Consider the following 47111-nt stretch of genomic DNA (forward strand, 5'->3'; position numbering starts at 1 on the left):
ATCATTGTGGGAAAGCCCCGCACCTTATGGTGCGGGGCTTTTCTGCGTTCAGGGCCAGTTGAGTGCCAGCTGTGGGCTCCCCAAGGGGAGCCCACACAGTCGTATTCAGAGGCGGCCGGCCGCCTTCAGTGCGAGGTACGCGTCTGCCAGTGCTGGTGCGAGGTTGTCAGGAGTGGCGTCCACGACCGTGACGCCGTGGCGACGGAGTTGGTCCGCCGTACGGTGGCGCTGAGCCTGGGCCTGGGTGGCGGCTGCGGCCTCGTAGACGCCGTCGATCGTGCCGCGGCTCGCCGCCATGGCGGCCGTGTGCGGATCGGCGACAGAGGCGATCAGGACCGTGTGGCGCTGAGTGAGCTGAGGGAGGACCGGGAGAAGGCCCTCCTCGATCGGGGCCGCGTCGAGGCTGGTGAGCAGGACGAGGAGTGAGCGGCGCGGGGCTCGGGCCAGCGCGGTGGCGGCCAGGGAGCGGGCGTCCGTCTCCACGAGCTCGGGCTCGAGCGGGGCCAGGGCGTTGACCACGGCCGGCAGTACATCGGCGGCCGAGCGGCCCTGAACCTGGGCGCGCAGTCGGCGGTCGTAGGCCAGGAGGTCGACGCGGTCGCCGGCGCGGGAGGCGAGGGCGGTGAGGAGCAGAGCGGCGTCCATCGCGGCGTCGAGGCGCGGGACGTCTCCGACGCGGCCCGCGGAGGTGCGGCCGGTGTCGAGCACGATCAGGATGTGGCGGTCGCGCTCGGGGCGCCAGGTGCGTATGGCGACGGTGGTCTGGCGGGCCGTGGCTCGCCAGTCGATGGAACGGGTGTCGTCACCGGGGACGTACTCGCGAAGACTGTCGAATTCAGTGCCTTCGCCGCGGGTGAGGACGCTGGTGCGGCCGTCGAGTTCGCGGAGGCGGGCCAGACGCGAAGGCAGGTGCTTGCGGCTGGTGAACGGAGGAAGCACGCGGACCGTCCAGGGAACGGTGTGGTTGCCCTGGCGGGCGGCCAGGCCGAGGGGGCCGTAGGAGCGGACGGTGACCCGCTCCGCGTGACGGTCACCGCGGCGGGTGGGGCGCAGGGCCGTGGTGATCCGGCGGCGTTCGCCGGCAGGCACAGCGAGCTTCTGGCGGGACGCGGCCTGGTCGGTGCCCGGGAGCCAGCTGCTCGGCGGCCAGGCGTCGCGGAGTTGGGCGCGAAGGCGGCGTCGTGAGGTGTTGGTGACGGTGAGCTGCACCTCTGCCCCGTCACCCAGTCGAACTGTTGTGTCACCGCTTCGGGTGAACTGCAGCGTTCGCACTGGCGCGGCCATCGCGTAGTCGCACAGAATTGCGAGTGAGAGGGGCGCGTTCACCGCGAGCATCCCCGTCCAACTGGGGGCGAGGATGCCCACGGGGAGCGATCCGAGGGCGGCGAGCAGTGCGGTTCGTCCGGTGAGGGCCATGGGGCGCCGTTCTCAGCGGGGTACGGGGACGTGGGCGAGGATCGAGTTGATGACGGAGTCGGCGGTGACGCCCTCCATCTCGGCCTCGGGCCGCAGCTGGATGCGGTGACGCAGGGTGGGCAGGGCCAAGGCCTTCACGTCGTCCGGGGTGACATAGTCCCGGCCGGTGAGCCAGGCCCAGGCGCGGGCGGTGGAGAGCAGGGCGGTGGCACCTCGGGGGGAGACACCGAGGGTGAGCGAGGGGGATTCACGCGTGGCACGACAGATATCGACGACATAGCCGGCGATCTCGGGGGAGACCGAGGTCTTGGCGACGGCGGCGCGGGCGGCCTCGAGTTCGGCGGGGCCGGCGACCGGACGGACACCGGCGGCCTGGAGGTCGCGGGGGTTGAAGCCGTTCGCGTGCCGGGTCAGGACGTTGATCTCGTCCTCGCGGGAGGGCAGCGGGACGGTCAGCTTCAGGAGGAAGCGGTCGAGCTGCGCCTCGGGCAGGGGGTAAGTGCCCTCGTACTCGACGGGGTTCTGGGTCGCGGCGACCAGGAACGGGTCGGGCAGCGGGCGGGGCGTGCCGTCGACGGTGACCTGGCGTTCCTCCATAGCTTCCAGGAGGGAGGACTGCGTCTTCGGAGGTGTCCGGTTGATCTCGTCGGCGAGCAGCAGGTTGGTGAAGACAGGACCGGGCTGGAAGGAGAACTCCGCGGTACGGGCGTCGTAGACCAGGGAACCGGTGACGTCGCTCGGCATCAGGTCGGGGGTGAACTGCACCCGCTTGGTGTCCAGTTCGAGAGTGGCCGCGAGCGCACGGACGAGCAGCGTCTTGGCGACGCCGGGGACTCCTTCGAGGAGGACATGGCCCCGGCAGAGCAGGGCGACGACGAGTCCGGTGACGGCGGGGTCCTGGCCGACCACCGCCTTCGCGATCTCGGTGCGCAGGGCCTCCAGGGAGGCGCGGGCGTCCGAGTTCGTAGCGGTCTCGGGGGTCGGGGCGCTCATGAGGTGCGTACCTCTCTTTCGAGGGCGTCGAGTTGGTCTGCCAGGCGGATGAGAGCGGCGTCGTCGGCGGGAGCCGGGCCGAAGAGGAGGTCCCGCGGGTCTGCGGCGTTCTCTGGGAGTCGGGCGGAGATCGCGGGGAGCAGGGTCTCGGGGGAGTGGGCGTCCTGGGTGGCGACGCCGAGGAGTGGGGCGATCCGGGCGCGGGTCGCGGTGCGCAGTACGGCGGCCGCCCGGTCGCGTGCGTTGCCCTTGCGGTAGAGGCGGGCGCGGCCCTCGGTCGCCTCGGAGGCCCGGATGGCGACCGGGAGACGTTCGGTCACGAGTGGGCCGAGGCGCCGGGCTCGCCAGACGGCGGCAAGGGCGGCGGCGACGGCGAGTTGGAGGGTGCCCCACAGCCAGCCCGAGGGGATGAGCGAAAGGAAGCTCTCGGCGGCGCTGTCGGGGGACTCGCCTTCGGGGTCGCCCTCGGTGACGGAAGTGTCGGAGAGGGAGGGGAGGTACCAGACGAGATGAGTGCGGGAGCCGAGGAGTTGCAGGGCGAGGGAGGCATTGCCCTGCTTGTCGAGTCGCTCGTTGGAGAGGAAGTCGGCGGAGCCGAGGAGCACGGTGTCGCCGCCGCCGGAGGTCGGGACCCGGAGCAGGGTGGGCATCCCGTTGCTGAGGTAGCAGGTGTCGGCCGTGTCGATCCCGGTGGTGTACCGCTCGCCGCCGATGTCGACGCTGCCGGCGCGGACGGCGGCAGGCAGGGAGCACTGGGGTTCACGGGCCGTCACGGATGTGCTGGTGGCGACGGTGACGCCGGGGGCCAGGGTGCCGACGGAGGGGTGACTTGCCCCGATGAGGACCGTGCGGCCGTGAGACTCCGTCATGGCGCTGTGCAGTATGGACTGCTGATGCTCGGTCAGAAGGTCCGGAGTGGTGACCAGGAGGGTGCTGTCGGTTCCGGTGGCGGTGGTGGCCTCGTCGAGGGTGGTGACCACCTGGACGGTGACGCCCTGGGCCTTGAGGATCTCGGCGAGGGCTCGGCTGCCGTTGGGGTCGGCGGAGCGGGGGTCGAGGTGGCCGTGGTGGTCGGAGGACTGCACGGTCGCCAGGACGATGCCGCCGATCAGGATCAGGGCGAGCACGAGGAGTGCCCCACGGGTCCGGGCCCAGATCTGGCGGGGGGAGAGGGAGGCCGAGGTGGCGCTGGTGCGCGGCCGGCTCATTCGGATGCCCCCGTGGATGCGGTGTCGAGGGAGGGCTTGGTCCGCTCCAGGGACACGTCCAGTTCCTCGATGCGGCGGTACGCGGGCTCGTCGGCTGTGCGGCCGCCGTATGTGACGTCGTCGAAGGAGCGGGCGGCAGCGCGGAGTTCGTCCGTGTGCGAGGGGAGAGCGCGGCCGGCCTCGGCGGCGGCCTCGTCCGCGGTGCGGCCGGGGCGCGGGTCGAGGAGGGTGCGCTCCTCCAAGGAGCGGACGATCGCCCGCATCCGCTCCTGGACGGCCTGGTTCCAGCGGCCGGCCGAGGCGTGTCGGGCTGCGGCGACCCGGTGCTGGTCGGCGGTGCGGGGGCCGTCGTCGAACAGTGAGTCCCCGGTCGTGGGGGTGCGCTGGGGGGTGCCGAGCCGCCACCAGAGGGCGGCGACGAGGGCGAGCACGACCACGACGATCACGAGAAGTCCCAGCACGCCTCCGGGGGTTGCCCCGGAAGCCGAGCTGAAGAGGTCGTCGACCCACTCCCAGAAGCGGTCGAGGCCGCGTTCGAGCAGGCTGGGGTCGTTCTCGTGGTACATCGGCTTGGACAGCTCCCGCTCCGCCGCCTCCCGGGCGGGGACGCGGGGTATGTCCAGCGGTACGTCGTCGGCGTCCCGTATCGGCAGCCGCGCCGTGATCATGCCCCCCGTGATGTGCACCCCGTCAGCTCCCGGTGGCGTGTTCGCCGGGTGCGGGGCCGTAGCCGGGGAGGCCGGCGGCCCGGGCGAGTTCGAGGTCCAGGGCCTCACGGCGGATGCGCTGGTCCACGTAGAGGAGAACGGTGACGCCGGCGGAGATCGGGTAGGTGATCGCGCTGGTGATGACACCGCCGATGCCGGTGATGATCAGGAACGACCAGCCGAACTCGGGGGAGTCGCCCGAGACCAGGCCGCTGAAGCCTTCGCCGTCGACAGCGATCGCGAGGATGGCGAAGGGGACGGTGATGATCATCCCCACGATGAAGAGCAGCAGCTGGGTCAGCAGGGTGATGCCGAAGATGCGCCACCAGGCGCCCTGGACGAGCCTGGCGGAGCGCTTCATCGACTGGATGACGCCCTGGCGCTCCAGCATCAGGGCCGGCGAGGCCAGGCTGAAGCGGATCATCAGCCAGATGACGACGACCACTCCGGCGATGGCGCCGAGGACGATGAGCGCGCCGTCGGTCACCTCGCCGAGGAGGATCCCGGGCAGCATGGCGACGAAGACGATGGCCGCGCTCATGACAGGCAGCAGGAGGGTCAGCCCGAGCAGCCGGAGCAGGCGCGGGCGGGCCTCCTGCCAGGCAGCGCTGATCGTGACAGGGCGGCCGAGGACAGCGCGACTGATGACCACGGTGAGAAGCGCGGCGCTCACCAGGGTGGCCATCAGGAGGATGAGGATCGCGGGGATCGAACTGATCAGCGACGTCTGCAGGGAGTCGCCGAGCTGTGCCATGGCCTCGTCGGGGGAGGCGTTCGGATCGATCTCGGGCGGCGTCGGGACCAGGAACCGCTGGACGAGGATGTCGGCGACCTGCGAGATCACGGCGACGGTGACCGTGATGGTCAGGACCGTGCGCCAGTAGGTGCGCATCGTCGACACGGCGCCGTCGAGGATCTCGCCCATGCCCAGGGGGCGCAGGGGGATCACTCCGGGCTTGGCGGCCGGCGGCTTGCCCCAGTTCCCGGGCTGCGGCGGACCGCCCCAGCCCTGGCCGGGCTGAGGTGCGGGGGCCTGGCCGGGGACGGGTGCCGTCGGCGGGGACCACTGTCCGGCGGGCGGCTGATCCTTGGACCACTGGGGGGCGGAGCCGTTCGCGTCACCGGGCGTCGCGGGCCGGGGAACCCCGGTACCGTCCTGGCCGTCGGAGGGAGCAGATCCGGGCGAGGTCCAGCCCGGAGTGTCGTTCACGGTCGTCCACCTCGAGGAATGGTCGCGGGGCCGGCTCGGCGAGCCGGCACGGTCTCAATGGCCGATCGCCTGTCCGGGCGGCGGGCCGTGAGCCATCGTGCCACGAGGGGCCCGCCGGTGGGCGAGGGCCGGTCTCTCCATTCTCTCCTCCATCGTGGGCGTTCCAGGGGGCAGACCGGGCGGATGCCTGATCAGTGCGCACAAACCGCAGCGGCGGCGGGCAGAGCAGGGACGAGTGCTCCGGATCGGACCGGGGTTGTGGAGGGGCTGCCGAATGGCGCGGCTCTCTGAGGCGCCCGCCATCATTGAGCGATGCTGACGCAGCAAGATGCCCGCCGATTGGTGCTCGCTGAGATCGCGCAGATGCGGAACGGCCCCGGCGACGGGTACGAGCTGGGGATTCTGCGTCTGCAGGAGCTCCCGTTCGGATGGGTCTTCTACTGGGGCGCGGTCGGCGATGGGGGGAGCGGGCGGCGACCTCGGTTCGGAGGCAATGGACCCTTCCTGGTGGACCGTGAGAACGAACGGCTGATCCGCATGAAGACCGGCCTGCCCGTCGCCCGCCAGATCGCGGACTATGAGCGTCGTCTCCGGCGCGAGGCTCATGCCCGAAACGCGGCAGCGAAGCAAGTAGGGCAGCAGCGCCGTACCGCACCCTCGGAAAGCGACCCCGCCTGATGCCGCCCTCATTCCCCGCGCGTAATTCCGCTGACAGGATCGGCGCATGAAAGATGATGTCTGGCCCAACGATCCAACCCCTGAGCAGATCCGCCGAGCGTGGTCGGCAACCGTGTCCGCACTGCCCGTAGGTACCCGCATCACTGGTCAGGTCGTCGATTGCAGGCCCTTCGGGGTCTTCCTGCGCATCGACGATGCGCCCCATGCGGTCGGCCTGGCGGACATCGGCTCCATGCCACACGGCGCGAGCCTTCCGGCGCTGGGAAGCGAGATCAGTGGCGTGGTCGTCTGGCACACCGATCACAACCACCAGGTGAGGATCAGATTCAGCGAGTGGATCGATCGCGACTGAGTCGGTCGGTCGGCGGGCAGTCCTTGTGCGGCTAGCCGGCAGCAGGTGGCCGAGGCGGGGGGTTGGCCGGGGTCTGCCCATCGGTGGCCGTACGGGGGAGGCGTGTCGCCGTGATGAGACCGGCGAGGGCGCCGAACGCGAGGGTGGCCATGGCGGCGGCGTAGGCGTTCTGGGTGAGGTTGGCGACCAGGATGGTGCCGGCGATGGCGGTGCCGAAGGTGGAGCCGAGGTTGGAGACGCTCCGCGACAGGCCGGAGATCTCGCCCTGCTGATCTTCGGGGAAGGCGGATTGGACCACGTTCACGGACGGGGTGAGCATGACGCCCAGCCCCAGGCCGATCAGCAGCAGGCCGGGGGCGAATGCCCACGGGTTCGGTGTGCCGGCGACCAGGGCGAGCAGGACGGCGATGCCGACGATGGCGAGGGCGAACCCGGTGATGATCAGGGTGCGCTGCGGGAGGCGTTTGGCGAGGCGTTCCGCGGCGAGTGAGGAGGCCAGCACTCCGAGGGTGGCCGCGGTGAAGATGACGCCCGTCTCGATGGCGTCGTAGCCGCGTACGACCTGGAGGTAGGTGGCGACGGTGAACGAGGTGCCCATGAGCAGCAGCCACTGGGCGTTCTGGGTGACCAGTCCGAGGTTGGATGTGCGGTCTCGGAAGAGGCTGGTGGACAGCAGCGGCTCTCTTCCGGCGCGTTCTTCGCTGCGGATCCAGTGCACGAACCACGCCAGTACGAGAAGGCCGGCGGCAAGCAGGCCGAGCATCAGGCCCAGGTTGTTGTCAGCGGCGAGGATGCCCATGACGACCAGAACCAGCCCGCCGGCGGACAGGACGGCGCCTCGGACGTCGAAGTGACGGTCGGGATCGGGCGACAGGGGGTCGGTGATGGTGCGGCTCAGCGCGATGATCAGCGCGATCACCAGCGCCTGGAAGGCGAATGCGGCCCGCCAGCTGATCGCCGAGGTGATGAGCCCGCCGATCAACGGCCCTGCGGCCGCTCCCACGCCGCCGGCGGCCATGATGACTCCGAACGCGCGGGCTCGGGACGTGAGGTCGGTGAACAGCAGCGTGGTGAGGATGTACACCGGCGGGATGAGCAGGGCTGTACCGACGCCTTCGAGGATGGAGTTGCCCAGGATCAGCACGCCGAGTCCTGGTGCCGCGGCGCTGAGGAGAGCGCCGATGCCGTAGACGACGAGGCCGACGAGGAAGCAGCGTTTGCGGCCGAAGAGGTCGGTCGCCTTGCCGCCAGGGATCATCAGGGCGGCCATGACCAGGAGGAACACGGTGATCGCGACCTGTACGCCCTGAACGGTGGTGTCCAGGTCGTGGCTGATGTCGTTGATCATCACGTTCATGTTGGAACCGGCGAAGCTGCAGATGAACTGCGCCAGCGCGAGCGGTGCCAGCATCCGTGTACCGGCACGGGCGGGGCGGGCACGCCCGTTGGCGGCGGCATCCTCGGTCACGGGACCTGGCCTCTCTTCGGGGCGGGCGGCTCAGGCGTCCGACCGGTCGGCGCGGTCGAGTTCCTCATCGAGGGCGAGGGCTGCGGCGACGAGCGCGAGATGAGTGAAGGCCTGCGGGAAGTTGCCGAGTTGCTCTCCGGAGGGACCGATCTCCTCGGCGAACAGGCCGACATGGTTGGCGTAGGTGAGCATCTTGTCGAAGGCGTAGCGGGCTTGGTGGACGCGGCCGGAACGGGCGAGAGCCTCGACGTAGAGGAAGCTGCACAGACTGAAGGTGCCCTCGGAGCCCTGCAGTCCGTCGGGCGAAGCCGCCGGGTCGTAGCGGTAGACGAGGCTGTCGCTGACGAGTTCTTCCCCCATGGCGTCGAGCGTGCTGATCCAGTCGGGGTCGGTGGGGGACACGAACCCGACGCGGGGCATAAGGAGCAGCGAGGCGTCGAGGACGTCGGTGTCGTAGTGCTGGACGAAGGCCGCGCGTTCCTCGCTCCAGCCCCGTTCGGTGATCTGCTGGAGCACGGTGTCGCGGACGTCGTGCCAGCGGAGGAGGTCGGCAGGGCGGGAGTGGGTGGTGGCGAGCCGGATGGCGCGGTCGAGGGCGACCCAGGTCATCAGGCGGCTGAAGGTGAAGTTCTGGCGCCCGCCGCGGGTTTCCCAGATGCCCTCGTCCGGGCGGTCCCAGTTGTCGCACAGCCAGTCGACGAGCCCGGCGAACACACGCCAGCCACGGAGTCCTCCGATGTCGTCCGCCTGGGCGAGTGCGTAGGCCGCCTCGCCGTAGATGTCGAGCTGGATCTGGTCGGCGGCCGCGTTGCCGGCCCGGACCGGGGCGGAGCGCCGGTAGCCCTCCAGGTGGTCGAGGACCTCCTCGGTCAGGTGAGGCTCGCCGTCCACGCGGTACATGATCTGCAAGGGCTCGCCCGACGCGGTGCCCCCGGACTCCAGTCGCTCGCGCATCCACCGGCGGAACGCCTCTGCCTCGGTGGTGAAACCGAGGTCGATCAGAGCGCGCACAGACAAGGACGCGTCCCGTACCCAGGTGTAGCGGTAGTCCCAGTTGCGCTCGCCACCGATCTCCTCGGGCAGGCCCATGGTGGCTGCCGCGATCGGAGCACCGGTCGGTGCGTAGGTGAGCAGCTTGAGGGTGATCGCGGAACGGACGACCATCTCGTGCCAGCGTCCCCTGTAGCGACAGGACCGCAGCCATCTGAGCCAGAAGTCACGGCAGGCATCGAGTCTCGCCGTCACCTCTTCCTCGGTCGGCAGCGGCCCGCCGGGGTATTCACTGCGCGAGCCCGGCTCGCCCGTCTCGCTGGTGAGGATCACTGCGGCGCTCTGCCCGGCGTTCAAGGTGAAACGGGCGGTGACGTCGACGCCGTCGGCGTGGAGCGTCACCGGCCCGGCCGCCTGGACGTGCAGGTCGGTGTCCGGGCCGTGGAAGACGACGCTGTCGTCGTCGAGACGGCTGAGCGTGTGTGTCGCGCGGCCGTAGTCGAAGCGGGGCCGGCACACCAGTTCGAAGGGAAGGCTGCCGCGGACCACCCGGGCGACACGGATGAGCCGGTGCCTGTCGGCGGGGACGGTCGCGGCGATGGGCTCCATGAAGTCGATGACTTCTCCGACACCTTGCGGGGCCATGAAGCGGGTGATGAGAACGGGCGTGTCGGGCAGGTACAGCTGGCGCACCGTGGTCCGTTCCCCGAGATCAGCGGCGAGACGGCAGTAGCCACCCCGATCGCTGTCGAGCAGTGACGCGAACAGGCTGGGCGAGTCGAACCGCGGCGTGCACCACCAGTCCACCGTTCCGTCGGAGGCCACCAGCGCCGCAGTCTGCAGGTCGCCCACCAGCCCATGATCCGCGATCGGAGGGTAGTCGTTCATGGCCTCTCCCGCCGGGAGACCAGGGTGGGCCCCCCTCCATGCTCACCGCCGTCCCCGGTTCACCGCATCTTGGAGCGGGGGGCGCGGAGGGTGAGCTGCTCACTTCTTGTGGTCCTGGGGCATGGGCTGGAGTCCACTGCGCAAGGTACGGTTTTGGGCGACCACATCGGGGGCCACGGGCGTGACATCCATGTCTGACATCGACACCCACAGACACCGGCGGCTAACGGCGCGCAATCACGGACGTCACCGCTGGTCAGTGAGGTATCTCACCAGCCGCCTAGAGACTGATACGGAAATGGGATGATGTCGATATGAAGGGACGCGTTCTTGTCGTCGACGACGACACCGCACTGGCCGAGATGCTCGGCATCGTGCTGCGGGGTGAAGGGTTCGAGCCGTCGTTCGTAGCGGACGGCGACAAGGCGCTTGCCGCATTTCGTGAGGCCAAGCCGGACCTGGTGTTGCTGGACCTCATGCTGCCCGGCAGGGACGGCATCGAGGTGTGCCGGCTCATCAGGGCCGAGTCCGGTGTGCCCATCGTCATGCTCACGGCCAAGAGCGACACCGTCGACGTGGTGGTGGGTCTCGAGTCCGGGGCCGACGACTACATCGTCAAGCCGTTCAAGCCGAAGGAGCTCGTCGCCCGTATCCGGGCGCGGCTGCGGAGGTCGGAGGAGCCCGCGCCCGAGCAGCTCGCCATCGGCGATCTGGTCATCGACGTGGCCGGTCACTCGGTGAAGCGGGACGGGCAGTCCATCGCCCTGACGCCGCTCGAGTTCGATCTGCTCGTCGCGCTGGCCCGTAAGCCGTGGCAGGTGTTCACCCGTGAGGTCCTGCTCGAGCAGGTCTGGGGCTACCGGCACGCGGCCGACACCCGGCTGGTGAACGTGCATGTCCAGCGGTTGCGCTCGAAGGTCGAGAAGGACCCGGAGCGCCCGGAGATCGTGGTCACCGTTCGGGGTGTCGGTTACAAGGCGGGGCCGAGCTGACATGAGCATAGGCAGTACTGCTCCGAAGCCCGGGGAACCGGGAGTCCGGTCGGGGCGGACTGCCGGACCGAGGCGGGGGGGCTCGCGATTCGGCCGTCTGTTCCATGGCGGACGCCTGCTCCAGGACGGGGCACCGGGTGGACCGGTGCTCCGGCTCTTCGCACGCTGGGTGCGCCGTCCGTTGCTGCCCGCCGTGCGGCTGTGGCGGCGCAATATCCAGCTTCGGGTCGTCGCGGGCACCCTGCTGATGTCACTCGGTGTGGTGCTGCTGCTCGGCCTGGTCGTCATAGGCCAGGTCCGCAACGGACTGCGCGACGCCAAGGAGCAGGCCGCCCAGAGTCAGGCCGCCGGCGGTTTCTCGGCCGCCCAGGACAAGGCCGCGACGACGCCGTACGTGCCCGGTGGGCAGGACGGCGGCCGGGCCGGTGCCTCGCTGACCTGGCGCTCCACGCTGGTCGAGCAGCTCGCCAGTGGTGGCCAGAGCGCGTTCAACGTGGTCGCGCTGTCGCTCGAGGACTCGGACGGGCCCGCGAGCCGGGGCGCCCGTGCCTCCGGCGAGGTCGACCCGGCCACGAGCATCCCCGACGACCTGCGGCAATCCGTGGGCAAGGGCGCGGGCACCTTCCAGACGTACACCCGGATCCACTACACCAACGGCAAGGACTCCGAGGCCGGGCTCGTCATCGGCAAGCGGCTCAACGACGCCGAGGGCACCCAGTACGAGCTGTACTACCTCTTCCCGCTGACGCACGAGGAGGACTCCCTCGGCCTGGTGAAGGGCACGCTGGCGACCGCCGGGCTGTTCGTGGTCGTGCTGCTCGGCGCCATCGCCTGGCTGGTGGTGCGCCAGGTCGTCACGCCGGTGCGAATGGCGGCGGGGATCGCCGAGCGGCTCTCCGCCGGCCGTCTCCAGGAGCGGATGAAGGTCACCGGCGAGGACGACATCGCCCGGCTCGGTGAGGCCTTCAACAAGATGGCGCAGAGCCTTCAGCTGAAGATCCAGCAGCTGGAGGAGCTCTCGCGGATGCAGCGGCGGTTCGTCTCGGACGTGTCGCACGAGCTGCGTACACCGCTGACGACGGTACGGATGGCGGCGGACGTCATCCACGAGGCGCGGGTCGACTTCGACCCCGTCACCGCGCGCTCCGCCGAGCTCCTCGGTGACCAGCTCGACCGTTTCGAGTCGCTGCTCGCCGATCTGCTGGAGATCAGCCGTTTCGACGCGGGAGCGGCGGCGCTGGAGGCCGAGCCGATAGACCTGCGCCAGGTCGTCCGGCGGGTCATCGGCGGCGCGGAGCCGCTCGCCGAGCGCAAGGGCGGCCGGATCGTGGTCGTCGGCGACGAGCAGCCGGTCGTGGCCGAGGCGGACGCCCGCCGGGTCGAGCGGGTGCTGCGCAATCTGGTCGTCAACGCCGTCGAGCACGGCGAGGGCCGGGACGTGATCGTCCGGCTGGCCGCCGCGGGCGGCGCCGTCGCCGTGGCCGTACGGGACTACGGCGTGGGTCTGAAGCCTGGCGAGGCGACCCGCGTCTTCAACCGGTTCTGGCGGGCGGACCCGGCACGCGCGCGTACCACCGGTGGTACGGGCCTGGGCCTGTCGATCGCGGTGGAGGACGCGCGGCTGCACGGCGGCTGGCTCCAGGCGTGGGGCGAGCCCGGTGGCGGCTCGCAGTTCCGGCTCACCCTGCCGAGGACGGCGGACGAGCCCCTGCGCGGATCCCCGATCCCGCTGGAGCCGGAGGACTCGCGGCGCAATCGTGAGCAGGCGGCGGCCGAGGCGGCCGCCGGGCGGGGGCAGGAGAGCGGGGCACGCCGGGTGAACCTGCCGGTACAGCCCGCGGGGGACCGTCCGGCGCTGCCGGTGCCACCGCGGCTGCCGACGGTGCCGCGGGCCACGGTGGATCCGACGGCTCTGCCGGGCAATGGTGCGAGGGTGGTCGCACGGACGGCGTCCGAGGCCGACAGCGGTGAGGCGATGGCGTCGGCGAACGCCGAGGGGGAGGACGGAACAGGTGAGCGCTGACTCTCGAGGGCAGCGGTCGTCCGGTGCCGTGCGGGCAGGCGTGCTGTTCGCCTGCGGCGGCATGCTGGCGACCGGCTGCGCGACGATGCCCGACAGCGGGGACGTAAGCAGTGTGAAGGCGTCCAATCCGGGCGACTCGCAGGTCCGGGTGTACGCCGTGCAGCCGCGGGAGAACGCGGAGCCCGACGAGATCGTCGACGGCTTCCTCGAGGCCATGACCAGCGACGATCCCGGTTTCGCCACGGCCCGGAAGTATCTGACGAAGGAGGCCGCGCGGACCTGGAAGCCCGGGCAGAGCATCACCGTGCTCACCACGGCGCCGGACCGTGAGCAGGCCGACCGGATCGCGGACCCGGAGAGCCAGGGGCGGTCGTATCCGATCCGCGGCCGGCAGATCGCCACGGTGGACGCGCGGCACGCGTACCAGCCGATGAGCCCTGCCGAGTACAAGGACTTCATCCACGTGGTGCAGCAGCCCTCCGCGGACGGCAAGGGCAAGGAGTGGCGCATCGACCACCTGCCGCCGGGCCTTGTGCTCAGCGAGGCCGACTTCCAGCGCAACTACCGCTCCGTCAACAAGTACTACTTCGCCTCGGGGCAGGAGTGGGTCGTCGCCGACCCGGTGTACATCCGGCAGCGGCAGGACCCGGTGACCCGGATGGATCCGGTGACCCAGACCGTCAAGGCGCTGCTCGAGGGCCCGACGAACTGGCTGAAGCCGGCGGTGGATTCGCGCTTTCCCTCCGGTACGGAGCTGAAGGAGGGCGTCACCTCGCTGACGACGGACGACCAGTCCACGCTGAAGGTGCCTCTCAACGCCAAGGCCGACCGCGTGGGCGGGGAAGTGTGCCGGCGGATGGCGGCTCAGTTGCTGTTCACACTCGGCGATCTGACGTCCGTACGGGTCGAGCAGGTGGAGCTGCAGCGGGGCTCCGACGGCGGGCGGTTGTGTGTGCTGTCGAAGGCGCAGGCGGAGGAGTTCGCCCCGGTGCACGACTCGGGCAGGGCGGAGAACCCGTTCTTCGTCGACGAGCACGGCATGGTGAAGACGCTGCCGGTCGGCGGCCAGGAGGACGCGGAGGCGGACGCGACGCTCGGTCCCTTCGGCAAGGGCGCGATGCCGCTGCGGTCGGTCGCGGTGGACCGTGAGGAGAGCCGGGCGGCCGGGGTCGGCAAGGACGGGCGGGAGCTGCGCGTGGCGTCGATCCTCTCCGACGACGAGCTGCCTCCCGCGCTGGTGTCGAGTGGTGCGGTCCGGCCCGAGGACCGGTTGTCCGCGCCGAGCTGGGACGGTCGGGGCGGTCTGTGGGTGGCGGACCGCGACCCGGTGAAGCCGCGCCTGTGGATGGTTCCGGGTGGTGACGGGGAGCCCGTCGAGGTCCGGGCTCCCTGGCTCGCGGACGGGGCCCGGGTCGAGTCGCTGCGGGTCTCCGCGGACGGCGTGCGGATCGCGCTGCTGCTCAAGGAGAAGGAAGGCCGCACCACCCTGAAGATCGGCCGGGTGGAGCGGGAGGGCGGCGGGACGCAGCAGACCGTGTCGGTCGTGGATCTGCAGCCCGTCGCGCCGCGGATGGAGAACGTCACCGCCGTGTCCTGGGCCGGTCCCAGCAGGCTTGTCGTGGTCGGCAAGGAGGCGGGCGGAGTCCAGCAGATCCGCTACATCCAGACGGACGGCGCGACCTCGACGGCCTCGGTTCTGCCGGGCCTGAACGGGGTGACGGCCGTCGCCGCGCCGAACGACGAGCGCGCTCCGGTGGTCGCCGACTCGGGCAACGACGGCATCGTGCGTCTCATGCCGGGCGCGAACTGGCAGCGGATGGTCAAGGTCGCGGGCTCCGCGCCGGTCTATCCGGGGTAGTTGCCGAGGGGTCCCTCCCTGATCACCCGCTCGGCCACGGGAGGCACGGCTCCCCGGCTCCCGCCTGCCCTCTTCGCCCCGTTGTCCACAGGGGTGGCCGCCCGGGTCGGGCAGGAGGACAGTGGAGCCATGCGGGGGTGGTGGCGCGAGATCGCCGGACTGGTGCTGCCGGTCGCCTGCGGAGGCTGCGGCAGGCCCCGTACGGAGTTGTGCCCGCGGTGCCGGGAGGAGTTGGCAGGCCCCGGCCCGCGCCGAGTGCGGCCCGTTCCCGAGCCGGCCGGGCTGCCGGTCGTGCATGCCTCGGCGCCGTACGCCGACGCCGTACGCTCGGTGCTTCTCGCCCACAAGGAGCGCGGCGCACTCTCCCTCGCCGGACCCCTCGGGTCGGCGCTCGCGGGCGCCGTGGAGGCTGCTGCCGGGCGCTGTGACGCCTCGGGGACCCGCCCCCTTCTCCTTGTACCGGTGCCCTCGTCACGGAGCTCGGTGCGGGCGCGTGGACACGATCCGACTCGGCGTATCGCGCTCGCCGCGGCGGGCCGGTTGCGCAGTCGGGGGCGGGCCGCTCGGGTGATTCCGGTGCTGCGACAGCGCCGCGCCGTGGCGGACCAGTCGGGACTCGGCGCCCGTGGACGGTTCGCCAATCTGGCCGGGGCGCTGGAGGTCGTGGCCGGTGGCGCGCGGCTCATGCAGGGCGGGCGGGTGGTGCTGGTCGACGATCTGATGACCACGGGCGCCTCGTTGACGGAGGCGGCGCGGGCACTGAGTGCCGTACACCTGCCGTTCATTCGGGCACGGAGTGAAGGCACGGCGGAAAACGGCACGCCGGAAAGGGCATTCGTACGGGCCGCGGCGGCGGTAGTCGCATGTTCTCCGTCGTCGTTCGAAATAAACCGGAACTGACGGAGAACTTGCATCGTTGCAGGTGGTGAGAGGTGAGAACACCCGAACGGAGGTATGTGGCGGTAGCGGGTGCCGACACCCGTCCGAACGAGCTATGTTCGGTTGTGAGGAATGGCGAAGGCTACGCCTCAGCGAATGCACGGGTGCGCCTACAGGACAGGAGTTCAGGGCGAATTAACCTCGGGTCGGTGGGGTGGGGATCTTGCCGGCTGGGGAGGAGGAGGTGAAAGTCGCCAAGTCCGAGGCTCCGGCATTCACCGGAGTCTGGTGCAAAGGGAGATGCTCGACGGCCGAGGAGCCGTTCTGAGCGATCCGGGAACGGAGTTCTGCGTGGACATCGTCGTCAAGGGCCGCAAGACCGAGGTGCCCGAGCGGTTCCGCAAGCACGTGGCCGAGAAGCTGAAGCTGGAGAGAATCCAGAAGCTCGACGGCAAGGTGATCAGCCTCGACGTCGAGGTGTCCAAGGAGCACAACCCGCGGCAGGCCGACAGGTCCGACCGTGTAGAGATCACCCTCCACTCCCGAGGCCCGGTGATCCGGGCGGAAGCGGCGGCAGGCGACCCGTACGCAGCGCTGGACCTCGCCAGCGACAAGCTGGACGCGCGACTGCGCAAGCAGCACGACAAGCGGTACACCCGCCGTGGCAACGGCAGGCTGTCGGCGGCCGAGGTCGCCGATGTGGTGCCGGGCGTCGCACAGCTCAACGGAAGCGGCGAGCTGGTGGGTCAGGAGTCCGCCGGGGTGCCCACCACGATGATGGGCTCGATCGAAGTGCAGGGCGAAGGCCCGCTGGTGGTCCGCGAGAAGACGCACCGGGCCGCCCCGATGACCCTCGACCAGGCGCTCTACGAGATGGAGCTCGTCGGTCACGACTTCTATCTGTTCGTCGACTCCGACACCAAGCAGCCGAGTGTCGTCTACCGGCGGCATGCATACGACTACGGCGTCATCCATCTGGAGAGCGACCCGCTCGCCGAGGGTGGCGGCGCCGGTGGTGCCCTCGGCGGCTGACCCGCAGCCCCAGCGCCACCTCTGCTCTGTCCGTCACGGTGCCCCTGGAGCGCCCCTTGCGCCCCCAGGGGCACCCCCGTGCGACCCCCTGGTGGCCACGGGATCACCGCACTGTCGTCCGGGCATGAAATCATGGCGTGCACGCCAACCTCTGCTTTGAGAGCAGCGGTTGGAGGACCGAACACGAATTCAGGCCACGGCCTTCAGGGGGAGGAACGATGGCGGACAGCTTCGGGCCGGTGCACAGCGGGCGAGAGCCTGATGGCGCGGCCACCCCCGAGGGATCGGATTCGGACAGCGGGGAGTCCCGCAAGGAGCCGATCCGAGTCCTTGTGGTGGACGACCATGCCCTCTTCCGTCGCGGCCTGGAGATCGTCCTCGCCCAGGAGGAGGACATCCAGGTCGTCGGCGAGGCGGGCGACGGGGCGGAGGCCGTCGACAAAGCCGCCGACCTGCTGCCCGACATCGTGCTGATGGATGTCCGGATGCCCAAGCGCGGCGGCATCGAGGCCTGCACCTCCATCAAGGAGGTGGCCCCCAGCGCGAAGATCATCATGCTGACGATCAGCGACGAGGAGGCCGATCTCTACGACGCGATCAAGGCGGGCGCGACCGGCTATCTCCTGAAGGAGATCTCCACCGACGAGGTCGCCACCGCGATTCGCGCGGTGGCCGACGGCCAGTCGCAGATCAGCCCGTCGATGGCGTCCAAGCTCCTCACCGAGTTCAAGTCGATGATCCAGCGCACGGACGAGCGCCGGCTGGTACCGGCGCCCCGGCTGACCGACCGCGAGCTGGAAGTCCTCAAGCTCGTCGCGACCGGGATGAACAACCGGGACATCGCCAAGGAGTTGTTCATCTCCGAGAACACGGTGAAGAACCACGTGCGCAACATTCTGGAGAAGCTCCAGCTGCATTCCAGGATGGAAGCCGTGGTCTACGCGATGCGGGAGAAGATCCTCGAGATCCGCTGAGGCCGGAGAGGAGCCCCGGGCAGCCGGGGCTGCCCGGGGCGTCCACAGATCCCGGGGCGTCCACAGATCCCGGGGCGTCCCCAGATCAGGTGACGGCGGTCGTCAGCCGAGGGCAGCCGTCAGCGGGGCGATCAGCTCCGGTCGGTCCGCCCGCTCGATCCGCACCGAGTCGCAGCCCACCCATTCGGCCGCCTCACGCAGCGCCTGCGCCATCGGGCCGACCGCCTTGGCGGAGTCGAGCGACACCTGCCGGGCCACCAGCGTCCTGCCCTCCCGCGCCGGGTCGACGCGGCCCAGCAGTTTCCCGCCCACCAGCAGCGGCATGGCGAAGTAGCCGTGCACACGCTTCTGCTTCGGCACGTACGCCTCCAGGCGGTGGGTGAAGCCGAAGATCCGCTCCGTGCGCGGCCGCTCCCAGATCAGCGAGTCGAACGGCGACAGCAGCGTCGTACGGTGCCGGCCGCGCGGCTCCGTCGCCAGCGCCGCAGGATCGGCCCAGGCCGGCTTGGCCCAGCCCGCCACCGTCACCGGCACGAGCCCGGAGGCCTCCACCACCGCGTCGAACGCCTCGCCCTTGATCCGGTGGTAGTCGGCGATGTCCGCGCGCGTGCCCACGCCCAGCGCCTCGCCCGCCTGCCGCACCAGCCTCCGCAGGCACTCGGAGTCGTCCAGGTCGACCTGGAGCAGGGCGTCCGGGATCGCCCGCTCGGCCAGGTCGTAGACCCGCTTCCAGCCGCGCCGCTCGGTGCACACCACCTCGCCGTACATCAGCGCCCGCTCCACGGCGATCTTCGACTCGGACCAGTCCCACCACTCGCCCTTGTTCTTCGCGCCGCCGAGCTCCGTCGCGGTCTGCGGGCCCTCCGTATGCAGCTGCTTGATCACGGCGTCGTACGCGCCGTCGGGCAGATCGTGGTGCCACTGCGGCCGGGAGCGGTAGGCACGGCGGCGGAAGGCGAAGAGCGGCCACTCCTCGACCGGCAGGATGCAGGCAGCGTGCGACCAGTACTCGAAGGCGTGCCCCTCGGTCCAGTACGCGTCCTCGACCGTCGTACGGCCCACCGCGCCCAGCCGTGCGTACGGGATCAGCTCGTGCGAGCGGGCCAGGACGGAGATCGTGTCGAGCTGCACCTGCCCCAGATGGCGCAGCACGCCCCGCACCCCCGCGCGGCGGTCTGGCGCGCCCAGGAATCCCTGGGCGCGCAGGGCGATCCGGCGGGCCTCGTCCGCGGACAGTTCGGCAACAGGCGGCGGCGCAGTCGTCATGATCCGCAGCCTAGGGGCTGGCACTGACAGTCATCCCAGGGTCTGGGAAGTCGCCGCCGGATACGGCAGAGCGCCCGGCAGGCCGAGGTCGGACGGCAGCAGCGCGCCGACCCAGGAGTCCCGCAGCACTCCCTTGTTCGGCAGCGCGGCACGCAGCACGCCCTCGACCGCGAATCCGGCCTTCTCGGCGGTCGCCCGCGAGCCCGCGTTCCCGACCTCGGCGCGCCACTCCAGACGCGTGCAGCGGAGCTCCGTGAAGGCCCAGCCGGCCAGTGCGAGGACCGCTTCCGTCATGTAGCCGCGGCCGCGGTGCTCCTTGGCGGTCCAGAAACCGACCTCCCAGGTGCCCGAGCGCGGGTGGTGCAGCGCGACGGCGGCGAGGATCGGGCCGCCCTCCCGGGGCCGTACGGCGAAGCTGTACTCGGTGTCGTCGCGCCAGCCGTCGGGCACGACACGGTTCAGGAAGAACTCGGCGTCCTGACGCCCGTAGGGCGAGGGGACGGTCGTCCAGCGCTGGATCTCGGGGTCCTGGCAGATCGCGTGGACCTCGTCGGCGTCCTCCGGAGTGAACCTGCCGAGGGTCAGACGTTCCGTGATCAGTGTCTTCGGCTCCATGACGGAATTCTGGTGAGCGGACCGTCGCGAAGCGAACACTTTTCGGACCCTGCGGCACCTTCCGCGCGTCTCGAGCGTTCTCAATCCGGGCAGCGGTGACGCTCCGGTCCTTCGGGCCTCCCGGCGCGGCGGCGGTCTCGCTTACGATGGCCGTTGCGGTGGGGACCACCTGCCGTGCCCGCGCCCGAGTCCATCACAAGACCCAGTGCCAGGCCCGACCGGCAAGGAGACCAGCCTCAGTGTCCGTCTTCAACAAGCTCATGCGTGCAGGCGAAGGCAAGATCCTGCGCAAACTGCACCGCATCGCGGACCAGGTCAACTCCATCGAAGAGGACTTCGTCAACCTCTCCGACGCCGAGTTGCGGGGGCTCACCGAGGAGTACAAGCAGCGGTACGCCGACGGTGAGAGCCTCGACGACCTGCTCCCCGAGGCCTTCGCGACCGTCCGCGAGGCCGCCAAGCGCGTCCTCGGCCAGCGCCACTACGACGTCCAGCTGATGGGCGGCGCCGCCCTGCACCTCGGCTACGTGGCCGAGATGAAGACCGGTGAGGGCAAGACCCTCGTCGGCACGCTCCCGGCGTATCTGAACGCGCTGTCCGGCAAGGGCGTCCACCTGATCACGGTGAACGACTACCTGGCCGAGCGCGACTCCGAGATGATGGGCCGCGTCCACAAGTTCCTGGGCCTCGAGGTCGGCTGCATCCTCGCCAACATGACGCCGGCCCAGCGCCGCGAGCAGTACGCCTGCGACATCACGTACGGCACGAACAACGAGTTCGGCTTCGACTACCTGCGCGACAACATGGCGTGGTCCAAGGACGAGCTCGTCCAGCGCGGCCACAACTTCGCCTGTGTCGACGAGGTCGACTCCATCCTCGTCGACGAGGCCCGTACGCCGCTGATCATCTCCGGCCCGGCGGACCAGGCCACCAAGTGGTACGGCGACTTCGCCAAGCTGGTCACCCGCCTCACCAAGGGTGAGGCCGGCGTCCCGCTCAAGGGCATCGAGGAGACCGGCGACTACGAGGTCGACGAGAAGAAGCGCACCGTCGGCATCCACGAGTCCGGCGTCGCCAAGGTCGAGGACTGGCTGGGCATCGACAACCTCTACGAGTCGGTGAACACCCCGCTCGTCGGGTACCTGAACAACGCCATCAAGGCCAAGGAACTCTTCAAGAAGGACAAGGACTACGTCGTCATCGACGGCGAAGTCATGATCGTCGACGAGCACACCGGCCGTATCCTCGCCGGCCGCCGCTACAACGAGGGCATGCACCAGGCGATCGAGGCGAAGGAAGGGGTGGACATCAAGGACGAGAACCAGACCCTCGCCACGATCACCCTGCAGAACTTCTTCCGCCTCTACGACAAGCTCTCCGGCATGACCGGTACGGCCATGACCGAGGCGGCCGAGTTCCACCAGATCTACAAGCTCGGCGTCGTCCCGATCCCGACGAACAAGCCCATGGTCCGTAAGGACCAGTCGGACCTGATCTACCGGACCGAGGTCGCCAAGTTCGCCGCCGTCGTCGACGACATCGCGGAGAAGCACGAGAAGGGCCAGCCGATCCTCGTCGGTACGACGTCGGTCGAGAAGTCCGAGTACCTCTCCCAGCAGCTCTCCAAGCGCGGCATCCAGCACGAGGTGCTCAACGCCAAGCAGCACGACCGTGAGGCGACGATCGTCGCCCAGGCCGGCCGCAAGGGCGCCGTCACCGTCGCCACGAACATGGCCGGCCGAGGCACCGACATCAAGCTCGGCGGCAACCCGGACGACCTGGCCGAGGCCGAGCTGCGCCAGGCGGGCCTGGACCCGGTCGAGCACGTGGAGGAGTGGGCCGCGGCCCTCCCGGCCGCCCTGGAGCGTGCCGAGGCGGCCGTGAAGGCGGAGTTCGAGGAGGTCAAGGAGCTCGGCGGGCTGTACGTGCTGGGCACCGAGCGTCACGAGTCCCGCCGGATCGACAACCAGCTGCGCGGTCGTTCCGGCCGCCAGGGCGACCCGGGCGAGTCCCGCTTCTACCTCTCCCTCGGCGACGACCTGATGCGCCTGTTCAAGGCCCAGATGGTCGAGCGCGTCATGGCCATGGCCAACGTGCCGGACGACGTGCCGATCGAGAACAAGATGGTCACCCGCGCCATCGCCTCCGCGCAGTCCCAGGTCGAGACCCAGAACTTCGAGACGCGTAAGAACGTCCTGAAGTACGACGAGGTCCTCAACCGGCAGCGTGAGGTCATCTACGGCGAGCGCCGCCGCGTCCTGGAGGGCGAGGACCTGCACGAGCAGATCCAGCACTTCATGGACGACACGATCGACGACTACATCCGCCAGGAGACCGCCGAGGGCTTCGCGGAGGAGTGGGACCTCGACCGGCTGTGGACCGCGTTCAAGCAGCTCTACCCGGTGAAGGCGACCGTGGACGAGCTGGAGGAGGCGGCCGGCGACCGTGCGGGCATCACCGCCGAGTTCATCGCCGAGTCCGTCAAGGACGACATCCACGACCAGTACGACGCCCGTGAGAAGTCGCTCGGCTCGGACATCATGCGTGAGCTGGAGCGCCGCGTGGTCCTCTCCGTGCTGGACCGCAAGTGGCGCGAGCACCTCTACGAGATGGACTACCTCCAGGAGGGCATCGGCCTGCGCGCCATGGCGCAGAAGGACCCGCTGGTCGAGTACCAGCGCGAGGGCTTCGACATGTTCACCGCCATGATGGAGGGCATCAAGGAGGAGTCCGTCGGCTACCTGTTCAACCTGGAGGTCCAGGTCGAGCAGCAGGTCGAGGAGGTCCCGGTGAAGGACGCGGCTCCCTCCCTCACCAAGGAGGACGCCGTGCCGGCGCCCGCGCGTCCGGAGATCCGCGCCAAGGGCCTCGAGGCCCCGCAGCGGCCGGACCGGCTGCACTTCACCGCGCCGAAGGTGGACGGCGACGGCAGCGTCGTCGAGGGCGACTTCGTCAGCGAGGACGCCGGGGCCGGCGGCGACGGTCTGACGCGGGCGGAGCGTCGCAAGGCGCAGAAGAGCAGCGGCGGGCGTCGCCGCAAGAAGTAACCCCTGATGGGGTGGGAGGGGCCGGGCACCTGGTGAGGTGGTCGGCCCCTTCGTCATGTCCGGGCCTGGGCGGGTACGCGGGGCTGGACCGGCACGCGGGGCTCGGTGGGCACGGCCTCCACGCGCGCGTGGAGGCCGTCCAGCTCGACGGCGGCGCAGCGCCAGCGGCGGTCGGCTCCGCGTTCCAGGCGGAAGGCCATGGCCCGGATCCGTTCGCCGGTGGCGACGGTCGCGCAGACCTCGACGGCATCCGTCCTGGGCGGGTGGAAGCGGCAGGTACGGAGCACGGGGCGGGCGCCGAGGGACCTGAAGGGGGTGTCCGGGGCGAGCTGGACGAGCTGTTCGTACGCCTCCCCGACGGTCATGCCGAGCATCCAGTGGACGGGCCGCTCGCCGCTGAGGACGGCGAGGAGGCGCTCGGCGAAGAGAGCGTGCGGCGGGAGTGCGCGAGGCGGCGTACGGACACGTGAGGGGGCTCCGGGGCGGAATCCGGGGCGGGGCCCGGCGGAGCCGCGGGGGCCGGTGCCGGCGGGGCCGCGGGGAGCGGTGCGGGGGCGAGGGGTGCGCGGACGCGTGGTTGCGGCGGGCGCGGAAGCGGGAGCGGGCTCGGACGGGGGCGGCGGCGTGGTGGTGGGCGTCGTGGTGATGGCGTCCATGGGCGGTCCCCGTTCCGTACGGCCTCGGCGGTCTACCGGGCGGTAACTTCTGTTGGGGATCTTGTACGGGGGTGCTCGGCGCCCCCGCAAGGCTCCGTGGCCGCCCGCGTGGACGTTCGCGCGCTTCACCTATCAGAGTGACGGGGCGGTCTTCCCGGTCTGTCGGCACAAGGGTGGGGGATGCCTCGGGTGGACCCGCGAGACGGCGGCCTGGGGACCCCGAAGGGGGACTCCGCACGTATCCTGAGGGCGTTTCCGACTACGAAAGCGGCCAGCCAATGCGCGTGTACGTCCCCCTGACCCTTCCCGGTCTCGCACAGGCGCACAAGGCGGGCGAGCTGGGCCCCGGTCCGCTGACCGCGTACGCCGTGACCCCCGCCCTGCGCGAGTGGTACGTCTCGGACGACATCGAGGAGCTCGAGTACGCGGCGCTGAGCCGGGCCGCGTCCGCCTCCCTGCGGCTGCTGGCCGGGGACCCCTCGGCGGCGCGCCGCCGGATCGTCGTCGCGGTCGACGTGCCGGACAAGGAGGCGGTGGTCGACCCCGACCGCGGTCTCGACGCCTCCTCGCTGGGCGAGGTCCGTATCGCCGGAGCCGTACCGCTGGCCAAGGCGGCGGCCGTGCACGCCGACGCGGACGACGCCGAGACGGACGTCTCGGCGGCGGCGGACGCGCTGGGGGCTGCGGACCAGGGTGACGACGACGCGCAGTTCACGGTGGACGGGGCGGAGGACCACGAGCTGCTGTGGTTCGGCGTGCAGGAGATTCCCGGGCTGCTGGGCTGACGGACGTCCGCCGCCGATCTCCGGCCCGACCGGTCTCCGGGCCGACCGACGTTGCCGTGTCGGTGGGTGCCGGTACCGTCTTCGCATGGGGAAGCACGGAAAGCACCTGGTCTGGGACTGGAACGGCACGCTGCTCGACGACATCGACGCGGTCATCGGGGCGACCAACGCGGCCTTCGCCGAGCTGGGGCTCGAGCCGATCACGCTCGCGCGCTACCGGGACCTGTACATGGTGCCGGTGCCGAAGTTCTACGAACGGCTGATGGGGCGGCTGCCCACGGACGCGGAGTGGGAGCTGATGGACGGCGTGTTCCATCGGCACTACTGGCAGCGCGCCGAGAACTGTGGCCTGACGACCGGGGCGGCGGAGCTGCTGGCCGCGCGGCAGGAGTCCGGTTTCACGCAGTCGCTGCTCTCGCTGGCACCCCACGCCGAGCTGGTACCGCTGGTGCGGAGGCACGGGATCGAGGAGCGGTTCGTGCGGGTGGACGGGCGGGTCGGGGCGTCCACCGAGGGGAAGTCGGGGCATATGGTCCGGCACCTTCAGGCGCTGGGGGGCGTGCCGGCGGAGCGGATCGTCGTGATCGGCGATGCCGCGGACGATGCGCGGGCGGCGGCGTACGTGGGGGCGCGGGCCGTCCTGTACACCGGTGGATCGCACAGCCGGGCGTCACTGGAGGCGGTCGGGGTGCCCGTCGTCGACTCGCTCGCGGAGGCGGTCGCCGTGGCGGAGGACCTCGTCTGAGGGCCGGGTCCTGTCCGGCGGGTGGTGCAGGAGTGGTCCGCGTGCGGCCCGGTGGGGGTTGTGCCCACCCGTTCCGCCCTGCGGAACGATCGCCCACAACCCTCGTGGGGGAGGGTGGCGGACGACCGTCCACCACCCCGTGGGGACGAGCGGACGAATGCCCACGGCCCCCTGCGCCCGCACCCCCCGGACCCCAGGGCCCTCAGCCCGTCGCCCGCAGCAGTTTCAAGAACTCCCGCATCCACGTCGGGTGGTCCGGCCAGACCCGTGAGGAGACCAGGGTGCCGTCCACCACCACCTCCGTGTCCTGGAAGCTGGCGCCCGCGGCCTGCATGTCGAGTTCCAGGGCCGGGTACGCCGTGACCCTGCGGCCCTCCAGACCGCCGATCGCCGCCGTCAGGAGCGGGCCGTGGCAGATCTGGGCCACCGGCTTGTCCGCGTCGAAGAACGACTTGAGGATCTTGCGGAGCTCCGGGTCGTTGCGGAGGTACTCCGGAGCCCGGCCGCCCGGGATCACGACCGCGATGTAGTCGCCCGGATCCACCTCCGAGAACGCCAGGTCGGCGGGCCAGCTGTAGCCCGGCTTCTCCGTGTACGTGTCGTAGCCCGGCTCGAAGTCGTGCACCACGAACCGCAGCTGCTTGCGCGCCGGAGCGGCCATATGGACCTCGTACCCCTCTTCGAGCAGCCGCTGGTACGGGTACATGACCTCCAGCGATTCCGCCGCGTCCCCGGTCACGATCAAGATCTTCGCCATGATGACTCCCAGATCGGTGGGTACCCCGCGTCCACGTTGCCCGCGGCGCCCCGCTTTGCCAAGAGGACATGTGTCGCTGTCCATAACGTCAAACTTCCACCCCCTCTTTTGTACACATACGGACCATGACGACTCCGGGGTGGAGAGCGATAGGCTTTTCCCGTGATCAGCGCGATACGCCGAGGGGGCAGCGAAGCCCCCGGCTCTCGCCCGGTCCGCTACCGCGGCCGGGCCGACATGGCGTTCGCTGATCCCTTCCGTCCGGGCCTCCCGCCGACATTGGCCGATATCCGCTCGGACATCTCTCATCACGACATAACGTCGACCTCGACCGGTAACCCCGCGCCGTGGCGTTGTGTCATTTCTTCCACCTACGTCACGCAACGGCGCGCGACAGGAGCCAGAGGACATGCAGACCAAGCTGGACGAAGCCAAGGCCGAGCTGCTCGCACGGGCTGCACGGGTAGCTGAGACCGGTCCGGTCGGGGGGCAACTTCCGACGGGGCCCGAGAAGGGGAAGCGCCCGGACAGGGACACCCTGCTCGACTACCTCCAGCGCTACTACCTGCACACCGCGCCCGAGGACCTCGCCGACCGAGACCCGGTGGACGTCTTCGGCGCCGCTCTCTCGCACTACCGGCTCGCGGAGAACCGCCCCCAGGGCACCGCGAACGTCCGCGTCCACACCCCGACGGTCGAGGAGAACGGCTGGACCTGCAGCCACTCCGTCGTCGAGGTCGTCACCGACGACATGCCCTTCCTCGTCGACTCGGTCACCAACGAGCTCTCCCGCCAGGGCCGCGGCATCCACGTCGTGATCCACCCGCAGGTCCGCGTCCGCCGCGACCTGACCGGCAAGCTCATCGAGGTCCTCGCCGCCGGGCCCGACGGCGAGCAGACCCACGACGTGCTCACCGAGTCCTGGATCCACGTCGAGATCGACCGCGAGACCGACCGCGCCGACCTCAAGCAGATCACCACCGACCTGCTGCGTGTCCTGTCCGACGTCCGCGAGACCGTCGAGGACTGGGAGAAGATGCGCGACACCGCGCTGCGCATCGCCGAGAACCTGCCCGACGAGCCCACCGCCGACGATCTGCGCCCCACCGAGGTCGAAGAGGCCCGCGAGCTGCTGCGCTGGCTCTCGGACGACCACTTCACCTTCCTCGGCTACCGCGAGTACGAGCTGGTCAACGGAGACGCGCTGGCCGCCGTCCCCGGCACCGGCCTCGGCATCCTGCGCTCCGACCCGCACCACACGGGCGAGGACGACCACCACTCCCACCCCGTCTCGCCGTCCTTCAGCCGGCTGCCGGCCGACGCCCGCGCAAAGGCGCGCGAGCACAAGCTGCTGATCCTGACCAAGGCCAACAGCCGCTCCACCGTGCACCGGCCCTCGTACCTCGACTACGTGGGCGTCAAGAAGTTCGACGCCGAGGGCAACGTCATCGGGGAGCGTCGCTTCCTGGGCCTGTTCTCCTCCGCCGCGTACACCGAGTCCGTCCGGCGCGTCCCGGTCATCAAGCGCAAGGTCCAGGAGGTCCTGGAGGGCGCGGGCTTCTCGCCCAACAGCCACGACGGCCGCGACCTGCTCCAGATCCTGGAGACGTACCCGCGCGACGAGCTCTTCCAGACCCCGGTCGACGAGCTGCGCTCCATCGTCACCTCCGTCCTCTACCTGCAGGAACGCCGCCGGCTGCGGCTGTACCTGCGCCAGGACGAGTACGGGCGCTACTACTCCGCCCTCGTCTACCTGCCGCGCGACCGCTTCAACACCACGGTCCGTGAGCGCCTGACCGGCATCCTCATGGAGGAGCTCGACGGCACCAACGTCGACTTCACCGCGTGGAACACCGAGTCGATCCTCTCCCGGCTCCACTTCGTCGTCCGTGTGGAGCCCGGCACCGAGCTGCCCCAGCTCTCCGACGCCGACAAGGACCGCATCGAGGCGCGGCTCGTCGAGGCCGCCCGTTCCTGGGCCGACGGCTTCGCCGAGGCCCTCAACGCCGAGTGCGGCGAGGAGCGCGCCGCCGAGCTGCTGCGCCGTTACGGCAACGCCTTCCCCGAGGGCTACAAGGCCGACCACTCGCCGCGCTCCGCCGTGGCCGACCTGGTCCACCTGGAGCAGCTGACCCTCACCGGCAAGGAGTTCGCGCTCTCGCTGTACGAGCCGGTCGGTGCCCGACCCGGCGAGCGCCGCTTCAAGATCTACAAGGCCGGCGACCAGATCTCCCTCTCCGCCGTGCTCCCGGTGCTCAACCGGCTCGGTGTCGAGGTCATCGACGAGCGTCCGTACGAGCTGCGCTGCGCCGACCGTACGCACGCCTGGGTCTACGACTTCGGTCTGCGGATGCCCACCCCGACCGCCAACGGCGCCTCCTTCAGCGACGACGCCCGTGAGCGGTTCCAGGAGGCGTTCGCCGCCACCTGGACCGGCCAGGCCGAGAACGACGGCTTCAACTCGCTGGTCCTGAGCGCCGGGCTGAACTGGCGCCAGGCGATGGTGCTGCGCGCCTACGCGAAGTACCTGCGCCAGGCCGGTTCGACGTTCAGCCAGGACTACATGGAGGACACCCTCCGCAACAACGTCCACACCACCAGGCTGCTCGTCTCGCTCTTCGAGGCCCGGATGTCCCCGGAGCGCCAGCGTGCCGGCATCGAGCTGATCGACGCGCTGCTCGAGGAGCTGGACGCCGCCCTCGACCAGGTCGCGAGCCTGGACGAGGACCGCATCCTGCGCTCCTTCCTCACCGTCATCAAGGCGACCCTGCGGACGAACTTCTTCCAGAACTCGACGGACGGCGTCCCGCACTCCTACGTGTCGATGAAGTTCGACCCGCAGGCCATCCCCGACCTCCCCGCGCCCCGCCCGGCGTTCGAGATCTGGGTGTACTCGCCGCGCGTCGAGGGCGTCCACCTGCGCTTCGGCAAGGTCGCCCGAGGCGGTCTGCGCTGGTCCGACCGGCGTGAGGACTTCCGCACCGAGATCCTCGGCCTGGTCAAGGCGCAGATGGTGAAGAACACCGTCATCGTGCCCGTCGGCGCCAAGGGCGGCTTCGTCGCCAAGCAGCTCCCGGACCCGTCCGTGGACCGCGACGCGTGGCTGGCCGAGGGCGTCGCGAGCTACAAGACCTTCATCTCGGCGCTCCTCGACATCACCGACAACCTGGTCGCCGGCGAGGTCGTGCCCCCGGTCGACGTGGTCCGCCACGACGAGGACGACACGTACCTCGTCGTCGCCGCCGACAAGGGCACCGCGACCTTCTCCGACATCGCCAACGAGGTCGCCGTCTCCTACGGCTTCTGGCTCGGCGACGCCTTCGCCTCGGGCGGTTCGGCCGGCTACGACCACAAGGGCATGGGCATCACCGCCCGCGGCGCCTGGGAGTCCGTGAAGCGGCACTTCCGGGAGCTCGGCCACGACACCCAGACCGAGGACTTCACCGTCGTCGGCGTCGGCGACATGTCCGGCGACGTCTTCGGCAACGGAATGCTGCTCTCCGAGCACATCCGCCTGGTCGCGGCCTTCGACCACCGCCACATCTTCATCGACCCGACCCCGGACGCGGCCGTCTCGTACGCCGAGCGGCGCCGTCTCTTCGAGCTGCCCCGCAGCTCCTGGGCCGACTACAACACCGAGCTCCTCTCCGCGGGCGGTGGCATCCACCCCCGTACCGCGAAGTCGATCCCGGTCAACGCGCAGATGCGGGCGGCCCTCGGCATCGAGGCCGGTGTCACCAAGATGACCCCGGCCGAGCTGATGCAGACGATCCTCCACTCGCCCGTCGACCTGCTGTGGAACGGCGGCATCGGTACGTACGTCAAGTCGTCCGCCGAGTCGAACGCGGACGTCGGCGACAAGGCGAACGACGCCATCCGCGTCAACGGCGAGGCCCTGCGGGTCAAGGTCGTCGGCGAGGGCGGCAACCTCGGTCTGACCCAGCTCGGCCGTATCGAGTTCGCCCGCAAGGGCGGCCCCGACGGCGAGGGCGGCAAGGTCAACACCGACGCCATCGACAACAGCGCCGGCGTGGACACCTCCGACCACGAGGTCAACATCAAGATCCTGCTCAACGGGCTCGTCACCGAAGGCGACATGACCGTGAAGCAGCGCAACAAGATCCTCGCCGAGATGACCGACGAGGTCGGCTCGCTCGTCCTGCGCAACAACTACGCGCAGAACGTCGCCCTGGCCAACGCGGTGGCGCAGTCGCCGTCCCTCCTCCACGCCCACCAGCGGTTCATGCGCCGCCTGGGCCGGGACGGAGCGCTCGACCGCTCGCTGGAGTTCCTGCCGCAGGACCGGCAGGTCCGCGAGCTGCTCAACAACGCCAAGGGTCTGAGCCAGCCGGAGCTCGCCGTCCTCCTCGCGTACACCAAGATCACGGTGGCCGACGAGCTGATCGGCACCGAGCTGCCGGACGACCCGTACCTGCGTGGTCTGCTCCACGCGTACTTCCCGACGCAGCTGCGCGAGAAGTTCGCCGACGCGGTCGACACCCACCCGCTGCGCCGGGAGATCGTCACCACGGTCCTGGTCAACGACACCGTCAACACCGGTGGCTCGACCTTCCTGCACCGCCTCCGCGAGGAGACCGGCGCGTCGATCGAGGAGATCGTCCGCGCGCAGACCGCCGCCCGCGCCATCTTCCGGCTCGGCGAGGTCTGGGACGCCGTCGAGGCGCTCGACAACCGGGTCCCGGCCGATGTCCAGACCCGGATGCGGCTGCACTCCCGCCGTCTGGTCGAGCGCGGTACGCGCTGGCTGCTCGGCAACCGGCCGCAGCCGCTCCAGCTCGTCGAGACGATCGACTTCTTCGGTGAGCGCGTGGAGCAGGTCTGGGCCGAGCTGCCGCAGCTGCTGCGCGGTGCGGACCTGGAGTGGTACCAGTCGATCCTGGAGGAGCTGACCGAGGTCGGCGTGCCGGAGGAGCTCGCCCTGCGGGTCGCCGGCTTCTCCTCCGCCTTCCCGACGCTCGACATCGTCGCGATCGCGGACCGCACCGCCAAGGACCCGATGGCGGTCGCCGAGGTCTACTACGACCTGGCCGACCGGCTGCGGATCACCCAGCTCATGGACCGGATCATCGAACTGCCGCGCGCCGACCGGTGGCAGTCGATGGCCCGCGCCTCCATCCGCGAGGACCTGTTCGCCGCGCACGCCGCCCTCACCGCGGACGTGCTCTCGGCGGGCAACGGCACCTCGACGCCGGAGGAGCGGTTCAAGGCCTGGGAGCAGAAGAACGCGGCGATCCTCGGCCGGGCGCGCACGACGCTGGAGGAGATCCAGGGCTCGGAGACCTTCGACCTGGCGAACCTGTCGGTGGCGATGCGGACCATGCGCCAGCTGCTGCGCGCGCACAGCTAGTCGGTACGTGCGAAAGGGGCCCCGCCGGTATCCGTACCGGCGGGGCCCCCGTCATACGGGGACGTCGACGGTCGAGGTCCACAGGCGCCGCGCGGCGAGCAGGGCCGCCGCGAGCAGCAGTCCGTTGCGGACCACCAGGACGGCCACGCCCGGCCAGGAGCCGGCCAGCACGTCCTCGTACAGCACCGGGTACGCGAGGGAGCTCAGCGCGGCCGCCGGCAGGAGCAGCAGAGCCACCGGTCGCATCACGGTCCGCCGCGAGGTCAGACAGACGGCGCTCAGACCGAGCAGCCAGATCATGTACTGCGGGCTGATCACCCGGCTGGTGACGGTGAAGAGCAGTACGGCGGCGAGCGCCGCGTCGAGCGGGGTCGCCTCGGTCCAGCCGCGGGCGCAGAGCCGCCACAGCACCAGCCAGACGAAGGCGAGGACCGTCAGCAGCAGCGCGAGCCGGCCCACGCTGGAGACGTACGGGCCGACGTACTCGAAGGCGCCGTAGCGGTACTGGACGGTGCCCGGCCACACGCCCGTCACCCTGGCCAGCGCGAGCGCGCTGCCGCCCATCGACTCGATCTGGACGCCACGGCTGCCCTGCGGGCGCAGGAAGCCGAGCGAGTTCGAGAAGAGGAGGGCCAGGGTGGCGAGGAGGGCGACGGCGGTGGTGGCGGCGGCGGTCCAGGCGTCGCGGGTGGTACGGCCCCTGGGCGTTCCGATCAGGGTGAGCACCGGCCACACCTTCACCAGTGTGCCGAGCGCGGCGAGCGCTCCGCCGAGGCGGTGCGCCACGGTGGGCCGGGACTTGAGCGCGAGCAGGGCGAGGACGGCGAGGGCGGTGACCTGGACGTCGTACCGGGCCAGCGGGATGTGCAGGAGCAGCGGGAGGCCGCCGACCCAGATCCAGGCACCGTGCGTGACCCGGGCGCTGTCGGCCCGGGCGAGGGCCAGGGTGATCGCGGCGTCTGCGAGGAGGGTGAGGGCGACGAAGGCCTGGAAGTACGTGAGCCAGGGCAGCACCCCGGGGGACATGATCACCAGGCCTGCGCCGGGCGGGTACTGCCAGGTGATGTCGTTCACCGGGAACGTGCCGTGGGCGAACTCCCGGTACCAGTGCTGGTAGAGGACGTGCACCTCGCGGCCGACACCGCCCACGCCCAGGGTGTCGCGCAGCAGGAGCAGCGCCATGCCTGCGCGGGTGACGACCCAGACGACGGCGAGGGCGAGGGCGGAGCCCCGGCCGACGTTGACGAACGTGGCCGAGGTGAAGGTGTCCGAGTCGAAGGGCGAGCCGGTGAGGCCGGGCGCTGCGGCGGCACAGGTGTGTGTGTCGCCCGGTTCGGGCTCCGGCTCGGGAGTCTGCTTGCGGTCCGTCGTCATCGAACCGCACTCTATTGGGGTTTGGGTGGTTTGCCCGCTTTTTATCAGCCCTTCTTGGTGAACGCCTCGTACGCCGCCACGACCTCCTCGGCCGGTCCGTCCATCCGCAGGGTGCCCGCCTCCAGCCACAGCGCGCGGTCGCAGGTCTCGGTGATCGTGGAGTTGGAGTGGGAGACGAGGAAGACGGTGCCCGCCTCTGCGCGCAGCTCGTCGATGCGCTGCTGGCTGCGGCGGCGGAACCTCGCGTCGCCGGTGGAGAGAGCCTCGTCGATGAGCAGCACGTCGTGGCTCTTCGCCGCCGCGATGGAGAAGCGGAGGCGGGCGCCCATGCCGGAGGAGTACGTCCGCATGGGCAGCGAGATGAAGTCGCCCTTCTCGTTGATCCCGGAGAAGTCCACGATGTCGTCGTAGCGGGCGTCGACCTCCGTGCGGGTCATGCCCATCGCGAGTCCGCCGAGGATCACGTTGCGCTCGCCGGTCAGATCGTTCATGAGGGCCGCGTTGACGCCGAGGAGGGAGGGCTGGCCGCGGGTGTAGATCCTGCCCTCGTTGACGGGCAGCAGACCGGCCACGGCCTTGAGGAGGGTGGATTTGCCCGATCCGTTCGAACCGATCAGGCCAATTGCCTCGCCCCGGTACGCGACGAAGCTGACGCCCTTGACCGCGTGCACCTTGCGGGCGCCGGGGGTGGCGCGCCTGGAGAAGATCCGGCTGAGGGCGGCGGTCGCGCTTCCCTTGCCGGTGCGGGCGCCGTTGACGGTGTAGGTGATGTGGACGCCGTCGGCGACGACGGTGGGGGTGCGCTCCGGGGCCGGGGTGGGGGCTCCTTCCGGACTCGGGGCCGGGACGGGGGTTGGTGTCGAGGTCTGCGTCAGGGTCTGTTCAGCCACGGCCGTAGGTCTCCTCTGCCTTCCAGAAGTAGATGAATCCGCCGGCGAAGGCGACCAGCGCCCAGCCGGCGGCGAGCGCCCAGACGTGCGGTGGCAGCTGGTCGGCGGTGAAGCTCTCGATGAGCGCGAAGCGCATCAGGTCGATGTAGACCGCCGCCGGATTGCCCTGGAGGACCGCGATCGCCGCGTCCGGGAGCCGGCCGCTCGCCGCCAGGTGCTGGATGGACCACATGGCGCCGGAGACGTACATCCATGTCCGCAGCAGGAACGGCATCAGCTGGGCGATGTCAGGGGTACGGGCGGCCAGTCGGGCCATGACGAGCGCGACCCCGGAGTTGAAGAGCGCCTGGAGGAGCAGCGCGGGGACGGCCAGGAGCCAGCTCCAGCGGGGGAACTCGCCGAAGCAGAACAGGATCGCGACCAGCACACCGAGCGAGAGGAGCAGCTGCTGGAGCTGCTGGAGCGCGAGGGCGAGCGGGAGGCTCGCGCGGGGGAAGTGCAGGGCGCGGACGAGGCCGAGGTTCCCGCTGATCGCCCGGGTGCCGGTCATGATCGACTGGGAGGTGAAGGTCCAGACGAAGATGCCCGTGATCAGGAACGGGACGTAGTCCGGGATGCCCTGCTGGACGTTCATCAGGACGCCGAAGATCAGGTAGTAGACCGCCGCGTTGAGCAGCGGGGTCACCACCTGCCAGACCTGGCCGAGCTTCGCCTGGCTGTACTGCGCGGTGAGCCGGGCGGTCGCGAACGCGCCGATGAAGTCGCGCCGCGACCAGAGCTGCCGGACGTACGCAGGAAGGGTGGGGCGGGCTCCGCTGACGGACAGGCCGTGGCGCAGGGCCAGCGCGCGCAGGTCCTGTGGGGCGTGGGGGCTGGGTTTCGTGAGCGTCCCGGTGGTCACGAGCTCGCTTTCGACGCGGGTGCAGGGCATCGCTGGCGATGGAACGGGTCCGTATCGTCGCTACGGGGAGAGTAGGACGCCATGGCGTCGCAACGCAACCGTATCGTCGTGACGTGGTCGTTCGCCGTTGGTTAGGATCCCGTTCATGACGACACCCTCCGGAACCCCTCGCCGCGCCCCCGCGGGAGCCGCCGTGCTCCGTGAGGACGTCACGGAGGCCATTCGCATGGCCGTCTTCGAGGAGCTGGCCGCCGTCGGATTCGCCCGCATGTCCATCGAGGGCATCGCGCGTCGCGCGGGCGTCGGCAAGACCGCCGTCTACCGCCGCTGGAAGTCGAAGCTCTCCCTCGTCCTGGACCTCGTCGGCGCCTTCGCCACGCAGGGGCTTCCGGCGCCGTCGACCGGCTCGCTCATCGGCGACGTGCGCGCGCTCCTCGAAGTCGCCTCGCACGCCCTGCGCCACCCCGTGGCCTCGCAGGTCATCCCGGACCTGCTGGTGGAGGCCGCCCGGCAGCCGGAGATCGCCCAGGCGATCAAGGCGGCCCTGCTCGACAGCCAGCAGGGGGTCGTCGCGCAGATCGTGCGCGAGGCGGTGGGGCGCGGCGAACTGCCCGAGGGGGCGGACCCGGACCGCGCCCTCGACGTGGTCGTGGGGCCGCTCTACTGGCGGCTCGTGGTGGTCCGCGGCGAACTGCCGAAGGGGTACCTGGACGACCTCGCCCGCTCGGCGGTGGCGGCGCTCAAGGCATGAGCACGGACGGTGCGCGCCCGACGTGAAGGCGGAGGGTGCAGGGGGGTACGGGTACGAGGGCGGGGGCAGGCCCTCGTACCCGTACCCGTAACGCCCGGTCCGGGACTACTTCACCGCGCCCGCCATCACGCCCGAGACGAACTGCCGCTGGAACGCGAAGAACACCGCCAGCGGAATCACCATCGACACGAACGCGCCCGGCGCCAGCACGTCGATGTTGTTCCCGAACTGCCGGACCTGCTGCTGCAGCGCCACCGTGATCGGCGGGGACTCGGAGTCCGCGAAGATCAGCGCGACCAGCATGTCGTTCCAGACCCACAGGAACTGGAAGATGCCGAGCGAGGCGATCGCCGGGCCGCCCAGCGGCAGGACGACCCGGGTGAAGAGCCGGATCTCGCCGGCCCCGTCGAGGCGCGCCGCCTCCAGCAACTCCCTGGGGATCTCGGCGAAGAAGTTCCGCAGCAGGAAGATCGCGAAGGGCAGTCCGAAGGCCGTGTGGAAGAGGACGACCCCGAGCGTCGTCTCGAAGATGCCGATCGTGCCGAAGAGCTTCGACACGGGGACGAGCGCCACCTGAACCGGGACCACCAGAAGCCCCACGACCACCAGGAACCACCAGTCGCGGCCGGGGAAGTCCAGCCAGGCGAAGGCGTACCCGGCGAGCGAACCGATGACGACGACCAGGACGGTCGCCGGGACGGTGATCAGGACCGTGGACACGAGCGAACCCGTGATCGTGTCGTTGGCCAGGAGCGCGGAGTAGTTCTCCACCGTCAGCTGGGCGGGGGAGGCGAAGACCTGCCACCAGCCGCTCTCGGAGATGTCGGAGGGCGAGCGGAGCGAGGACAGCAGCAGCCCGACCGCCGGCATCAGCCAGAACAGGCCGACGAGGACGAGGAAGATCCGCATTCCCCCGCCGGCGGCACGCGCGGCGAGCCGCGCGGCCGGACTCCTCCGGGCAGCGGGACCTCCCCCCGCGGCCGTACCCTTCCCCGCGGCCGACCCCTTCCGCGCAGCCGGAACCTTCTCTGCGGCCGGACTCTTCCGTGCGGCGGGACTGCTCATCGGCGGGCCTCCCTTCGCATCCGGCGGATGTTGAACGCCATCACCGGGATCACCAGAAGCAGCAGCAGGACGGCGATGGCCGAGCCGACCCCGAGATCCGCGTCCGTACCGAAGGACGACCGGTACAGCTGGAGCGCCAGCACGTTCGCGTCGTCCTGGGACGAACCCGGCGCGATGATGAACACCAGGTCGAAGACCTTCAGCACGTTGATCATCAGCGTGACGAGGACGACGGCCAGGACCGGAGCGAGGAGCGGGACCGTGATCCGGCGGAACACCTGCCATTCGTTCGCACCGTCGACCCGGGCCGCTTCCAGGAGCTCACGGGGCACGCTCGCCAGACCGGCCGCGATCAGGACCATCGCGAACCCGGCCCACATCCACACGTAGCTGCCGATGACGGCGGGTGTGACGAGCGAGGGGCCCAGCCACTCCACCCCGTTGTACTGCTCGCGGAAGTTGCTCGCGGGCAGCCGCAGCAGGGATCCGTCGGCGGCGGCCGGGAGGCCGAACGTGCCGTCGGCGGCGACCGTCGTGGACGCGACGACCTTCCCGTCCTTCACCGCCTCCACGCGCAGCCCCTTCAGACCGAGCTCCTTCGCGTCGACGACGTTCGGCTTCCCGCCGCCGCCCCGGGTGAAGTCCAGCCAGGCGGTGCCGGTGATCCGGCCGTCCCGCGGGGTCGGTTCGAGCGCTGGACGGGCGTCCTTCGGCATCTGGGCCGGCGCGACGCCGATCAGCGGAAGCCGCGCGATCTCACCCGTACGGACCGGGCTCTTGGTGATGTACGCGCCGCCACCCGCCGCCTCGAGCGGATGGACGGGCAAGGGGCGCGCCCGCGGGAAGACGGACGACTCGGCGAACGTGTCGTGGACGCCGACCCAGACGGCGTTCGCGACCCCGCGGTCCGGATCCTGCTCGTAGACGAGCCGGAAGATGATCCCGGCGGCCAGCATCGAGATCGCCATCGGCATGAAGACGATCAGCTTGAACGCCGTGCCCCAGCGGATCCGCTCGGTCAGTACGGCGAAGATCAGGCCGAGCGCGGTGGCGACGGTCGGGGCGAGGACCACCCAGATCGCGTTGTTCTTGACGGCGGTGAGGATCGTGTCGTCGGTGAAGAGCTCGACGTAGTTGTCGAGTCCGGCGAAGGAGTCCCCGGACGAGTCGAAGAAGGAGCGGTAGACGGAGTACCCGATCGGGTAGACCACGAGCGCACCGAGCAGGACCAGCGCGGGGAGGAGGAACCCCACCGCGACGGACCTGCGCGTGCCGGTGACCTTGGAGGCGGACGCCATGGCGTCAGCCCTTGTACGCCTTCGCCGCGTCGGCCTCCAGCCTCGCCTGGGTCCCCGCGATGTCCTTCGGGTTCTTCAGGAAGTCCTGGAGCGCCTTCCACTCGCCCTTGCCGGGCGTGCCGCCGAAGGACTGCGGCATCTGGTCCGACATGTCGAAGCGGAAGTCGTCGCCGGCCTCCAGCATCGCCTTGGCGATCTCGCGCTGGACGTCGTTCGGGTACGCCGTCAGGTTCAGGTTCTTGTTGGGGGAGAGGAAGCCGCCGGCGCCCGCCCAGATCTCGGCCGCGTCCGGGGAGGCGAGGAAGGTCAGCAGCGCCTGGGCGCCCTTCGTGTCCTTCAGGGCCACCGCCGCGTCTCCGCCGGTGACCACCGGGGAGGTCGCGCCCACCGCGGGGAACGGGAAGACCTTGGCGTCCGTACCGATCTTCGCGCTGGTCTGCGCGATGTTGACGGCGGCGAAGTCGCCCTCGAAGACCATCGCGCCCTTGGGCTGGTCGCCGCCCGTGAAGGTCTGGGTGACCGAGACGGGGAACTCCGTCTGCAGCGCGCCGTCCGCGCCGCCGGCGATCAGATTCGGCTTGCCGAACAGCTCGGCGAGGGTCGTGAGCGCCTGCGTGACGGACGGGTCCGTCCACTTGATCTCGTGCTTGGCCAGCTGGTCGTACTTGGTCGGGCCCGCCTGGGAGAGGTAGATGTTCTCGAACCAGTCGGTCAGGGTCCAGCCGTCCGCGCCGCCGACGGAGACCGGGGTGACGCCGGAGGCCGAGATGGTCTCGGCGGTGGCCAGGAACTCCTTCCAGGTCTTGGGCTCGGTGGCGCCCGCGTTCTCGAAGACGGCGTTGTTGTACCAGATCAGGGACTTGTTGGCGGCCTTGAAGTACACGCCGTACTGCGTGCCGTCGACGGCGCCGAGGTCCCGCCAGCCCGGCGAGTAGTTCTTGGCGAGCTGCGCCTCGGCCTCGGGGCCGACCGGCTTGAGCCACTTCTGGGCGGCGGCCTGCTGGATCGCGCCGACCTGCGGGAGCATCGCCACGTCGGGCGGGGAACCGCCGGCGATCTTCGTGCCGAGGAAGTTCACGATCGGGTCCTGCGCGGGCACGAAGGTGACGGTGGCGCCGGTGCGCTTCTCGAACTCCTTCAGGACCTTGGTGAAGTTCTCCTGCTCGGGGCCGGTCCAGACGGCCGCGACCTCGATCTTCTCGCCCTTGAGGGAGGGCAGGGTCACGGAGCTGCCGGAGGGGGCCGGTCGGCCGGGGTCCTTCTTGCCACCGGCGCTGTCACCGTCGCCGCCGCAGCCGGCGAGGGCGAGCCCGAGGGTGAGTGCGGTGACCGTGGCGACGGTCCTTGCGGCCCTGCGTGTACGAAGAGTTGTGCGCATGAATGCCCCGTCTCTCCTGTGCGCGTGCTCGTCCCGTGCGCTCAGGTCTACGCCGGGGGCTCGGGGCCCGCAATACCGCCTTGCGTGTCAACCGGGGGATCGTGATGGGCTCGTGACGTCTTGTCAGGCGCGCGTCGCGGGCGTGAGGGGCGGTACGGGCGAGGCGTCGACCGAGCGGGCGGCGCGGTCGAGCGCACTCGCGAGAAGCGCCAGATCGGTGGGGCCGTTGCCCAGCTCACGGACCGGTCGGCGGGTGGGCGGGTCACCCATCCGCTCCCACTCCAGCGGGACGACGGTCGGCCGGAGGGTCGCCGTGCGGGGGATGCGGCCGGTGACCCGCCCGGACTGGAACGGGGTCACTCGGCCGTCCGGGTGCCCGAGCCGCCCCCGGCCGGGCGCGGGCTCGTCGGGGCCGGCGGCGACGGGGGCCGGGTCGAGCACGACCCGCAGCCGGGCGCCGTGGGCCAGCTCGGTGTCCGCCGTACGGTCCGGCCGCGCCGAGGTCACGACCAGATGCACCCCGAGCCGCTCCCCGGACCGCGCCACGGCCTCGAGCGCCCGCACGACGGACCCGGCGGCAGGCCGCCCGGGCGACCCGAGCGCGGGCGCGACGAGCGCGTCGAAGTCGTCGACGAGGACGACGAGACGGGGGAGGGGGGTGGTGCCGGCAGAGTGGCCGACCGCGCCGGCGGCCTCGGGCCCGTGGGCGGCGCTTCCGGCCGCTTCGGCCCGCACGCGCGAATCCGCGCCGCCGTACGGGTCCGGCTCACCGCCGGGCCGGGGGACGCGGGCCGACGCCCGGTCCACGAGGTCGGCGTCGGCGGGGCGGCCGGTCCGGCCGCTGGGCCGGTCGCCGAGCGTGCCGTCGCCGGTGCGGGCCGTCCGACCGCTCGGGTGGTACGTGAGGTCGTCGGCGCCCGAGCGGGCCGTGCGTCCGCTGGGGCGGGCCTGGAGGTCGTCCGCGCCCGGGTGGGCGGTTCGGCCGCTGGGCAGGTACGTCAGGTCCTCGGCGCCGGGCCGAGAAACCCGTCCGCCGGGGCGGTCGGAGATGTCGCCGCCGTCGCCGCGGCGCGGCAGCCGGCCGCTCGGACGGTCACCGAGATCGTCGCCACCGGTGCGCGGTTCGGGCACGCCGGGGTGGTCACCGCTGCGCGGCGTCCGCCCGCTGGGCCGGTCGCCGAGCGTGCCGTCGCCGGTGCGGGCCGTCCGACCGCTCGGGTGGTACGTGAGGTCGTTCGCGCCCGGGCCGGGGCGGGCGCCTACGGGGCCTTCTCCTGTGCGGAGCGTGCGGCCGCTCGGTGCGTCCTCCACGCGGGCCGTGGCCCGGGCGGCCGGGGACACCGATTCCGCCGCACTCGGGGAGCGCTGGCCGATCAGGCGCCCCGTCGCCCGGCGGTCGGAGAAGTGACCGTCGCCGAGGATCTCCGCGCGGCGCTTCAGCTCGGCGCCCAGCGCCTGGGCGAACTCCCGCATCCGGACCGGGTCCGAGGCGACCAGATGCTCGGTGACGTGCGGCAGCTCCGTACACGCCGCCAGGCCCTCGCCGCGCTCGCCTCCCGCGCCGTCGACGAGCAACAGGCCCAGCCGGTCGGGCCGTCCGCCGGCCGCCAGCGAGGCGGCGATCGAGCGCAGCAGCTCCGTGCGTCCGCTGCCCGCGGGCCCCTCGATCAGCAGGTGCGGGCCTTCCTCGGTCAGGTCCACCGACACCGGCCCGCGCGGTCCGGCGCCCAGGACGGCAGTCCCCTCCCCGGCGGCGGCCCAGCGGGCCATGAGCGAGGCGGGCGTGGCCCGGGCGAGACCGAGTTCGTCGAGCAGCCGGGCGGACCGGGGCAGCGCGGCCGCCGCCGTCCGCCCGAGTGCGGCGGGGGCGTCGGTGCGCAGCGGAGCCACCGCACGCCCGAAGCGTTCGGCCCAGGCGACCGAGACGGCGTCCACCACGCCGACGGTCCCGTGGCCCGCGGCCCGGCCCCCCGCCGTACGCAGCAGCCGCAGCGCCGTCGCCACATCGCCGCTCAGCAGCGCCACGGCCCCGCACTCGCGGAAGGCGAGCGAGGCCGCGCAGGCGGTCTCGTAGGTCGCGGCGACCGGGGAGACCGGGGAGGCGGCCGGTGCCTCGGCCAGGCAGAGCAGATGGATCCCTGCCGCCGCCCCCGCGCCGGCGAGCCGGGCCGTGGTCTCGCGCAGCGCCGCCGAACCGGGGTCGCCGTCCACGATCACGACCGTGGCCGGACCTTCGTAACGGGCCGCGGCCTCGGCGACGGCCGCACGGTCGGCGCTCGGCCAGCCGGGCCCGAGGGGTCCGTCGTCCAGCCTGCGGGTGAGTTCGGCGGTACGGGCGTGAGCCTGATCGCGGTCGTACGCGAGGAGGAGCCGGCAGTCCTGGCCGTGCGCCGGGCGCAGATGCGGGAGCCAGCCGAGCCAGCCCCAGGCGCGGCGCCGCTCCTCAAGGGGGCGGTTCCGGTCCGCGCTGATCAGCACGATCTCCAGGTCGGAGGGGGAGTGCAGCGCGGTCAGCTGGGCCACCACGGAGCGGGCGAGCCCGGCCAGCCGCTTGCCGGGACCGGCGAGCCCGAGCGATCCGGCCTCGCGGAGCCCGACGGTGACGGGCACCCCGGACAGCTCGGCCCGGTCGGTCGTGCCGAGCCGGACGACGAGGGACTCCGGATGATCCGGGCCCCGCTCCCAGAGCCGGGGCCCGGGCCCGAGCGCGGTGAGCAGCACGGCGGCCGGGTCGGGCCAGGTCTCGGCGGCCTGCGGGTGATCCCCGGCCCGGTCCGCACCGGACGGGGCGCCGTCCTTCGTGCCGGCCTCGGCCCCGGGGACCGGCAGGTCCTCGCGGGGGCCGGTGAGCCGCCGGGCCCAGGCCCCGATACCGCGCTTGCCGCGCGACGGCGACGCCTGGCGCGGTGTCTGCCGGGTCCTGCTGTGCCCTTCGCCCGAGCCCTCGTCGTCCTGGGGCTCTTCGGCGCGTGCGTGCGTGGGGGAGGAAGGGGCACCGGCATGGGTCGCGTCCTGGGACACGGAGGCGTGCGGCCAGGCGTCACGCGCCTGTGGGTGCCCTTGAGCGCCGCCCCCCTGACCCGCGCCGGGCAGCCCGGATCCGCCGAGGGCCGCATCGCCGTCCGTGCCCGGTTCCGCACCCGTTCCGTACCGTCCCGAGCTGTACGGGTCCACCCGCAGGTGCCCCTCGCCGTCCGGGGTGGTCGGCAGGGAGTCCGTACCGCAGCCGCCCGGTCCCGCGAGTCGCAGGGCGGACTCGCCGAGGCGCAGCAGTGCCCCGGGCAGCAGGCGGACGGGGCGGTCGCCGACCGTCGTGCCGTCCAGCGTCGTGCCGTTAGTGGAGCCGAGGTCCGCGACCGTGACCCGGCCGTCGGCCCCGACGGTCACCGTGCAGTGCACCCGGGAGACGTCCGGGTCGTCGAGCGGGACGTCCGCGTCCAGGGAGCGGCCGATCCTGATCGGGCCGCCGTGCAGCAGATGCACCCCGCCCGCGTCCGGCCCCGCGACCACGTGGAGCCGGGCCGCGGCGCCCTCGCCGAGGCGGTCGTCCTCGCCGGGGACCTGGAGTGTGAGGACCGCGCCGTCGACGAGCGGGGGCTCGCCGAGCGCGCAGCGCCGCGTGTCGAGCCGCTCGCCGCCCGCGTAGAGCACGGTCGTGCCCGAGGTGGAGGTGTCCGGGCCGGAGACGGCCGCGGCCAGACCGGAGGCCACGGCGGCCAGTGCCGTCCCCGCCGGGGCCGTGACGAGCACGTCGCACGCGCGCCCCGTGCCGTGGCCGGCGTGCGGCGCGAGGACGGTCAGCCGGATCTGCATCGCCGTCAGCGGTCCCTTCCGCGTGATGCCCGGCAGGGGAACGCCCTGTGTCTCCCCCCACCCGGCACGGACGCGTCGTCCGGTACAGGTCGGCACGGCGCGGGGGCTCCCGACCCCTCGATGCGACGTGCTGTGTGCATCCTCGCACCTGCCACCGACAACCCGCCCGCGGGTCGCCTCCAAGTGATCTTGAATGGTCGGCTGTGGACGTAAAAGTGCCTGGTTGGGTACGCCTTACGACGGCCCCGGCAACCACCGGTGCGACAAACGCGTCTTCTTTTCGGACAAGTCGGCACCCGGAATCAGCCGCCTCGCGTTCGACCGTCGACTCGTTCGGCGGCACTAAAGTGGGTCGGACACCCGGACGGGTCACAACAGATGTCACCACACATGACAGGGACCCCGGGGCCCCAGGACCACGATCAGCAGGGAGCGCGTGACGTGCGGCCAATCGGCAGCAAGTACCTGCTCGAGGAGCCGCTCGGACGCGGCGCCACGGGCACCGTCTGGCGAGCCCGCCAGCGTGAGGCGGCGGGCGCCGAGGCGGCCGTGCAGGGCCAGCCCGGCGAGACCGTGGCGATCAAGGTCCTCAAAGAGGAGCTGGCCAACGACGCGGACATCGTGATGCGCTTCCTGCGCGAGCGGTCCGTGCTCCTCCGGCTCACCCACCCGAACATCGTGCGCACCCGCGACCTGGTCGTCGAGGGCGATGTCCTCGCCCTGGTCATGGACCTCGTCGAGGGCCCGGACCTGCACCGCTACATCCGGGACAACGGCCCGCTCACCCCGGTCGCCGCCGCTCTGCTCACCGCGCAGATCGCCGACGCGCTCGCCGCGAGCCACGCCGACGGCGTCGTCCACCGGGACCTCAAGCCCGCCAACGTCCTGCTCGCCGAGCAGGGTGGCCAGATGCACCCGATGCTCACGGACTTCGGCATCGCGCGCCTCGCGGACTCCCCGGGCCTGACCCGTACGCACGAATTCGTCGGCACGCCCGCGTACGTCGCGCCGGAGTCCGCCGAAGGCCGCCCCCAGACCTCCGCCGTCGACATCTACGGCGCGGGCATCCTGCTCTACGAGCTGGTCACCGGCCGGCCGCCGTTCGCCGGCGGCTCGGCTCTGGAGGTCCTGCACCGGCACCTCAGCGAGGAGCCGCGCCGTCCCTCGACCGTGCCCGGCCCGCTGTGGACGGTCATAGAGCGCTGCCTCAGCAAGAACCCGGACTTCCGGCCCAGCGCCGAGAACCTGGCCCGCGGACTGCGCGCGGTCGCCGCGGGCATCGGCGTGCACTCCACCCCGGCCCAGATCGAGGCGGCCGACGGCGTCGGAGCGCTGCTCGCCCCCGACCCGGCGCCGGCGCCGGTCCCGGAGACCCCCGGGGCCGCCGACCCGACCCAGGTGCTGCCCAGCGGAGCGGGTGACCGTTTCGACCCCGCCGCGGCGACCAGCGTCATGCCGACCAGCGGCCCGGGCGGCGGCGCCGACCCGACCTCGGTCATGCCTCCCGTACCGTCGCAGCCTCCGCAGGGCGGCCCCGAGGACGCGCACCCCTGGCAGAACCAGCTGCGCGCGGCCCGCGACCGCAACGAGCAGACGCAGGTGCAGTACCTGGACCCGAGCCAGGACCCGCTGCGCCGCCGTCCGCAGCGCCAGCCGCAGCCGCCGCAGGACCAGCGGCCGTACGGGCAGCAGCCTCAGCAGCCTTACGGGCAGCAGCCGCAGCCGTACCAGCAGCAGCCCCCGCGGCCCCCGCAGCGCCAGCAGTACGCACCGCAGCCGCAGCAGCAGTACGCGCCGCAGCCCCAGCAGCAGTACGCGCCACCGCAGCCGCCGCCCCAGTCCCAGCCTCCGGCCCCGCGTGAGCCGCGTCCGCCGCGTCAGCGCAGCTCCAACCCGATGCGGATCCCGGGCCTGGGCTGTCTGAAGGGCTGCCTCTTCACGATCGTGCTCTTCGTCGTCGCGGGCTGGCTCATCTGGGAGCTGACCCCGCTCCAGGACTGGGTGGCCCAGGGCAAGGGCTACTGGGAGGCCATCGGCGACATGATCTCGTCCGTCTCCACTTGGGTCTCCGAGCTCGGCGGCACCGAGAGTGGTACTACTACCGGCGGTACGGGGCAGTAGTACTGCCGATTTATCGACTTCCGAGGGGTGATTTCCCCTCGGAAGTGACGACCAGCGGCTGTGGACGCGTAACTTTGTCGCGACCGCCAGCCGCTGAGGGAGCAGTCTTGGCACGGAATATCGGCAGCCGCTACACGGCCCACCAGATCCTCGGTCGGGGCAGCGCCGGCACGGTGTGGCTCGGCGAGGGCCCCGAGGGCCCCGTCGCCATCAAGCTGCTGCGCGAGGACCTGGCCTCGGACCAGGAGCTCGTCGGACGCTTCGTCCAGGAGCGCACCGCCCTGCTCGGTCTCGACCACCCCCGGGTGGTCGCCGTCCGCGACCTCGTCGTCGACGGCAACGACCTCGCGCTCGTCATGGACCTGGTCCGCGGCACCGACCTGCGCACCCGACTCGACCGGGAGCGCAGGCTCGCCCCCGAGGCGGCCGTCGCGATCATCGCCGACGTCGCGGACGGGCTCGCCGCCGCGCACGCCGCCGGAGTCGTCCACCGCGACGTCAAGCCGGAGAACATCCTGCTCGACATGGAGGGCCCGCTCGGCCCCGGCGGGGCCCACCCGGCGCTCCTCACCGACTTCGGTGTCGCCAAGCTCATCGACACCCCGGGCCGCACCAAGGCGACCCGGATCATCGGCACTCCGGACTACCTGGCCCCCGAGATCGTCGAGGGCCTGCCGCCGCGAGCGGCCGTCGACATCTATGCCCTCGCGACCGTCCTGTACGAGCTCCTGGCCGGCTTCACGCCCTTCGGCGGCGGCCACCCGGGCGCCGTGCTGCGCCGCCACGTCACGGAGACGGTCGTCCCGCTGCCGGGCATCCCCGAGGAGCTGTGGCAGCTGATCGTCCAGTGCCTGGCCAAGGCCCCGGCCTCGCGGCTGCGCGCCTCGGAGCTGGCCAGCCGGCTCCGCGAGTGCCTGCCGCTCCTCGCCGGGCTGCCGCCGCTGGACGTCGACGAGCCGGACGACGCCGAACAGCCGACGGAGGGGTACGAGGACGAGTCCTACGCGACCCGTTCCGGCCAGGGCGCGGGCTCCGGGCACGGCTCCGGCTCGGCTTCGGGCGACGGTGCGCCGCGCCGGGCCGCCGTCCCGCTGGTCCCCGGCGCCTCGCCCGACTCCAACCGGGACACCCACACCTCCATGCGCGTCCCCGCCCCCGACGAGCTGGCCGGCGGCCCCCTGGGCACCGCCCGGGCCCCCCGCCCGTCCGGGGCCAGGAGACCCGGCTCGGCCCGCCACAAGGCGGAGGCGGTCCGCAAGCGCCGCATCACCCTCTCGATCGCGGCGGTCGTGCTCCTGGGCGCCGTGGGGGCGGGCGGCTACCTGGCGACCGCCGAGGACTCCGACGTACCGCCGCAGGACTCCAAGACGTCCACGCAGCCGTAGGGCGACCTCCCCGCGGCGTCAGGGCGCGGGCGGGCGGGTCCGGTCGCTTGCCACGAGCCGTTACGCTGGACGCGTGGCAGTCGTCGATGTATCCGAAGAGCTGAAGTCCCTCTCCTCGACCATGGGGTCGATCGAGGCCGTCCTGGACCTCGAAAAGCTGAGGGCCGACATCGCCGTGCTCGAAGAGCAGGCCGCGGCCCCGTCCCTCTGGGACGACCCGGAGGCGGCGCAGAAGATCACCAGCAAGCTTTCGCACCTCCAGGCCGAGGTCCGCAAGGCCGAGGCCCTGCGCGGCCGGATCGACGACCTGGCGGTGCTCTTCGAGCTCGCCGAGGAGATGGACGACCCGGACACCCGCGTCGAGGCGGAGACGGAGCTCGTCTCCGTCCGCAAGGCGCTGGACGAGATGGAAGTCCGCACCCTGCTCTCCGGCGAGTACGACGAGCGCGAGGCGCTGGTCAACATCCGCGCCGAGGCGGGCGGTGTCGACGCCGCCGACTTCGCCGAGCAGCTCCAGCGCATGTACCTGCGCTGGGCCGAGCGCCACGGCTACGGCACGGAGGTCTACGAGACCTCGTACGCGGAAGAGGCCGGCATCAAGTCGACCACCTTCGTGGTCAAGGCGCCGTACGCCTACGGCACGCTCTCGGTCGAGCAGGGCACGCACCGTCTGGTCCGCATCTCGCCCTTCGACAACCAGGGCCGCCGCCAGACCTCGTTCGCGGGCGTCGAGATCCTCCCGGTCGTGGAGTCGTCCGACCACGTGGAGATCGACGAGTCCGAGCTGCGCGTCGACGTCTACCGCGCGTCGGGCCCGGGCGGCCAGGGCGTCAACACGACCGACTCGGCGGTGCGCATCACGCACCTCCCGACCGGCATCGTGGTCTCCTGCCAGAACGAGCGCTCCCAGATCCAGAACAAGGCGAGCGCCATGAACGTCCTCCAGGCCAAGCTCCTCGAGCGCCAGCGCCAGGAGGAGCGCGCCAAGATGGACGCCCTGAAGGGCGACGGCGGCAGCTCCTGGGGCAACCAGATGCGCTCGTACGTCCTCCACCCGTACCAGATGGTCAAGGACCTCCGGACGGACTTCGAGGTCGGCAACCCCCAGTCGGTCCTGGACGGCGAGATCGACGGCTTCCTGGAGGCGGGCATCCGCTGGCGGAAGCAGCAGGAGAAGTAAGCAGGCCTCTCGGCCGACGCCTTCACGGCGCCGGGCCCCGCACCTACG

The 47111-nt window shown here is 71.2% G+C and carries 34 protein-coding genes; 16 read left to right on the plus strand and 18 right to left on the minus strand.

Annotation, left to right across the window (positions count from 1 at the left end):
* Positions 1–105: 105 nt before the first annotated feature.
* From ACFC0D_RS25840 to ACFC0D_RS25860, 5 genes are read right to left on the minus strand one after another with little or no spacing between them, the layout of a single operon-like run.
* On the minus strand, positions 106–1416 hold the full coding sequence (locus ACFC0D_RS25840; RefSeq protein WP_376440387.1) for a DUF58 domain-containing protein: 1311 nt from the start codon (positions 1414–1416) through the stop codon (positions 106–108).
* Between the two features lie 12 nt (positions 1417–1428).
* A complete protein-coding gene (locus ACFC0D_RS25845) occupies positions 1429–2409 on the minus strand; it encodes an AAA family ATPase (protein ID WP_376440390.1) in 981 nt (326 codons plus the stop codon).
* On the minus strand, positions 2406–3617 hold the full coding sequence (locus ACFC0D_RS25850) for a DUF4350 domain-containing protein (RefSeq protein ID WP_376440393.1): 1212 nt from the start codon (positions 3615–3617) through the stop codon (positions 2406–2408). Before ACFC0D_RS25850 ends, ACFC0D_RS25845 begins: the two co-directional genes overlap by 4 nt.
* Positions 3614–4303 carry a DUF4129 domain-containing protein gene (locus ACFC0D_RS25855; protein WP_376440395.1) on the minus strand — a complete coding sequence of 230 codons (690 nt, stop codon included), beginning with the start codon at positions 4301–4303 and terminating at the stop codon, positions 3614–3616. Before ACFC0D_RS25855 ends, ACFC0D_RS25850 begins: the two co-directional genes overlap by 4 nt.
* Before the next feature lie 4 nt (positions 4304–4307).
* Positions 4308–5534 (minus strand): hypothetical protein, encoded by a 1227-nt coding sequence (locus ACFC0D_RS25860; RefSeq protein ID WP_376440397.1) that lies wholly within the window; start codon positions 5532–5534, stop codon positions 4308–4310.
* A 312-nt stretch (positions 5535–5846) separates the two neighbouring features.
* On the opposite strand from ACFC0D_RS25860, the gene ACFC0D_RS25865 reads away from it, so the two are divergent.
* Together ACFC0D_RS25865 and ACFC0D_RS25870 are read left to right on the plus strand one after the other, a co-directional pair.
* Positions 5847–6212 (plus strand): hypothetical protein, encoded by a 366-nt coding sequence (locus ACFC0D_RS25865; RefSeq protein ID WP_376440399.1) that lies wholly within the window; start codon positions 5847–5849, stop codon positions 6210–6212.
* A 46-nt stretch (positions 6213–6258) separates the two neighbouring features.
* Positions 6259–6564: a hypothetical protein gene (locus tag ACFC0D_RS25870; RefSeq protein WP_376440401.1), complete on the plus strand. Its 306-nt coding sequence runs from the start codon at positions 6259–6261 to the stop codon at positions 6562–6564.
* Between the two features lie 31 nt (positions 6565–6595).
* Here the strand turns inward: ACFC0D_RS25870 and ACFC0D_RS25875 are convergent, their stop codons facing one another.
* Both ACFC0D_RS25875 and ACFC0D_RS25880 read right to left on the minus strand, forming a co-directional pair.
* Positions 6596–7975 (minus strand): MFS transporter, encoded by a 1380-nt coding sequence (locus ACFC0D_RS25875; protein WP_376440467.1) that lies wholly within the window; start codon positions 7973–7975, stop codon positions 6596–6598.
* Positions 7976–8062: 87 nt separating this feature from the next.
* Entirely contained in the window at positions 8063–9910 is a 1848-nt protein-coding gene (locus tag ACFC0D_RS25880; RefSeq protein ID WP_376440404.1) for a glycoside hydrolase family 15 protein, read from the minus strand.
* 314 nt (positions 9911–10224) lie between these two features.
* Here ACFC0D_RS25880 and mtrA point away from each other — a divergent pair, with 314 nt between their 5' ends.
* The 6 genes from mtrA (at position 10225) to ACFC0D_RS25910 (ending at position 17668) form a co-directional block, all read left to right on the plus strand.
* Entirely contained in the window at positions 10225–10902 is a 678-nt protein-coding gene (mtrA, locus tag ACFC0D_RS25885) for a two-component system response regulator MtrA (RefSeq protein WP_009333493.1), read from the plus strand.
* 1 nt (position 10903) lies between these two features.
* Positions 10904–12925, plus strand: a complete 2022-nt coding sequence (mtrB, locus tag ACFC0D_RS25890) for an MtrAB system histidine kinase MtrB (protein ID WP_376440406.1) — start codon at positions 10904–10906, stop codon at positions 12923–12925.
* On the plus strand, positions 12915–14783 hold the full coding sequence (locus ACFC0D_RS25895; protein ID WP_376440409.1) for an LpqB family beta-propeller domain-containing protein: 1869 nt from the start codon (positions 12915–12917) through the stop codon (positions 14781–14783). The genes mtrB and ACFC0D_RS25895 overlap by 11 nt, the downstream gene beginning before the upstream one ends.
* Before the next feature lie 129 nt (positions 14784–14912).
* Positions 14913–15683 (plus strand): ComF family protein, encoded by a 771-nt coding sequence (locus ACFC0D_RS25900; protein ID WP_376440412.1) that lies wholly within the window; start codon positions 14913–14915, stop codon positions 15681–15683.
* A gap of 330 nt (positions 15684–16013) precedes the next feature.
* Positions 16014–16694 (plus strand): ribosome hibernation-promoting factor, HPF/YfiA family, encoded by a 681-nt coding sequence (gene hpf, locus ACFC0D_RS25905; RefSeq protein ID WP_376440415.1) that lies wholly within the window; start codon positions 16014–16016, stop codon positions 16692–16694.
* Positions 16695–16912: 218 nt separating this feature from the next.
* Complete coding sequence (locus ACFC0D_RS25910) at positions 16913–17668, plus strand: response regulator (RefSeq protein ID WP_376440418.1); 756 nt, start codon at positions 16913–16915, stop codon at positions 17666–17668.
* A 102-nt stretch (positions 17669–17770) separates the two neighbouring features.
* On the opposite strand, the gene ACFC0D_RS25915 is transcribed toward ACFC0D_RS25910, so the two are convergent.
* Together ACFC0D_RS25915 and ACFC0D_RS25920 are read right to left on the minus strand one after the other, a co-directional pair.
* Complete coding sequence (locus tag ACFC0D_RS25915; RefSeq protein WP_376440420.1) at positions 17771–18934, minus strand: winged helix-turn-helix domain-containing protein; 1164 nt, start codon at positions 18932–18934, stop codon at positions 17771–17773.
* A gap of 30 nt (positions 18935–18964) precedes the next feature.
* Positions 18965–19549 carry a GNAT family N-acetyltransferase gene (locus ACFC0D_RS25920; protein ID WP_376440423.1) on the minus strand — a complete coding sequence of 195 codons (585 nt, stop codon included), beginning with the start codon at positions 19547–19549 and terminating at the stop codon, positions 18965–18967.
* Positions 19550–19788: 239 nt separating this feature from the next.
* Between ACFC0D_RS25920 and secA the strand changes: the two genes are divergently transcribed.
* Complete coding sequence (secA, locus tag ACFC0D_RS25925; protein WP_376440426.1) at positions 19789–22596, plus strand: preprotein translocase subunit SecA; 2808 nt, start codon at positions 19789–19791, stop codon at positions 22594–22596.
* Between the two features lie 53 nt (positions 22597–22649).
* Here secA and ACFC0D_RS25930 read toward each other — a convergent pair whose 3' ends face one another.
* Positions 22650–23252, minus strand: a complete 603-nt coding sequence (locus ACFC0D_RS25930; protein ID WP_376440428.1) for an Rv3235 family protein — start codon at positions 23250–23252, stop codon at positions 22650–22652.
* A gap of 278 nt (positions 23253–23530) precedes the next feature.
* On the opposite strand from ACFC0D_RS25930, the gene ACFC0D_RS25935 reads away from it, so the two are divergent.
* Both ACFC0D_RS25935 and ACFC0D_RS25940 read left to right on the plus strand, forming a co-directional pair.
* Complete coding sequence (locus tag ACFC0D_RS25935; protein WP_376440430.1) at positions 23531–24037, plus strand: DUF6912 family protein; 507 nt, start codon at positions 23531–23533, stop codon at positions 24035–24037.
* A gap of 85 nt (positions 24038–24122) precedes the next feature.
* Positions 24123–24782 carry an HAD family hydrolase gene (locus tag ACFC0D_RS25940; protein WP_376440433.1) on the plus strand — a complete coding sequence of 220 codons (660 nt, stop codon included), beginning with the start codon at positions 24123–24125 and terminating at the stop codon, positions 24780–24782.
* Between the two features lie 202 nt (positions 24783–24984).
* Here the strand turns inward: ACFC0D_RS25940 and ACFC0D_RS25945 are convergent, their stop codons facing one another.
* On the minus strand, positions 24985–25542 hold the full coding sequence (locus ACFC0D_RS25945) for a DJ-1/PfpI family protein (protein ID WP_376440469.1): 558 nt from the start codon (positions 25540–25542) through the stop codon (positions 24985–24987).
* 406 nt (positions 25543–25948) lie between these two features.
* Between ACFC0D_RS25945 and ACFC0D_RS25950 the strand changes: the two genes are divergently transcribed.
* Positions 25949–30907: an NAD-glutamate dehydrogenase gene (locus ACFC0D_RS25950; protein WP_376440436.1), complete on the plus strand. Its 4959-nt coding sequence runs from the start codon at positions 25949–25951 to the stop codon at positions 30905–30907.
* 51 nt (positions 30908–30958) lie between these two features.
* Here the strand turns inward: ACFC0D_RS25950 and ACFC0D_RS25955 are convergent, their stop codons facing one another.
* The 3 genes from ACFC0D_RS25955 to ACFC0D_RS25965 all read right to left on the minus strand — a co-directional run bounded on the left by ACFC0D_RS25955 (position 30959) and on the right by ACFC0D_RS25965 (position 34102).
* Entirely contained in the window at positions 30959–32281 is a 1323-nt protein-coding gene (locus tag ACFC0D_RS25955; protein WP_376440439.1) for a glycosyltransferase family 87 protein, read from the minus strand.
* A gap of 44 nt (positions 32282–32325) precedes the next feature.
* The gene (locus ACFC0D_RS25960) at positions 32326–33051 is read right to left on the minus strand and encodes an ABC transporter ATP-binding protein (RefSeq protein ID WP_376440472.1); all 726 of its coding nucleotides are present in this window, start codon (positions 33049–33051) and stop codon (positions 32326–32328) included.
* Between the two features lie 112 nt (positions 33052–33163).
* Positions 33164–34102: an ABC transporter permease gene (locus ACFC0D_RS25965; protein WP_376440442.1), complete on the minus strand. Its 939-nt coding sequence runs from the start codon at positions 34100–34102 to the stop codon at positions 33164–33166.
* A 115-nt stretch (positions 34103–34217) separates the two neighbouring features.
* Here ACFC0D_RS25965 and ACFC0D_RS25970 point away from each other — a divergent pair, with 115 nt between their 5' ends.
* The gene (locus ACFC0D_RS25970) at positions 34218–34823 is read left to right on the plus strand and encodes a TetR/AcrR family transcriptional regulator (protein ID WP_376440445.1); all 606 of its coding nucleotides are present in this window, start codon (positions 34218–34220) and stop codon (positions 34821–34823) included.
* Positions 34824–34928: 105 nt separating this feature from the next.
* Here ACFC0D_RS25970 and ACFC0D_RS25975 read toward each other — a convergent pair whose 3' ends face one another.
* From ACFC0D_RS25975 to ACFC0D_RS25990, 4 genes are all read right to left on the minus strand, one after another.
* Positions 34929–35888 (minus strand): carbohydrate ABC transporter permease, encoded by a 960-nt coding sequence (locus tag ACFC0D_RS25975; RefSeq protein WP_376440447.1) that lies wholly within the window; start codon positions 35886–35888, stop codon positions 34929–34931.
* Positions 35885–37186, minus strand: coding sequence for a carbohydrate ABC transporter permease (locus tag ACFC0D_RS25980; RefSeq protein WP_376440450.1), 1302 nt, complete (start codon positions 37184–37186; stop codon positions 35885–35887). Before ACFC0D_RS25980 ends, ACFC0D_RS25975 begins: the two co-directional genes overlap by 4 nt.
* Positions 37187–37190: 4 nt before the next feature.
* Positions 37191–38564 carry an ABC transporter substrate-binding protein gene (locus ACFC0D_RS25985; RefSeq protein ID WP_376440452.1) on the minus strand — a complete coding sequence of 458 codons (1374 nt, stop codon included), beginning with the start codon at positions 38562–38564 and terminating at the stop codon, positions 37191–37193.
* A gap of 123 nt (positions 38565–38687) precedes the next feature.
* Positions 38688–42377 (minus strand): FHA domain-containing protein, encoded by a 3690-nt coding sequence (locus ACFC0D_RS25990; RefSeq protein WP_376440456.1) that lies wholly within the window; start codon positions 42375–42377, stop codon positions 38688–38690.
* A 441-nt stretch (positions 42378–42818) separates the two neighbouring features.
* On the opposite strand from ACFC0D_RS25990, the gene ACFC0D_RS25995 reads away from it, so the two are divergent.
* The 3 genes from ACFC0D_RS25995 (at position 42819) to prfB (ending at position 47063) form a co-directional block, all read left to right on the plus strand.
* Positions 42819–44498, plus strand: a complete 1680-nt coding sequence (locus ACFC0D_RS25995) for a serine/threonine-protein kinase (protein ID WP_376440459.1) — start codon at positions 42819–42821, stop codon at positions 44496–44498.
* Between the two features lie 107 nt (positions 44499–44605).
* Positions 44606–45883 (plus strand): serine/threonine-protein kinase, encoded by a 1278-nt coding sequence (locus ACFC0D_RS26000; RefSeq protein WP_376440462.1) that lies wholly within the window; start codon positions 44606–44608, stop codon positions 45881–45883.
* Positions 45884–45956: 73 nt separating this feature from the next.
* Positions 45957–47063: a peptide chain release factor 2 gene (prfB, locus tag ACFC0D_RS26005; RefSeq protein ID WP_376440464.1), complete on the plus strand. Its 1107-nt coding sequence runs from the start codon at positions 45957–45959 to the stop codon at positions 47061–47063.
* Positions 47064–47111: the final 48 nt, after the last annotated feature.

Origin of the sequence: Streptomyces sp. NPDC056222, from assembly GCF_042264065.1 — a bacterium.
Taxonomy (GTDB): domain Bacteria; phylum Actinomycetota; class Actinomycetes; order Streptomycetales; family Streptomycetaceae; genus Streptomyces.

Bases quoted from the DNA above. Each gene is read 5' to 3' on its own strand.
- ACFC0D_RS25880 (WP_376440404.1), bottom strand. From the start codon at position 9,910: ATGAACGACTACCCTCCGATCGCGGATCATGGGCTGGTGGGCGACCTG.
- ACFC0D_RS25980 (WP_376440450.1), bottom strand. From the start codon at position 37,186: ATGGCGTCCGCCTCCAAGGTCACCGGCACGCGCAGGTCCGTCGCGGTG.
- ACFC0D_RS25955 (WP_376440439.1), bottom strand. From the start codon at position 32,281: ATGACGACGGACCGCAAGCAGACTCCCGAGCCGGAGCCCGAACCGGGC.
- ACFC0D_RS25900 (WP_376440412.1), top strand. From the start codon at position 14,913: ATGCGGGGGTGGTGGCGCGAGATCGCCGGACTGGTGCTGCCGGTCGCC.
- ACFC0D_RS25875 (WP_376440467.1), bottom strand. From the start codon at position 7,975: ATGCTGGCACCGCTCGCGCTGGCGCAGTTCATCTGCAGCTTCGCCGGT.
- ACFC0D_RS25975 (WP_376440447.1), bottom strand. From the start codon at position 35,888: ATGAGCAGTCCCGCCGCACGGAAGAGTCCGGCCGCAGAGAAGGTTCCG.
- ACFC0D_RS25840 (WP_376440387.1), bottom strand. From the start codon at position 1,416: ATGGCCCTCACCGGACGAACCGCACTGCTCGCCGCCCTCGGATCGCTC.
- ACFC0D_RS25920 (WP_376440423.1), bottom strand. From the start codon at position 19,549: ATGGAGCCGAAGACACTGATCACGGAACGTCTGACCCTCGGCAGGTTC.
- ACFC0D_RS25990 (WP_376440456.1), bottom strand. From the start codon at position 42,377: ATGCAGATCCGGCTGACCGTCCTCGCGCCGCACGCCGGCCACGGCACG.
- ACFC0D_RS25935 (WP_376440430.1), top strand. From the start codon at position 23,531: ATGCGCGTGTACGTCCCCCTGACCCTTCCCGGTCTCGCACAGGCGCAC.
- ACFC0D_RS25965 (WP_376440442.1), bottom strand. From the start codon at position 34,102: ATGCCCTGCACCCGCGTCGAAAGCGAGCTCGTGACCACCGGGACGCTC.
- ACFC0D_RS25930 (WP_376440428.1), bottom strand. From the start codon at position 23,252: ATGGACGCCATCACCACGACGCCCACCACCACGCCGCCGCCCCCGTCC.
- mtrA (WP_009333493.1), top strand. From the start codon at position 10,225: ATGAAGGGACGCGTTCTTGTCGTCGACGACGACACCGCACTGGCCGAG.
- ACFC0D_RS25845 (WP_376440390.1), bottom strand. From the start codon at position 2,409: ATGAGCGCCCCGACCCCCGAGACCGCTACGAACTCGGACGCCCGCGCC.
- ACFC0D_RS25865 (WP_376440399.1), top strand. From the start codon at position 5,847: ATGCTGACGCAGCAAGATGCCCGCCGATTGGTGCTCGCTGAGATCGCG.
- mtrB (WP_376440406.1), top strand. From the start codon at position 10,904: ATGAGCATAGGCAGTACTGCTCCGAAGCCCGGGGAACCGGGAGTCCGG.
- ACFC0D_RS25910 (WP_376440418.1), top strand. From the start codon at position 16,913: ATGGCGGACAGCTTCGGGCCGGTGCACAGCGGGCGAGAGCCTGATGGC.
- ACFC0D_RS25985 (WP_376440452.1), bottom strand. From the start codon at position 38,564: ATGCGCACAACTCTTCGTACACGCAGGGCCGCAAGGACCGTCGCCACG.
- ACFC0D_RS25850 (WP_376440393.1), bottom strand. From the start codon at position 3,617: ATGAGCCGGCCGCGCACCAGCGCCACCTCGGCCTCCCTCTCCCCCCGC.
- ACFC0D_RS25950 (WP_376440436.1), top strand. From the start codon at position 25,949: ATGCAGACCAAGCTGGACGAAGCCAAGGCCGAGCTGCTCGCACGGGCT.
- ACFC0D_RS25870 (WP_376440401.1), top strand. From the start codon at position 6,259: ATGAAAGATGATGTCTGGCCCAACGATCCAACCCCTGAGCAGATCCGC.
- ACFC0D_RS25915 (WP_376440420.1), bottom strand. From the start codon at position 18,934: ATGACGACTGCGCCGCCGCCTGTTGCCGAACTGTCCGCGGACGAGGCC.
- ACFC0D_RS25970 (WP_376440445.1), top strand. From the start codon at position 34,218: ATGACGACACCCTCCGGAACCCCTCGCCGCGCCCCCGCGGGAGCCGCC.
- ACFC0D_RS25940 (WP_376440433.1), top strand. From the start codon at position 24,123: ATGGGGAAGCACGGAAAGCACCTGGTCTGGGACTGGAACGGCACGCTG.